Genomic DNA, 56852 nt, shown 5'->3' on the forward strand with positions numbered 1-56852 from the left:
CTGGCTTACAGGCAATGGGGATCGAATACTCTGTGGCGGAAGGCCAACAGCTGCCCATGCTCAATTCCGTATGGGTACCAGAAGGGATCGATGACAGCGGGGTGCGCTCGCAATTGCTGCGTGAGTACGGCATCGAAATTGGCGGAGGTTTAGGCCCGATGAAAGGCAAGACGTGGCGCATCGGACTGATGGGGGAGGCAAGCACGGCGCGCAATGTACTGCTGTTCCTGGCTGCCTTGGAGTGCTGCCTGCTAGATCAGGGCGTGGGCCTGGATAGTGGGGCCGGAGTGGCCGCGGCGAATGCCGTGTATCGAAATGGCGAGTAACCCCGCCGAGACGGCACGGTGCTCTGCATTCTATATCCAATAAATAGGTGTGCGCACGGCAAGCGATTCGATCTCGAAGCTCGCCACAGGTTCATACTGCTTTCTGGCTCACCGGATAGGCGCGCTCATAGCAACGCCGAACTTATTACTTGCCGGCACACTGAGATGTCGTTAGAACGCGACTCACGCGAAGCTCAGGTAATGCTTTTGTTATGAGCACAGGATGGCCGCTGGGGTGTGCTGGCGTTGTTCGCGAGTGCCGGCGACGTCCCTAACATTCTCTTGAGTAAGTCTTTATTCCATTGAATGGCGCAAAAACCAAAAAATATGGCATATATATTGCTGAATTTTAGTTGAGGTCAACAGCCTCACCTCCTCGAGCCTGTTTTACCCTCGCCCCAAACGGCGGCGAGGGTCTTTTCTTGTTAGGTTGCACCGGCCAACTCAATTGCTTGCGCTAAGAGGATAAGAAACCCCTACCGCCGAACAACGGAGGAGACTTCACCATGATTCCGGGCCGGATTTTACTGATCATAAATCGCTACAGCCGCGGCGGCCAAATCGATCTCGACGCCGTCCAGGCACGGCTGAGACATGCCGGTTTCACCGTAGAGATGGTGTTTCCCAGCAACAAACGATCAATTACGGAACTGATTCATAATTACAGACACAATTGCGACCGTATCATAATCGGTGGTGGGGATGGCACCTTGAATGCAGCCGCCGAGGCGCTGCTCGCAAGCGCCCTGCCAATAGGGATTTTGCCGCTCGGTACAGCCAACGATTTGGCGCGCACTCTAGGCATTCCGCTCGATCCCATCGCGGCGTGCGAAGTGATTGCTGAAGGTCGGCTGCACCGAATCGATTTAGGCTGCGTCAATGGCCATTACTTCTTTAACGTAGCGCACATCGGGTTCGGCGTCACACTGGTTCGCCAGCTTTCAGCGGAGATTAAAAAACGCTGGGGGATTCTTGGCTACGCGAGATCCGCATTCACAGCATTGAGGGACAGATCTTCGTTTCGGGCCGAGATCCGAACCAATGGCCGGAAGCATAAGACACGCTGCTCTCAGATCACCGTCGGCAACGGTCGTCATTTCGGCGGCGGCTTGGCCGTGGCCCACGATGCCCGTATCGATGACCACACGCTTCATGTGTGGAGCTTAGAGCCCCTCGATCTCTGGGAGCTCATTGCACTGGCCCCTGCTCTGCTCCGGGGCCGCCACCTTGAACACCGACGCGTGTGGCACCGACGCGTTCAGAGCATAGAAATCCACACTCGAAAACCCATGCCCGTCAGCGCCGACGGGGAGCTGGCCACTCACACCCCGGCAAAGTTCCATCTGCTTCCGAGCGCGCTTGCGGTATACGTTCCAACGAGTTACGAAAACGCCGCTGCGGCACACTCCAAAGGCGCTGGAATCTAAACGTACAGGTAGGGGTTTCTAAAGCAGTCCGGATGGACGAAACGCTCCGTCACGATACGCTGGCAAGTCACCCAATCGGCGGCCCGGACGGCCTGGCTGTTCGAGCCAGGCCCGTGCGAGTCGCCCAAACCTTCAGTTCGCAAGCACCCGCCCCAAAGCAATCAAGAAGGAACATCCCTGTTCCAGAGTTTGCTACTCCATGCCAAAAGGTAACGATTACCCTTTAGCCGAAACGGGCGAGACGAGGCCGTTGCACACCTTAACCTAGCCCGTCGGCGAACAAAAAACTCAGAAAAGATAGCCGATACCGACGGTGTAGACGAACGCACCATCGTCGAAGGCATCATCAACATCACTCAGGTTATTGAAGAAGTATTGATATTCCGCGGCGCCCAGGATGAAGGTCTTGGGCCGAACAAAATATTTTATGCCCGCCTCCAGACCAGCAAAGCCGCTATCATCAATCCGCTCGCCATACACGCCGCCAAGACTCGCGCCTATAAACGGGCGAGCGCGCTCCGTGGCAATGAAATGCCAGTCCACGAAGCCTCGGGTAGAGCCATTCCAAACGTTGTCACCGTCATTCGGCACATCCGCATAGTTCACGCCTTGGCGAACACCGAACTCGAGGTTTCTATTATAGTACCAACCCAAACCGCCCAGGATGCCGAAGGTGAGCGTATCCAGATCGTTCTGACTGCTACCGGTACCAGATAATACGAACTCCTTGTCACCGGCCTCGGGTCCTATGAGAGCCTTGCCCTGAGCCAGGGCCAGCACGGGCATCATGCTAATGAGAAAACCAAGCACAAGCTTGCGGTTCATCATCCTTAACCTCCGGATTTTTGATATGAATTCAGCCTGCTGCTAGCGGAGCAAACACCATGTCTAGCATCATCCGTCCAGAGGTGGCAAAACGTTGCCATCCTTCTTGGAAACTCGATTTGCATCCCTTGTCAGACAAGCCAATCGTTCGATCTCTGTGTCGCAATGAAGCAACACAGCGTGCTCAGCGAGAATTCATGATTAAAATCAGAATCTTAGTAAAACAACGTCGCCTAAAGGCAACAAAGCTGTCTCCCCCCTTTGGTAAGACCTGCCTACTATACCCCGTTTATGTTGTGGATACGAGACATCATACGATCGAACATGAATTTTAATAAATTTATGGTAGTACGTAAACAATCATACATAAGTTACTTTTAATAAACAGTAGTATGGGTTTTATAACAGCCAAAACCACGCGGCTTACGTATCGTGCTCGTTGCCTTTACACAACACCCCGACAGCCGCAGCCGGGAAACGGCGGGATACCGGCGGCGCACCGATGCCGCGCACGATCAGCACACAGCGCAGGCTCGGCTTGACGCGCCGCTACGGCGCTGGAGCTCCAGGTATCGATACCCCGATGGAACCAACATTGGTTTGACCTGGTCTTACTGCTGACAGTAGATGGAAGGGCCCGCGTCCGATACACGAACATGACGATAGGGAGTGTGGCAAGCCGCGCTTGTCGCAAAACCGCACGAGTTTCAGATCAAGCGGCAAGTTGTAAGGTCCACGCCCACCCAACGGGGATTTGCCCGCGATCTACATCGGCGTCGGTGACATCCTCTGGGGCTATGGGATGGTCAAGCTCGACCGGAACTCAAAAGAATAATCGCTCGGGGGTTCACACGGCCAGGAGACCATCGCCATGGGGGTGTTTGATGCACCGGCGCCGATTTTCGCATGGCTCGATGCTCAAACAGCCATGGCAATCCCTCCGCTTGGTCGGCTCATCCTGTGGGGCAGCGTGGCCGCGCTGATTTCCACGGGGCTCTACCGAGCACTCTCGGCCCAAGAAGGAATCGGCCGCACTAAAACCAAACTCACTGAGCTTCGGTGGCGACTCCAAACCCATGAGGGTAACTTCGCCGACGCCGCACCACTTATTGGAAGCTTTTTGCGAACTGCACTGCAGCAGGTGGGCCTGGTAGCATGGCCAACCCTGCTCTCCTCGCTACCGTTGCTCGCTCTGATCTGCTGGTTAAGCACCGACTACGGCTATACTTACCCCGCGCTGGGATCGACACCCACTATCCAGACCATACCGCCGCAACCGCACGCCAAATGGATTGGAGGCGTTCGTGATGAGGCCGTGCCAAAATATCAGCCACCGCCCCACATCCTGATTGCCGACCACCACCAAACAATCGTAGCCGATGTGTCATGGCGAGTTCCGGTACCGATCGTCCACAAATGGCAATGGTGGAACGCCCTAGTCGGCAACCCCATTGGCTATCTACCTAGCAACGCCTCGGTTGATCGGATTGAGGTGGCCCTTCCGGACAAAAAATACCTCGGCTTCGGGCCGCGGTGGCTACGGGGATGGGAGGTGCCCTTCTTCCTCTCACTGGTTGTGGTATCGATCGTGACAAAGATGCGGTGGCGAATTGACTGAGCAGAGGCAACGCAGAACAGCGGCGGCTAGCAACCCGGAGCTGGCCGAGACTTTCCACGTGGCTCGCTGGATAGATGAGTTCGGCGGCTTCATAACCCACCATAAACAGCTTGGGATCAAGCTTGGCAAGCTTGGAGACACGATTACTTGCAAAACCGCTCGCCGCGACCCGGATCGATCAGCCGATCTACGCGGGAGCGCGAGCTGATCGAACAGTGCACTGCTGCAACCGCCACACGCATGGGCCCGCAGCGTACCGAACCGACCTTGGCAAGCGCGTACTCGGCGTAACCGCCATCGAGCGTATAGCCGGTGAACTTCGCCGCCGGACAAAGACTCTCTTGCCTACGGCGGCAATAGCGGCACTGACCACAGGTCCAGCCAAGCCATAGTACGCCTACCCGGTTTCCCAACTCGAAGCGAGTGACACCGTTGCCGAACTGATCCACCACCCCAACAATTTCGTGCCCCGGGATGAGTGGCTGCTTAGCGTTCCACAACTCCCGGTCGATCACGTGGAGGTCGGTGCGGCAAACCGCGCAGGCTCGGAGGAGGAGAGCCCCACTTCATCCCGACCATAATCTCCATAACGCCGCGGAATTGAAGCTGGAAAGGACTGCTTGTATCTTGGCGATCCTGGCTTTCTAGATAGCTGGCAAAAAGGCCGCCTACGGCGGCCTCTCGCAAATCGGCTCGGGCGCCGAACCCTAGGCTGGCTAACGATCGGCCGTTCTCGTAGCAGAAGACTCAGCCCCATTGCTTGCCGCCGCCATTATGGAAGGAACCACATCCTCGGCTAGTAGCTTCTCGACTTCCTTACCAAAATCCCGGCCGAAACCGGCCAGCACTTGGCTATCAGCCAAAAGCTTAGCCGCCAACGTACGGCCCGCTTCGTTTTGGCTGGTGACAAGCCGCCACAAACCGTCCACGTCGTTGGCTTGGAGTGCCTCGCGCAGCGGCCTCAGTCCGATATCGGTATAAGAGTAGGCTGCATTGACCTGGAACTCGGCGAGTTTGCCGGCATTTTCAATTACCAGCGAATTGAACTTGCGCGCCGGTGCAATGAACTGCGCAAACAGAGTATTCATATTCGTATACAAGCCTTCATACATGTCGACAAATCCCCTTGCAGCGAGCCGACAGCGAGAAAAGCGCAGCTTGCCTGAACCTCAAGCTTGGGCAGCCGAACACCCGTGCCGGCAAATGGCATCCCGCAGGCGTCCTATCAGCACCCTTCAACCGGTGCTATCTATTGCACTGCAACATAGCAATTTTCATGCTGCTTCGCAACATCGTCGACTTGTGCGGCCAACCAAAAATCATGGCCCGGCATAGTAACAAAGCACTGCTATCACGGGATCCCTTCTCTATACTAATCACGAGTAATGCGTAACCATCGAAAGCATGCTGAGCTCAGCGGCTTGGAGAGAAAAATTGGAGAAGATCTGGCTCAAAAGCTATCCGAAAGACATGCCGGCAGAGATTGACCTCGAGGAGTTTACGTCGCTGAACGATGTGTTCGAGCGCAGTGTTCAGTTGTACGCCAATCAGCGGGCATTCAGCAACATGGGCGCAGCGCTCACTTACCGCGAACTCGATGAGCGCAGCCGCGCGTTCGGCGCTTGGCTGCAGCATCGTGCCGGACTCGGCAAGGGTGACCGAATCGCCCTCATGTTACCCAACGTTCTGCAGTACCCCGTGGCCCTGTTCGGGGCCTTGCGAGTCGGGCTTACGGTGGTCAATGTCAATCCGCTTTATACGGTGCGCGAGCTAACCCATCAGCTCGACGATTCGGGGGCACGGGCGATCGTAATACTCGAGAACTTCGCCCACACACTCGAACAAGTTCCAAGCGGGCAGCGGCCCGAAACAGTGCTTACGACTCGGGTAGGCGATCTGCTGCCCATACCCAAGGCCCAACTCGTCAATGCCGTGGTGAAATACATTAAAAAAGCCGTGCCTCGGTTTGACCTGCCGGGCGCGGTGTCCTTTCGAAAAGCACTGCGAGAGGGCGCCCGCCTCGAACTCGAAACCACGGCCGTAGAACCAACGGACCTCGCGTTCCTACAGTATACGGGCGGCACCACCGGCACGGCCAAAGGCGCGATGCTCACTCACCGCAACATGGTCGCCAATCTGCAGCAAGCCTCAGTGTGGATCGCCCCCAAGATGCGCCCAGGACAAGAAATCATCATCACCGCTTTGCCGCTCTACCACATTTTTTCGCTGCTCGCCAATTGCCTGATGTTCATGAAAAACGGCGGCGAGAACGTCCTGATCACCAATCCAAGAGACCTACCGGGCTTCGTCAAGGAGTTGCGCCGCCACCCGTTCACCGCCTTCACCGGGGTGAATACCCTTTTCAACGGCCTGCTCAATACTCCGGGCTTCACCGATCTCGATTTCAGCCACTTACGACTGACGCTCGGTGGCGGCATGGCCGTCCAGCGCCGGATCGCAGAGCGCTGGAAGACCACGACCGGCACTACGCTCGTGGAGGCATATGGACTTACCGAAACATCCCCGGCGGTTTGCATAAACCCAGTGAACCTAGCCGCCTATAACGGCAGTATCGGTCTGCCAATCCCCTCCACGGAAGTCAGCATCCGGGATGACCAAGGCAATGAGCTTGCCCTGGGGGAGAACGGTGAATTGTGCATACGTGGCCCTCAGGTCATGGCTGGCTACTGGGGCAAGGGCGCAGCGGAGACGAACAGCGCCTTTCTGGAAGGCGGCTGGCTACGCAGCGGCGACATTGCTCGCATGGATGCACAAGGCTACATCTATCTCGTTGATCGCAAGAAAGATATGATTAACGTCTCCGGATTCAACGTCTACCCCAATGAAGTCGAGGACGTGCTCGTTGCCCACCCGGACGTGCTTGAAGCCGCCGTCATCGGTCTCCCGGATGAGGCGCATGGCGAGCGCTTGAAAGCCTTCCTCGTGTGCGGCAAGCGCACGCCGAGCACTGAAGAAGTACTCGATCACTGCCGCAAACAGCTCACCGGCTATAAAATACCGCGGGAGATCGAATTCCGTAGCGAACTACCCAAATCCAACGTCGGCAAAATCCTCCGGCGTAGCCTACGCGAGGAGGAAATCGAACGCGCGCGCCAAGCCGCATAAATAGGTTGACACGGCTTGATCGCCGATGGCGACTACAGCGACATCGTAATCGGCGAGACCCAATTCCTCGAGAGCACGCTCGTCACGCACATCGGCGATCACCAGATGGGTCAGCTGATCGGCGACCGCTTTTATTCGAACCTCATCGCGGTCCACCCCGAGCACTTCGTTGCCCACCGCTCCAGGTGCACGGCAATGGTCGTACCGAAATTACCCAACCCGAGCACCGCGAATTTGCCGTGGCCTGGCTTATACATCCCTACTTCAGCCCCTCCAGCACGTTGAACTCAAGCATAGCAACCGAGTCGAGCGACGACAGCGCGCCGGTGGCTTGCCGCTCACCGTTCGCCGAAACAACCCCCTTATAGGGCGGCCTGCTCGGTATCGAAGGTACATGGCAAATGGCCATCGATCACCCCTACACGTTGAGTCTAGGGCGCTCTTCACAATCTGAACAATTACCACAGGAGAGTAACGCGCGCGTGAGCTATATTGCCTGAATAACATCCAGCGGCTGAAGGGGGCGCAGATCTAGATACCTGCTTCGAGGCCATGGCAAAAACGGCTGTGGCATAGTAGGGAGAATTCGCCATGCACGTACTCGATCAGCTTCTCTCGAGGCATGAGAGAATCCGGGCCGTTCTCGATATGTTGGAGCAGGAAGTTGAATCCCTTGACCAGGAAGGGAGCGCTGACCTGAGCGCTATGAAGGAGGGCTTTTATTACCTCACGCAATACTTGGGTCCAGGGGACAATAATAGGGAACGCATTGTCTACCGTAACGTAGTGGCGCGTGAACAGCGCGCCGCTCGGTTGGTGGGTGAATTGACCCAACAACACGAGGAGCTCCGGCGGCGCAGCGAGGAGCTACTCGAGAGCGTGGAAGATATGACAGAGGACGTGCTCGTAGCCAAGGCGGAATTCGACGCCCGAGCCCATCGTTATATAGAGTTGCAGCGCCAGCATGTAGCGCGCGAGGAGAATGAGCTATTGCCGCTTGCCGACCAATTGTTGACCGATGATGATTGGAAGCGGATCGAACACACGTTGCGACAACAACAATGGCCATCGCTTAGCGGGATTGCGCCCGTGGAAACCTCGCACACGGTTACCGGGAATACCCGTAAGCCTGCCACCTCGTGATTGGCTCTTCAGCCGGTGAGCGTGACTCCGAACACCCAACCAATGCCATAAGTAAGCGCAGCCGCGCCCATACCGAATAGCAGCTGTCGAATGCCAGAGTGGAGCGCACTTCGCCCGGTTAGCAAGGTGATCGCTGCACCAATACCGAACAGGCCAAACGCGCTGCACAGGAGGCTTGCGCTAGTGGCTGGCAGACCTGTCAGAAAAAAGAATGGTAGCACCGGCAGGCTCGCACCCACGGCGAACAGCATAAAGGAGGCAAACGCAGCGGTTTTAGGCGAGCCGCCGAGCGCGTGTGGGTCAATGCCAAGCTCTTCGCGCGTCAACGCATTCAACGCATTGTCTTTATCGGCGATAAGCCGTGCTGCCAGCGCTTTGGCCTCCTCCTCGGGCAAGCCTTTCGCCTGGTAAATAAGCGCGAGTTCGGCCTCCTCTTCCTCAGGCATCTCGGCCAGCTCTTCCGCCTCAGCCCGAATCTGCTGCTCATAGAGCTCGCGAGAGCTCGTTACCGATATCCACTCACCTAGCGCCATTGAAATCGCGCCGGCCAGCAAACCGGCCAGTCCGGTAATCAGAATAGTCCGACTGCCAACCGATGCGCCCGCCACACCCATGATTAAGCTAAGATTGGAGACAAGCCCATCATTTGCCCCGAGCACAGCCGCACGTAGCGCGTTGCCGCCAACCCTGTCATGGCGGCCTTCCATCCGTGCGATCGTCGCCCCTTCGATCCCCTGCTGACCCACGGTGACGCTGATCGCTCTGAGCAGCCTGCGATGATAGCTCTCGTCGTTCGGCAAGCGGGTGTGGCGCGATTCGGGCTGGCGTTTATAGGAGCCGTGCTCAGCGCTCTCCAATCTAATCGCCGTCGGCAGCACGAACTCAGCGCCGAAACGACGTGCCAATCTGATCAGCATGCGTGAGCGCCAAGTCGGGTCCAACTGCGGCGCCACCGCGGCGCGGCGCCGTAACTGCACGCGCCAGAACCGGGCATGATGCTCCTCGATTCGCGCCATTCGCGCGTAAACTTCCTTGAGTTGGGGGCGATCCTCCACCTCGGAAAGCGCGTTATACAAAGCTGCGCTATCGATTTCCCGCTGCAAGTTCTCATGCAGCCGTTTGAGATCTTTTTTATGCTCCATTCAACGGCCGCTCGTATAGATGAGATCGCATGCTATAGCGAATGCATGACAGCACACGGCCAAGATAAGCTTACGGCGGGAACCGTGATGCCATGCCGTTGCCCACGTCATGCCAGTGCTCCCGGCTGGCTCACGGCGCGGAAAGGCTATCCGGTGGCTCCCTGGAACAGATCAGAGTCTGATTGCCGCCCCTGGCGAAGGCTTTGTCCGCCGCCCACCGTGCTCGCCCGATTACCGCCCACAGCCCCTCTCCAGGCTGATAGTCGCTTACCCCGATGGAGGGTGTGAGTCGCAACGATGGATCGAGCCCCTTGAACCGGCAGTTCTCGACCTGCTCTCGCAGACGCTCAGCCTGTTCGGCGGCGGCCACTTCTTGGGTATCGGGCATGATAATCAGAAATTCCTCGCCACTATAGCGGCCCAGTTCGTCGACAGCTCGCAACACTCGGGTCAAGCCGTGAGCTACCTGACAGAGGACTTGATCACCCGCGCTATAGCCGAATTGTTGGTTGACACGCCCGAATTCATCGAGATCGAGCATGCATACAGAGAACGGCAAACCGAGCCGGTCGGAACGCACCCGCTCTTGCTCGAGAAGACAGAGAATATTGCGCCGATTATTGACTCCGGTGAGCTCGTCATACACTGCCAGGTCATGCGCTTTCTCGCGCGCTTGCTGCAATGCCACTTGATATTCTCGCATTTGCTGGCGCAGCCGGCCGACATAGCCAGCGAAGAAGCCCCCACAGGGAACCAGTACGGCAAACGCTAGCCATTGCAATAGCTCGACGGGCAAATCCGTAGACTCCGGATGCCTGTAATAAACGAACGCGATGACCCCGCCATAACACAACAGCGCGAACAGCCCCAAGGCCATGAATTGCCGGGTCCGCAATCGAAAAACTCCGAACAGCAACAGCACGACGTAGAGCAACAATAAGGCCCCTCGGCCCGTGTTCACCTCGATGAGCGTGAGCGTCATTAAAAGGCAAGCCGCAACCATCTGAAATCCGGTCAAACTCGGATCATGCCAACGTTCATTGCGGCCGCTGCGTAGAATCAGAAATACGATTGAGTTGACAGCAAAGATGGCGGCGATCGTAAGCAACCAATTGCGAAAATCCATGAACCCCTGGAGCACATAAAGCGCCAGCAAACCGATAATCACCGCGTACACTAAACCCGCCATCAGAAAGCGCTTCACACGCAGCGCCTGATTCCGATCATAGCGAGGGATAATTTCAAAAAGCGTCATCGCGTCAGCTCACAGCTTCATGACAAAATGTATTTGTTGCCGGAGTTTTACCTTCCGGCATAATTTCGTCTGGACGGCTGTAGCATGCACTACCGCATCCCGTTTGCGACCGGACGAAAGCAACAAAACGCCGTGAAGCCACTCCAGGGCGGCATGGAAACTCTGGGTCTGGCTCATAAAACTTACCGGTTTCGAAGCGGCCCTATTTGAGCACCCTTTAGGTACCCGGCCGACCCCGTCCGTAGTCTCTCAGTGGTCTGCACCCTGGTTTTCTATCGCCTCCTCCAACTGGCGTCGCAGTTGCATACGCATTTTCGCGTAGCGTTGGATCAACGCCTCGGCGTCAGGGTTCTCCTTTTCCATCGCTTGGCGCACCTGCTTCTGATAATTTTCTCGTGCTTGCTGTACCTCTTCGTTGGCCATAGCCTCACGCTGAGCCGCCATCAAACGAGCCTGAGTTTGCCGATAATCGGTAAGCAAGCGTTTTTTCTGCTCGGGATCGACGCTCTCGGCACGCAGCTTGCTCGTAAGCTCTTTGAGATGCGCCATCTCCTGCTCCGGCTGGTAACCGGCCGCTTCCATCGTATTGAGAACAAGATGGCGCAGCTTATCTTCTTGGCCTTGTAACGACGGATTATTTTTTCGGGCGGCGGCGGTGATCTCCGCGAGCTGCCGGTGCAACCCCTCAAGTTCCTTGCGAGTATCCAAAAGTTTCTGTCGTTCCGGTTCGCTCAATGCGTTGAGCAAAATCTCACTCTTGCTCTGTGCAACCGCGAAATCCAGGGTGCAAAGCATTCCTAGGAACAATAACGCGGTCGCTAGCAGCAAACGGCGGGGCGTAGCAGCATGTCGCATTCGATACGGCCTCTCTCTAAGCGATTTAGAGCGTGTTATGAACCAAATACGAAAGACTATTTTTAAATCAGCAGGTTACTCTGAAGTGCATAACACGTTCTAAGGAATGAATCCAGAAAATAAAGATGATTTTTCGAACTTGGGCTGTCTCTCAGAGACTTCGCTCAGACTCAAAGCCAGCCTCTAATCAACCAGCCAATGGTCTCGACAAGGCGTTGAAACAGGGGACGCGCGGCCCAGCCGCGGTGGTGCACCTCTGCCGAACCCTGTAGATCACGTCGAAAATGTTCCTCTAACTCACGGCAAAGTGCCGGATCAGCAGAAATGAGATTGAGCTCGTAATTGTGCCGTGAGCTGCGATAGTCGAGATTAGACGTCCCGACCATGCACCATTCCCCATCGGCCAGCACAATTTTGGCATGGAGCATCCGCGGTAGGTATTCGAAAATACGCACCCCCTCATCCAGCAGTTTCGCGTAGACGGCGCACGAAGCCCAGCGTGTTAATTGAACGTCCGATTTGTGAGGAACGAGCATGCGCACATCCACACCCCGCTGCGCCGCTCGGATCAGACGTCGTTGCATATGCTGATCCGGCACGAAGTAGGGCGTGCTCACCCAGAGCCGGAGTCGAGCGCTCTCCAGAATATCGTCGACGAAGTAGCGCAAGCGTTGCCGTGTATAGCTGTTGTGATTGGAGGCGAGCACATCGGTGGCCGGAAGCCGCAGCGCATGATGATATCGCCAGCGCTGATACCAAAACAAATCAAACAGCGCTTCGGCCTCGCGCGCCAATGCGCCCTCGAAATGAACATGTGTGTCGCGCCAACGCTCGGACCCGGTGTGGACGCGGGAACTCTGCTCATGAATGTTGAAACCGCCGAGGAAGGCGTAATGCCGATCGATCACCAGCAATTTGCGGTGATTCCGACGGTTATAGCGCAAGGGATGGCGCCATTGCCAACGATGGAAACGACGCACTTGTACGCCGGCGACCCGTAACTCTTTCTCCGTACGGCGCGGAAAACACCCCAGCGAACCGAAGGCGTCGACCAACAATCTGACTTTCACACCGGATTCTGCCCGCTCGGCAAGGGCGCGGCTAAAGCGCCGCCCCACCGCATCATCGGCATAAATGTAGGTCTCCAGGCTGATGCTGCGGCGAGCGGACCGAATGGCCGAGAGCATGGCGTGATAGAGCTCATCCCCCTCGATGTAGACACGCTTTGGAAACACCGCCGTGACACAATCCCGCATGCCCGTTAGCGCACGGCTTGCCGCTCCCCTGCCCATGGTGCGACGTATGGACTTCTCCATGGCCTGTTTTCCGGCGGCTATGATTTCCAGCACTGAACAGAAACCGCCTCCATGAATTAGATGAGGCGGTCTGCGCTCGCTGCCTCCCTCGCTCGCGCGGCTCCAACACGTGGGGTTGTAGTCCACTTTCCCAATACCAAACGCAAGGCGAGCGTTTCCGGTAATTCTCCTGATTATGATTATGGGCGTGGGGAAAGCGATCCTCAAGCGACCGAATCTGCAAAGTATAAAAACTCTATGGACCAGGCCAAAAATAGTGGAACTCCGCCGGGGAGCTCAGCAAGTGTTCAACGCAGGCTGCCCCACAGTCGTCGATCTCGCCGCGCCTCGCCTAGCGCCACACTGGCAGCTGCAACCCGAGTGTCCAACAAGCCAGCCGTGCGATTCACTGCCCTGGCACGAGTTTCCGCCTGCCACCGGGCTAGAACAACGCTTGCTGCGATCCCGCCTGACGTGGCGGGATGAACTGTGAGCAGTCAAGATCAAGGCGGCGCTGATTGAGGGCCAACCGCTTGCAGGCGAGCTCGAAGCGCTTGCCGATGAGTTGGGCAAAAATGCCCTTGCCGCGCATGCGGGTGCCGAACTCGGCTTGGTAGGCTTTCCCCTCCCGCATTTGCCTCACCAGGCTCATGATATGTCGGGCTTTGAGCGGCGCATGTACACTCAGCCACTCTTGGAAGATCCCATTGACCTCGAGCGGAAGGCGCAGGAGCACATAGCCGGCCGCCTGCGCGCCGGCTTCCCGCACTGCCGCGAGCACCGCCTCCAACTCCGAGTCATTAAGTGCCGGGATTACCGGCGCAAATAGCACCGTTACCGGAATACCTGCCTCCGACAAGGTTTTAATGGCTCGCAATCGCCGAGCGGGTGCCGTCGCTCGCGGCTCGAGCCGACGGCTGAGTTCGGCATCCAGCGAGGTGACGGAGAACGCAACCTGGGCGAGCTTGCGTCGTGCCATCGGCATCAGCAAATCAATGTCCCGTTCGACGAGTGACGATTTGGTGACGATAACCACCGGATGGCGGCAGTCATGCAGCACCTGCAGAATCCCGCGGGTGAGTTGCAGCCTTCGCTCCACCGGTTGGTAGGGGTCGGTATTGGCGCCCAGCGCAATGACATCGGCTCTATAGCTCGTCTTTGCCAGCTCCTTTTTTAGAAGCTCTGCGGCAGCAAACTTCGCAAAGATCTTGCTTTCAAAATCGAGGCCGGGCGACAACCCGAGGTAGGCGTGCGTGGGACGGGCGAAGCAGTAGGCGCACGCGTGCTCACAACCCCGGAACGGATTGATCGAGCGATCAAATGGAACATCCGGTGACTCGTTATAGGTAATGATCGAACGGCTTACATCTCTGAAAACTTCAGTACGCAGCTTGTCAGGCTCCGCACCGTCACCTACCCAACCATCATCGACGGATTCCACCGTCATGGCGCTATAACGAGAGGGAGGGCTGCTGATCGCGCCCCGACCTTTGCTAGGCTGCTTCAGGTTCTGTCCGGACATGTCGACCTGCCCCTTAGCCAATACCCTTTACGATGCCTCATCCATCATACTGTCGAGCGCGGGTCCATCCATGGATAAAACCAATCCCGGCGACGACCGGATGCATCCGTTCAGCAATCAACTCCGCCCCGGAGACCGGCTTTGTAATGCATACTTGGCTCCGGAAGGCTTTTCGGCGAGGATAGCGGCTTTCTAGCGCGATCATAATGAGCATGCTGCGGATTGAAAAACTGACGATCTCGCGTGGCGAGCGAATTCTGGCAACCGATCTGAATTTCCAAGTCAAACCTGGAGAAGCGCTCGTTGCCGAAGGCCCAAACGGTTCGGGAAAAACCACTCTGCTCAGAACGCTGGCGACGCTAAGCCCGCCATTGCGCGGCACGATTTACTGGCAGGACCATGCACTTAGCGACATCACCGAAGTCTATCGCAGCAAGATGCTGTTTTTGGGGCATACGCCCGCCGTCAAGCTCGATCTGACCCCGGAGGAGAACCTCAAAGTCTATGCGCGGCTTGCTGGCGCCGTTACCGAACCCAGTGCCGCCCTTGAGTGCCTGGGCATCCGGCGCTACGCAGCCACGCTCTGCCGGCACCTCTCCGCTGGGCAGCTACGCCGGGTCGCCTTGGCTCGACTCATACTTACAGCCGCGCCGCTATGGATACTCGATGAGCCGTTCACTGCCCTCGACAGACAAACGATCGATGGGCTATCCAGTTTGTTGGAGGAGCACCTTGCCGAAGGCGGATCAGCAATCATCACCACGCATCAACAACTGTCCCTCGGACGAGCAAGCGTTGCCAGACTCCCACTCGGCACCGGCTGAACAGACCCTGAGGTCCGCTTTCTTCGCCGTGCTGCTACGCGACCTACTGCTGGCCAATCGTTCCCGGGCGGATTATTTGAATCCTGTGGTTTTCTTTCTGCTAATAGCTACGCTGTTTCCGCTGGCAGTGAGCATCGCCCCCGAGAATTTGCGCGCCATCGGACCCGGCGTGTTCTGGGTTGCGGCTGTGCTGGCCTCGGTACTGTCGATGGAGCAACTGTTCCGCTCGGATTTCGACGACGGCACTCTGGAGCAGTTCGCCATCGCGCCACAAGCCTTGTCGATCGTTGTCCTTGCCAAGTTGCTGGCTCACTGGCTAGTCACAGCGTTGCCCTTGATATTGGTCTCGCCCTTGCTGGTACTGTTCTATCAATTACCGGTATCGAGCGTAGCCGTAGCCATGCTGACTCTTGCCGCCGGAACGCCGGCTATCACCGCCACCGGTGCACTCGGCGTGGCACTAACGGTCAGCGTTCGCCGCGGTGGCGTGCTTCTGTCTCTGCTCGTGCTGCCACTTTATGTCCCTGTGCTGATATTCGGTGCTTCGGCGATTGATCAGGCGGCCCATGGTCTACCGATCCAAGGACCGCTACTGTTTCTCTCGGCACTTTCGGTGCTGAGCATTTCACTAATGCCCTGGGCCATAGCGGCTGCGCTGCGGATAACGCTCGAATAACCTGCTGGCTAGATGCGGGAGTTCATCACCAAGGTGACGGGCTTATCTGCGTCAGTTCGAATCGGCCCGCTGCTACCTTGCACGTTGCCCGCCTTAGGGGTCGCCTCCCCATCGGGCGATACTCGGGCCACGACCCGCACCTGCCGAAAAGCGGAGAGCTTCGCACCACTGGCGAGTGCTTGGGAATCATCGAGAGTCACAGTCTGCGGCAGCCGGCCGACCGTAGTCCGAACGACGGCCAGCGGCATCCGCGGCCCGTTGATGGCTCGGGCGAATACGAATACGGGCGTCTCAGCGGCAAATTCATGAGCGAATTTTGGATCGAGCCGTACCGATACCTTGATGCGGGTATCCCCCGCTGCGACGGGAGGCACCGCCGCTTTCTCAGCCAATTCCCCGGACTGCCCAAGGGCACCACGAATGGCTTCGGCCACCGCGCTGTCGGCGGGCACCGTCGCTAGTGCAGCTCGCCAGCGTTCCGTTGCCAGCGCCTGATCGCCCTTCTGCTGCGCAGCGACTCCGGAGAGCCAAAGCGCCAAAGTATTTCCCGGGTCCAGCTGCAATGCGCTGGAAAGTAGCTGCGCCGGCTCACCATCAAAGCGCCCGTCTGCCGCACGGGCAAGTGCCTGGGCACGCTCCGCAAGCACCGGTGCGGAATCACCCAGCGCGTCTTGTGCCTTTTTGAAGGCTACGGCGGCATCTTGGTGACGACCAAGAAGCATATAGGCCCGCCCCAGTACGAGCCAGCCTTTACCGTCCTCCGGCTGTTGCTGCAAATGCGCTTTCAGTTGCGCAAGTTGCTTCTCTACGAACTCCATTTGAGTTTGTGCACTGGCGTGGAGGACATCAAGCGATGCGCCACTCGGCACATTCGGCAGACCATTCCAGGCATAGAACCCGCCGATGACCGCCGGCACCAAAAACAAGCTCACAACAACAGCAGGCAAACGGCTACGAGGCCGACTACCGACAATCCCGACACCCGCCTCCTCGCCTACATCATCCAGGAGCTGGCGATCGATCTCCGCGCGTGCGACAGCAAAGTTCTGTTGTGAGATCGTGCCGGCATCACGTTCTTCTTCGAGCTCACGGATACGACGCCGATAGATCGCGATATTCGCTTCCGCTGCACCGGCTCCAAAGCGCCTCGTACCCCTTACGATCGGCGCAACGATAAGGAGAATCGCCAGCAGCGTCATCAGCGCCGCGATGATCCAGAAAACTATGCTCATGTCTGCGTTCGATCCGTCTCGGGTTCCCTCGACTCGCCGAGCAACCGAGATAACCGCTCTCGCTCGCCCTGCTGCAGGACGATTGACTGTTTGTCGCGGCGCGCACGCCCGACGTACTTGATCATAACGAGGCTAGCGAGTAAGAGCAGCAGTAACGGGCCAGCCCAGAGGAAATAGGTTCGTGGGACGAACGGTGGTTTGTAGAGAATGAAATCGCCATAGCGCTCGGTCATGAATTGCATGATCTGTTCGTTACTGTGACCCGCTAAAATCATCTCGTGCACTTGGCTGCGCAGATCCTTCGCCAGATCCGCATTGGAGTCCGCGATGCTCTCCCCTTGACATACCAAGCAGCGGAGCTGCTCCGTCAATGTCTGGAAACGCTGCGCTTGGCTGGTATTGTCGAAACGATAGAGCGCCGATGCCGCATCCGCAATACCGCCGATCCCCATAACAAAGGTGAATAACAACATCGTAAAAACGCTTCGTGTCATTGTCATCAGCTTTCACCTTCGCGACGAAGCTCGGCAATGAGCGGCTGCAACTGTTCACGAAGACTGCGGGCAGTAATGGCACCGATATGCTTATGGCGAATGACCCCTTGCCGATCGATTACGTAGGTCTCTGGCACCCCATATACGCCCCAGTCCATTCCGACCCGACCTTGCGCATCGAAGGCGATGGCCCGATAGGCGTTGCCATACTGCTCGAGCCAAGCAAGCGCCTTGGGACGTTCGTCCTTGTAATCGATCCCGTAAATGGGTACGCCCTGCTCGGATAAAGCCATCAAATAAGGATGCTCCTGCCGACAGGTGGTGCACCAGCTCGCCCAGATATTAACCAGGACAACCTGGCCATTGAGGTCGGAGAGCCGCACGCTGCGTTCCGGGATTTGCAGGCTGGGGGCCTGAAAATCCGGCGCCGGTTTGCCGACCAACGGTGAGTTGACCTGTGAGGTATTCAACGTCAAGCCGACAGCCAGCATCACCGCCACCGCCCCGAACAGGATCAAAGGCAGGAGCAGGAGATAACGTTTCATGTCCTGGCCTCTGAAAACCGCTCTTCCACGGTACTTTGCCGAGTCGCCGCCTCACGCGCGAGCAACCGACGATAGCGCGGATCCGTAATGCATATCACGCCACCGATTGCCATCATAACCGCACCAAACCAGATCCACCGCACCAGCGGCTTGAGTCGGATCCGGAAGCTCCAAGCCTCGTTGCCCAATGGTTCGCCAAGCGCAACGAACATGTCGCGAAATATTCCGCCGTCGATGGCTGCCTCGGTCATGGGGCTGCGTTGCACTTGATAAACTCGTTTCTGCGGATGCAACACGGTTATCGATTTGCCGTCGCGCAGCACCTCGACACGTGCTTCGGTGGCTTGATAGTTGGGACCTTGAATCGACTGCGTGCCGTCGAAACGAAACGTATAGTCACCGACCGTATAAGCATCCCCGGGCCGCATCTGCAGGTCGCGACTCGATTCAAACGTGTTGACCGCAGTAACCCCAGCGACGAAGACCGCCAAACCCAGGTGCGCCAGCGCCATGCCGACGATGCTCCGCGGCAGCCGGCGTAACGCCGTAAACGAATTGCGGCGGCCGCTCACGCGCTCGCGCAATGCCTCAAAGCTGCCTGTCGCGACCCAAACCGCCAGCGTGATGCCTAATACAGCGCCCAAACTGACCTGCCAAAGCCACCACGTGAGAACGAGCAAGGCGATTCCGGCAATCAGCAATGGCCCGCGCAGCTTATGCATCAGATCGGGCCAACGCTCCCCTTTCCACTTCAGCAGCGGCCCGATTGCAACCAGCACCAGCAAGGGAATGCCCAGGGGCAGAAACACACTGTTGAAATAAGGTTCGCCCACCGAGACTTGCCCAAGGCCGAACGCGTCCATCGCCAACGGATAAAGCGTGCCCAGCAACACCGTAGCGGCGGCCACGGTGAGCACGGCGTTGTTCAGTAGCAGCATCGTCTCACGGGAGAGCAGCTCGAACCGGCCGATCGAGCGAACTTTCGCTGCACGCCAGGCATACAGTGCGAGCGAGCCACCCACTACGGCCACCAATAACCCGAGCACGAAAACTCCTCGGAGGGGATCGGTCGCGAACGCGTGTACCGAAGTCAACACCCCCGAGCGCACGAGGAAGGTCCCAAGCAGGCTCAGCGAGAAAGTCAGAATCGCCAGCAGGACAGTCCAGCGCTTGAATGCACCGCGCTTCTCCGTCACGGCGAGCGAGTGAATCAAAGCGGTGCCGGCCAGCCAGGGCATGAAGGAGGCGTTCTCCACTGGATCCCAAAACCACCAACCGCCCCAACCAAGCTCATAATAAGCCCAGTAACTGCCCATGGCGATGCCAATGGTCAAAAACACCCAGGCACCGGTAGTCCAGGGTCGTGACCAGCGCGCCCAGGCCGAATCCAGACGGCCACCCAGCAGGGCGGCAACGGCAAAGCTGAATGCCACACAGAAACCAACATAGCCCATATAGAGCATCGGAGGATGCATGACCAACCCTGGATCCTGCAGCAAGGGGTTGAGATCACGCCCCTGCAGTGGCGCGGGATCCAGGCGCGTGAACGGGTCGGATGTCGCCAGCAGGAACAACAAAAACCCGCAGCTCACCACCCCCATCACCCCGAGCACCCGGCTGCGGAACGCCACGGGTAACTCCCGGCTGAACACCGTGACCGTCACGCTCCACACTGCCAAAATCAACACCCAGAGCAGCAACGACCCCTCATGCGCCCCCCATACGGCTGCGAACCGATAATACCAAGGCAAGGCCGTGTTGGAATTCGCTGCAACATAGGCGACCGAGAAGTCGTTAGTCAGGAAAGCGTATGCCAGCGCGGCAAAACCGCAAACGATGAAGACGAACTGGCCGCGTGCGGCCGGTACGGCCACAGCCATCAGTTCGACACGCCCGCGCAGCGCGCCATAGATGGGAAAGATGGCTTGTGCAAAGGCTAGAGAGAGGGCGAGCAGCAACGCGAACTGGCCAAGCTCCGGAATCACGGCTTACCTCCACTGACCTCGCGGCTCGGACCGGCGCTGTTGTCGGAGACTTGCAAGGCCTTCTTGACCTCGGGCGGCATGTATTCCTCGTCGTGTTTGGCAAGCACCTGGTCAGCGCGAAACACGCCATCCGCACCGAGCTGGCCATGCGTAACCACGCCTTGGCCTTCCCTGAACAAATCCGGCAACACCCCGGTATAAGTCACCGGAATGGATCGATTGCCGTCGGTCACCTGGAAGCGGACATCCAAGCTGCCGGGCACGCGCTCGACACTGTGGGTAGCGACCAACCCGCCGAGGCGAAACGGATAATCGGGCGGCGCCTCACCTGCAGCCACTTGGGAGGGTGAAAAAAAGTAAAGGAGATTCTGTTGAAATGCGGTCAATGCAAGCATCGCCGCAGCGGCAACCCCAACCATCAACAGGCCAATCAGTACCAATCGCTTGCGCCGACGCGTCATCTCTGCCCTCCACGCTCGATCTCACGCCGCAGGGCCCGGAATCGAAACACCGGCCATAGCGCATTTGCAATTAGCACCACCGCGGCAACCCCATAAGCCGACCAGACATAGATGCCATATCCACCCATGTGTAAAAATTCATGCCAGCTCATCGCCAACCCCTCGGCCAGGTAGTAAATCGTTCACCCACCGACTGCTGCGCTCTCTAGCAATGAGCTCACAACGCGCTTTTTGTAACAAAGCAGCCAATAAATACAAATGCAGCGCAACGACCATGGTCAGCAGCGGCAGCAGCATGCTGAGCGCGATCGAGGGTGAGCCGAGTTTGGATACGGTGGGCCCTTGATGAAGGGTATTCCACCACTCCACGGAGAAGTGAATAATCGGGACATTGACTACCCCGACGATCGCCAACAACCCGGCCGCCCGTGCCGCCCGGCGGGGATCGTCGAATGCAGAGGCGAGTGCAATGAATCCCAGGTAAAGAAACAACAGGATAAGCTCAGAGGTCAAGCGCGCATCCCACACCCACCAAGTGCCCCACATAGGCTTGCCCCAAAGCGAACCACTGACCAAGGCGATGAATGTAAAGCTTGCCCCGAGCGGGGCAATCGAACGCGCCAGCACCTCGGCCACCTTGACCCGCCAGATCAGTGCCGCCGCGGAAAAGCTCGCCATGAGGACATAACTTAGCAAGGACAACCAAGCACTCGGCACATGGATGAACATGATCCGATAACTATCGCCCTGCTGATAATCCGGTGGCGCCACGACAAGGCCCCAATACAACCCAACCCCCAGGCATACGAGACACGCCGTCCACAGCCAAGGCAACAGTCGTCCTGTAAATCGATAGAAATAGGGTGGCGATCCCAATCGATGCAACCAAATCCACATGTGGACTCCCTCATCCTCTGCCTACTGCTTGGATCGGTTCCTCGGCGGCCCGCCGGCCGATGAACGCGCAAGCAGTTGATCGATAACCCGTGTAAACTGCTCATAGGGCCGTGCGCCTACCATCGCAATGGTGGCACCGGAGCTGTTGTCATACACGAAATTCGCCGGTGTACCCGTAATGCCGGCCTGCTCGCCCCCATCAACATCGGCGCGTACGGCCGCGCGTGTTCGCTCGCTATCGAGACAGCGTTTGAATTGTCCTCGAACCAACCCGAGTTCGGCGGCTAGCGAAGCCAACTCACCGGCCGAAAAAGCCCCCTCAGTAGAGCGCTCACGCTGAAAAATTCGATCGCTAAAGGCCCAAAACGCCGCATTACCGCCCAATTCAGCCGCACACTCAGCCCCGGCGGCCGCCCTTTCCGCACCCGGATTGTGGCTGCTGAGCGGGAAATGGCGATACACCCAGTTCACCTTGCCTTGGTAATGCTCGACGATGCGGTGCGCCGTGGCATGAAACCGCTTGCAATACGGACACGCGTAATCTGAATACTCTATAAGAGTAATTGGTGCGGAACGATCCCCGAGCACGTGGTCATCGGGCTGTATCGGTTTGACCTCTTGCCGTGCCTGCTGCTTGGCGATAAAGGCGAGGATACCTTGATCGATCCGCGCATCAAGCTGATCATCGGTCAGTCCGGCCTCTTGCAACCGTTGCTCGATACGCTGACCGATGTAATGGTCGAGTTTTCGCTCACTCCACTTACCAATCGGTGCTGAGCTCGATTCCCCCAGCGCCATTGCTGAGAGGCCGACGCCCACGGCCATGCCACCGATAACGAGCGATGCGGCTTGCCATAAGCGCTTTGTTCTAGACATGCGAGCACCCCGATCGATGCGGGCCTGCGGCGCCCACCGCTTCGCACCCGCCACTGCGTCGCCCCGTTGGATCGGAGCAGCACCTGCCAAGTGCGGATAGTATCGCCCTACCACCAGCACGCACGGAGAGCGGCTCTACATCAAGAGCCGGCCATGGGTAAAAACATCGCACGTACCCTCGTCGCAGCCATTAATCGGCTAAACGAGGCAGAGATTGGATCTTCAGCGCAGCACGGGTTGCTCGGTCGAGCGCCGAAAACCCAGACACCCAGTTGAGCCGCCCGCCTCACGCGAGGGTCAACCAATGCCTCGCCACGAATTCGGCATTCCATTGCTAAGGCGGTCGTTATCTTAGCATGACTGGCCCGGCAATTGGGCAACGCTCGGCGCTGAATCCGCCGTGGCGCGTACTCGCCTCCCGCCTAAGCGGTTTACAGACGGATTTAGAGCAGCCAAACAGACCCCTGCGGGGAACCACAATCAACGAATCTCCGCACGCGCTCGTCATTGCAATCATCGCCGCCATCCCCTCAAGTGAATGCCGATCCCGTCGACAAGCTCTATATAAGTGCAACCCATCAACTGCGGACTCCGCCCATGACAGGAATGGCTACAATCGTTGATGCATCCACGGCGATGCATCAACGGCCTACCTCGGCTTGCTGAAGGGCATCGCCGCCGCTGTCAACGAGGCGGCAACACCGCAAAACGCCCTCCAGACCGCGCTACAGAGCGTTCGCCGCACCACCCTCTGGCCCCTCGGGACCCCTCGGGCATGGCTTGCTGCGCATCACGACCGGAGAACTCGAGTCCGCCAGGACATGGCATGTATAGTCGATAGGAAGCGACTAGGCGAAGGCTTCAGCGACTTCCGCGCCGCCAACGAGGCCTGCCGTTAGGGCCCAATGACGGATTGCCCAGCCGGGTGCTCTCCAGCGGCTCGCCCGCCTAGGTCACGGATACCGCCAAGGACGACAATTACCCGCGACAATCCCTGGCGCGCAACGCCAATCTCGTTAGCAGCTTCGCTTTCCCGGTTCGCGTCGGAACCGAGGTAGTGGCGGTTATGGAATTCTACGCTTTCATTTCCCAACCGCCCTCCGGTGAACTCCTCGATGTGATGCCGCGCGTCGGCGTGCAGCTCGGCCGTGTGTTTGAGCGACAGACCGCCGGCTAGGCGCTCGCGGCGCGGGAGCAGCGCAGCCGGCAAATTCTCGACAGTGCAGCGGATGCGTTCATCGGAATGGATACCGCAAGCCGAATCACGGCCTGGAACCGAGCCGCCGAGGAGATGTTCGGCTGGTCACGCCACGAGGTGCTCGGGCGATCTCTTACCGAGGCCATCGTGCCGGCGCCAGCGCTAGTGTAACGGCCAACTCACACCCGGCGTAATCACTCAGCGCAGATCCACCACCACCGGATCGTGATCCGAGGAGCGGTAAAATGTTGGTTTGGCCCGGGGATTCGTGTAGCCGAGATAGCGCGGCTCATCCGCATTGATGTGCCAGATCGCCACCTGCCCCACTGCATCGGCAAGTGCTACGGTGGCCAACGCATGGTCGAGATAGCCCGCGTAGCCGTGATAGACATATGTGTAACGATCGGCGGGCGCCACGCGCTCAGCGATCAGATCCCTAAGCCCGGCGCTCAGCAGCGTTTGCACCGCCGCCTCGCCAGGATAGCTATTCAGGTCTCCCATGAGCAGAAACCGCGGTTGATCGACTGCGGCCTGCAAGCGCTTCAACCACTGAGACAATGCCGCGGCCTGGCGCCGGCGCAACCTTCCCCAGCACCCTCTGCCTTGGTCCGAATCGCCGCGTGCGCGGCAGCCGCCCTTAGATTTGAGGTGCGCCGCCACGACCCCGACCGTAGCGGGCTCGCCATCAAGGCGCCGAAAATCCGCCGCTATCGGCGGTCGTGTGAACACCGAATCCTCATTAATCCATACCGAGCGCGGTACCAGGCGCTGTTCACGGTACAACAACACCGTGCGGATGGCACCACTACCGTAGTCCGCGCCCGCCGCTGCAGCCAAATACCGCGCCTCGCTCGGGCTGGCCGTATTGATCGCACGCACGAGCGCGGCAACCGCCCGGTGACGGTTCTCTACCTCGTGCAAGGCGAGCACATCGGCATCCAATGCGACGATTGCCTCGACCAGCTTGCGTTGCTGGCGTCGAAAGGCAGCCGCGCTCTCGGCACCGCGTCCACCCCGATTGATGAAGTAATTCTCCATATTGAAGCTGGCGAGGCGCAGCGCACCGGCACGCCGGGCCGGCCGTGCCGGACGAGGGTTCGTGTCGCGGAATCGGGGCTCGATGCTCGGTTGAATGCGCCAGCGCCCAAAAGCCTTGGTCAAAACACCGGTGAGATTGATAAGCGCACTCCCCAACCGCCGGGTGCCTGTGCCGTTCAAATACGGGATGGGCCGGGGGACGGCATGATAACTGCCATCGTCAAGCAAAATCCCAGCCGACCGGCCGGCAACCGCGCCGGTCCCATTCTCCGGCTGAAACAAACGCCCATCTACGGACAGCCCAAGCGTTCCATAGTGGGCGAGCTGGTAGTTGGATGTAACGGTCAGCCTGGCTGGCACCCGCACCAGCACGTCTTCCAAGCGTTGCAACTGCACCGACTTGGCAGGCAGTGACAATGGCCAGGCCCGCAATGCGCGATCCGGTCCGCAAACCAGAGTGCGGGTAACCCGTTCGAGCTGGATGCGGCCCCGGTAACGCCCCGTCCGCGCGCTGAGTACAACCCGCTCGCCCACCGCTGGGTTGGCGCTGCCACCCCGCTGCGGTTGATAGACAAAGATTCCCTCTGGGGGACGGCCACCCATGCCGCCCTGCTGGAGAAAAAAACCGCCGAGCGCCCGCGGCGCCATGAAAACGGCGGTGACCGTGCCCACCACAGTGACTTGACGACCTGAGGCTAGCGGTGCCATTCCCACTCCCTTGATGGCTTGCAGGGTAATACCGGAACCCGCTTGACAATCGGCCCGGGCGAACCCACCGGCGCCGAGGCTTACCAGCAGGATCGCCAGGCACCCGGCTAAACGCCGCAACACGCATATAAGTAAAGACACCCTCACCTCATGCAGCGCCTCGCACTACAATTGCTATGCAAAGCAGTTCCGCTTACGCCTGGAATACTTCGGTCAGATTAACAACACGGCCGGTGCTCTTTGGTGCGCGTCACTAGGCGCGCGTCGCTCGGCGCACCCCGTGCACATGGCGCATAGCGGCGATGCGATGCATGACCCGGCTCATCTGCTCGACATCTCGGACCTCCAAGGTCAAATTCATGCGCACCTGACGAGCTTGCCGCTCACTTCGCGAGATCACTTCCAACAGCTTGACCTGCTCACTACCGAGTACGGTCGAGATCGCATTGAGCAGGCCTTGCGGATCGTCCGTTTGGATCTCGACATCCACCGGATAGCGTTGCTCGCCCGGCAAACCCCAGACGGCTTCAATCAGCCTTGCGCTCGCGGTTTTGCGCAGACGAGCCATATTGGGACAGTCGCAGCGATGAACGGAGATGCCCTGGTTGCGGGTGATATAACCGATGATGCAATCGCCGGCCACGGGCCGGCAGCATCGCGCCAACCGAGTAAGCAGATTCCCCACGCCGTCGACGACAATCGCATCGGAGCCATCCCGGCTCGACTTTTCCCTGCGGCGCGCTGGAACCGGCCACGGCTTGGGCTCCTCGAGCGGGCCCGGCTCGCTTATAAGCCCCGCGATATGCCCGCCGGTGATCTCGCCACGGCCGATCGCCGCCAAAAACTCATCGGCTTTCGCAAAGTGCGCGCGCTGCGCCAAACGCTCAAGACTCACCGACCGCATCCCGCCGAGGCGGCGCAGCTCCCGCTCCAACAAAACACGTCCATCAGCCACGTTGCGATCGAAGTCACGCAATCGAAACCAGCGCTTCACCCGAGAGCGGGCCTGGGGGCTCTTTAGATAACCCAAGTTGGGATTGAGCCAATCGCGGCTGGGCTCCATATCGCGGGCCGTCAACACCTCCACTTGATCACCACTTTGCAGCGTGTAGCTCAGGGGCACCATCTTGGCGTTGACTTTGGCCCCGCGGCAGCGGTGGCCGATCTGAGTATGTACGCGATAGGCAAAATCCAGCGGGGTCGACCCTCGCGGCAGGTCGAGAATATCGCCCCGTGGTGTGAGGACATAGATGCGATGCTCGAACAGTTCGGCCTTGTAGCGCTCGATGGGAGCGTATTCGCTCGCCTCTTCCCGCCCCCATTGGAGCAGCTGCCGCAGCCAGGCGACTTTATCGTCAAAGGAGGCATCCCGCTGGCCACCTTCTTTGTAGCGCCAATGCGCGGCGACCCCGAGCTCCGCCCGCTGATGCATTTCTCGAGTACGGATCTGCACCTCGAGACTCTTTCCCGTCGGACCGATTACCGCGGCATGCAAAGACTGATAGTTGTTCGCCTTGGGTGTAGCGATGTAGTCATCGTAACCATGGGGGATTGGCTGCCAAAGACTTTGAATGACCCCAAGCGCCGCGTAACAATCCGGGATTGTGCGCACTAACACCCGAATAGCACGGATATCGAGCAGGTCATGAAAACCGAGGCTCTTTTGCTGCATCTTGCGCCAGATGCTATAGATATGCTTCGCGCGGCCGGCTACTTGGGCCTCAATCCCAGCCTGCTGCAGCGCTGCGGAAGCGCGCCGCTGTAAAGCACGGATCTCACGCTCGCGCTCCACGCGCTTCTCGGCAAGCGAGCGTGCAATGCGCCGATAGTCCTCGGGCTCAAGGATGCGCAAGCTTCGATCCTCGAGCTCCCATTTAATCCGTGAGAGGCCAAGGCGGTTGGCGAGCGGCGCGTAGAGCTCCAGCGTCTGCCGGGCCATGTGCTGCTGAACGGCTAGCGACAGGCGCTCAAGCGTGCGGATGTCGACCAGGCGTTGCGCAAGCGCGATTAATACCACGCGGATGTCCCGGGCCATGGCCAGAATCATCTTGCGCAAGGCCTCTACTTGACCGGTGCCTTGCTTGCCGGACGGTTCACGCTGTTCGCTCAGGGTGGCGACTTGCGCGACCCCATCGATCAGGCTTGGTACCAGCTCACCGAACTCGGCGGCCAACCGCGTAGGCTCGAAGACTCCTAACGACGGCAGCGCATGGAACAGCCCGGCGATAATCGCATCGGCATCGAGCCGCAGTCCGGCGAGTATCGTGGCAACCGATAAGGCATGCTGGAAACAACCCTCCCCCGATGTCCGGTGCTGGCCCGAATACACCGACTGAGCCTGTTCCCAAGCCAGGCGGAGCTTATCCATCTGCGTCTGACTGAGCTCGCACGACAATCGTCGCACCCAGTCCTCGAAGGAAATTTCTCGGCCAGAAAAGTTCTCGAACTCGTCGCTGACATCAACCATGATCGTCGAAACGGCAATCGATGCCGCAAAGGTCGGGCTACGGCAGGGTGGCAAACCGCCGTGGCAAGGCTCGCCTCCCCATGAAATGGATTCGACCGCTGAGCCGGCACTGCATCATACGCCCGTCGCACCGCAGGCTAAGATGACAGCTGCACTCCGCGACAGTAAAGTGGAGCACTCGGTCACTGTCACGGCAACGTGGCGGGCTGGGTCATCAAGGAGCGCTGCGCAAGAGGGGCCTGTGAACAAACCACCTGTCCATGCTGTCGCACCCGAGCCGTGGGTCGTGCGTTTTGCCACCCAAATCCCGCCGGGCCAGCGAGTGCTCGATCTGGCTTGCGGTCACGGCCGCCATACCCACTTCTTTCTTGAACGCGGCCATCCAGTCACGGCGGTCGACATCGATCTCAGTCGCCTAGCAAAGCGGCCTGCCCACCCAAGGCTCGAAGCGATCGAGGCCGATCTCGAACACGGACCCTGGCCGCTCGAGCAGCGGCGCTTCGCCGCGGTCGTCGTCACCAACTATCTCTGGCGACCGATTCTGCCCAATATCGTCGCCTCAGTCGAGGACGGGGGCGCGCTGCTCTACGAGACCTTCGCGCGCGGACAGGAACGCTTCGGCAAACCGACCAACCCCGCTTTTCTACTCGAACCGGGCGAGCTCCTGGAAGCGGTACGCGGCCAACTGATCGTCCATGCCTACGAGCATGGCGAATTTCCCGTGCCCAATGGTTGTCGTGCGGTTCGGCAGCGCTTGTATGCACGCCGCGCGTCGACATGAATCGGAGCTGACCATATTAAAGTGAACCCCGTGGTCAAGACCACAGACCGGCAGATTTAAGAGCGTGTTTACAATCTTCTAATGAGCAGAACGAGGAACGCCAGATGGGCGAATTGCAGACTGGTATTGAGCTTATGCTCGCAGTTCTTCCATAAGCGACGGCGTTTTTCCAGCCAGCCGAAGGAGCGTTTCACAACCCATCGCTGGGGCAGCACGGCAAAGGTGTGCGCTTCGTTGCGTTTGACCACCTGTACCGTCGTCTGAAGCTTCTTCTGTACGGCTTGTGCAAAAGGGCGCCCCGTGTAGCCCCCATCCACCAATACGCTCTGAACCGACTGTAGATTCGATGCGCAGCGATCCATGGCCGCCAAGGCCCCTTTGCGGTCGGTCACATCGGCCGTGGTATCGCAACGGCATGCGGCAACCCTTGGGTATCCTCCGCAATATGGCGCTTGATTCCCGAGACCTTCTTGCCCGCGTCATATCCCTTGTGTTCGGCGCTGTCCGCGTTCTTCACACTCTATGCATCAACGATCAAGAAGCTCGTTGTGGCGCTGCGCCCCTGTTTGGTACGGACCGCGCCAACCCGATTTTTTTAATGCCTGCTCCAGCAGGCTGCCATCCTCTCCTCGCGGTTCGCTCCACTTGGCAAAGTAGGAATGAACCGTGCGCCACTTCGGAAACTCGCCTGGCAACATTCGCCACTGACAGCCGCTTTTGAGTAGATACAGAATCGCGCAGAACACCTCATAGAGATCCACCGTCCTCGGTTTGGTGCGCTTGCGCGCACTCTCCAGTAAGGGCCTGATCTGTTCAAACTGCTCGCGCGTGATATCGCTTGAATATTGCTTCCTCATCCCCTCATTATCAGGGAAAAGAGAGATTGTGAACAGGCTCTTAAAGAAAGAGCTGCGTAGCCTAGTGGATGGTGAGGGATTCAATCCAGGTGACATCGTCGTACTTTCGCCCTTTGCGTTTGCGCGTTCCTGGACGTCTTCCCCACCTTCGGAATTGTGCAATTCAATCGCCGTTCTGGACGATTCCTCTCCTCGTAAATTGAATCGTAATACAATCGGCTTTGCGCAGATTGGGGATTTCAAAGGTCTTGAGAGCGAGGTGATTGTTCTTGTTGATATGCCTAGACCCGGACGTAGCGAAACTCTACGCTCCTGCCAGTATGTCGGGATGAGCTGGGCGCGCGCGCTGCTGAGCATGGTCTGTTGCTGATGGTGCTTGCTGGTGCACGCGCCGCAGCATCTTTGGACAGCGCCTGGGCGTCCGAACCCAACGCCGCCGCCACGAGTTCGACCAGCGCGTTACCGGTACCCTCACGATATCAGTGGTTGGACGGATTCTTCGCCTTCAGCGCGCGCGCAAGCGCCTCGAAGCCTCGGTTGTAGGGCTATCGTTCATGCGACCAAAGGTTCGTTTCTCTTTCGTCTACGCCAGCACCACGCTGATTATAATTTCAGCGAACGGGCCCAATTATGCGACAACTCTGCAACAATCAGGCACACCGTCTGCGCAGCAGGGTAGGCAACGGCGTAGGGAAAACGCTCTGCAAAGCCCCCATCCCAAAGGCCACAATTCCTAGCGGGGGAGGCTTTGCCTAGCGTGTAAGTAACCGCTAAGCTGACAGGGACCAGGGAGCAGTGGCTCCCTGTTATTTTTTACTATCAGGAGAAACGATCATGGCCAAAGCACGCGCACGGCACATCCTGGTGCCCGAGGAGCAGCAGTGTCTGGAGCTGAAAGAGCGCATCGACAACGGCGAGGACTTCGCCGCCATAGCGCGAGAACATTCCAAGTGTCCGTCGGGGCAGAAAGGCGGTGATTTGGGCGAATTCACTCAGGGGCAAATGGTGCCCGAATTCGACAAAGTGGTATTCAACGATGAGCTGAACAAGGTCCACGGTCCCGTGCGCACGCAGTTCGGCTATCACCTGCTGGAAGTCCTCGAGCGCACCGATTGAACCCCACTCGCTAATTCAGATGACTGGGCTGGACGCAGACGGATCGGATTGCGCGCCACGACAGGCGGCTGGAACCGTGGCCCATTCGGTAACCGAGCACTGCAGCGCTTCCTTCGGAAAAACGGCCTATCTTACGACACACAAATCGATAAGCTGTTAAGGATCAGCATGATACACCTTCTTGCGAGGCCGGGAGAACGATCATGATCAAAGCACACGTGCGACATATTCTGGTACCTGACGAACAGCGCTGCCGGGAGTTGAAAGAGCGCATCGACAACGGCGAGGATTTCGCCACCCTCGCCAAGCGGTTTTCCCACTGCCCGTCGGGGCATCACGGCGGTGATCTGGGAGAATTCGGTGCGGGGCGAATGGTGCCCCAATTCGACGAGGTGGCCTTTGAAGGCGAGCTGAATAAAGTCCATGGCCCCGTGCGCACCCAGTTCGGTTACCATCTGATCGAGGTGCTCAGCCGCGGCGAGCGCAAAGACTCACCCATTGCCGTCCTGCGGAGAAAATGCCAAGCGAGTTTGCGGGCGTGCCAAGCAGGCTTGCGGTCGATCTTAACCCTAGGACGTAAGAGCGGGCCTTGGGGATAACGGGCGCGGTGGAGAGCCTGAATACCGGCTACGGGCGGTAAGAAAAGCCTCGCCTGGCAGGCCGCTAAGCGCCGGCATCAGGAGTATAGATATAAAACTGGATATGCAGAGATCGCGCGCCAGGGAGGGCGCAGGGGTGGAACCTGACGGTTGTACCCATACCCATCGCTCCATCGCCACACGCTTGGGTGAATGGTCGCCAGCCGCTCATTCCTCGATTTTTTACTGGTAGTCGATTTCGGTCTGACTGCCCCGCTCCGGGCGTTCATCCAGGCGCTGACTCTTACCCCACCAGGAAATGAGCTTGTGACTGAGCTTCGCGGCGGTCATGTCGGAAACGCAGGAAGGCTCTGGCACCAACTCCACGAGGTCACAGCCGCACAGACTCACTCGTGGATTAAACAGGCAAGCCTCGATGATAGCCAGCACTTGATACCAGGATAGCCCACCGGGTTGTGGCGTACCCACCCCCGGAACGACAGCCGGATTGAACGCATCCATATCGATCGTGAGCCAGACCGGACCGCTCAGCGCAGCGATTGCCGCGAGCAGTGCACGCCAGCACTCGGGGCGCTGCAGCTCGCGGTCCATGAAGCAGCGTATGCCCGGGTCGTCATCGATACGGATCGCCTCCTCGTCGAGTAAGGAGCGCACGCCGGCCATCAGAATGGTGTGACCGGCTTCGCGGACGTGATGCATCGGGCAGGCATGACTGAATCGTGTGCCATCGAACTCACGACGCAGGTCGGCGTGAGCATCCAGCAACACGGCGGTGCCCGAAGCGCTCATACGTCCCTGTATCAACGCCGGGGTAATCGAGTGCTCGCCGCCCAGCGCCAGCAACAACGGTCGACCCGGCAGAGCAGCCACACCTTGCTGTAAGCGTCGCTGGAAATCGCCTTCGCTCTCGGCCGAGTGTTTGTTGAAGGGCGGCAACACTGTAATGCCCATGTGCTTGAAGGGTGACCAGCGCTGATCCTCATCGTAGTATTCGAGCTGTTCGGTGGCCGCTAGGATCGCCTCGGGCCCGCGCCCGGTTCCCGGCTTATAGGAAACGGTCTGCTCGTAGGGGACCGGCAGCACGATCACATCGGTGTCATCGAGCGGACGGTTCGGGAGTAACTGATAACGTGCTTGGGCCATTTCACTTCCGTTTACACGAGGTGAGGAGACGCGAACGCAACGTCGCCGGGAAGATGAAGGCCCCGGCCAACGCCACCGGCCCGGTCGCCGGCAAGACCAGCGTCCGCTCCCGAGCGCGCTCCATGAAAAGCTGTAGCGGTGGCGCGCCGGGCTCGGGCAACGGCTCGTCGGAGGCGATCACATAGCTCCACAGATGATAAAAACTCGGCACCACGATGCCGTAGCTGGCCGCATTCCGGAACTCGCTCTCAAGCGTTGCGCGCACCCATTTATGGCCCTCGACACTACTCGCCGTAAGCCCGCCCGCCTGGGTAGCGAGCACGGCGCCGGGAGCGAGGTGTTTACGCAACTCAGCGTAGAAGCTGCGACTGTAGAGCACGGCCGTCGGCGAATCCCAATCCTCGAAGTCGACCAGATCGCCGATCACGACATCGAAGTTGTCCGTGTTTTCACCCAGGAACTCGTTGATATCGCGGCACTGCAAGTCCAGCCGGGGATCCGCAAATGCCTCCCGATTCCAGTCGGCGAGGTGGTGCTGGCAAAGCTCCACAAATTCCCGATCGATATCCACCATAACCACCTGCTCGACACCCTGATGCCGCAGCACCTCCCGCGCGGTCGCGCCCTCGCCACCGCCCATGATCAGAACGCGGCGCGGCGCGGGGTGGAGGAGCAACGCCGGATGGACGAGCGTCTCGTGATAAATACCCTCATCGGATTCGCAGGACTGGAGATCACCATCCAGCACCACACAAACCCCGTGCGCCGAAGAACGGAAAAACAGGTACTCCTGATAGGCGGTGCGCCCGTGAGCGAGCACTTCGACGACCGGCCGCAGCACCCGATCGCCGTTGTCGCTGTTCTGCCCGTAGCTCAACATAGTCAGAACACCCCCACGAGATCGGGCACCCGCTGTTGCTGCCTCACCAAACGGGCATCATCCGGGCGCACCTGATAGCCGTCGCTAAACAAATGCTCGATGACCTGGCGGATCAATTCACCGGCGATGGAGCCCACCCGATCCGAGCGGTGTAACGTGAGCAGCGTCATCGGTTGGGTTGCGGTTAAGCTGCCGTAGTGCGGGACTCGATAATCCAGCGCCAGCTGACGGAAGCCCTGGCCTAGGTAAAACGGCACCAGCTCCGCTTCGGCTTCCACGAACAACCACGCCGGACCGGCCTCAGCGTGGAAAGCGCAGACCGCATCACGCAGCAGTCGTCGGCCCAAGCCACGCCCGCGCAACGCCCGGCGCACTGCCAGAAACGTCAAGACGGCATAGTCCAACACTGCCACCCGGTCCAGCAGATGGAAACCAGCGACAAGCTCATCGGCGGACCGCAGCACGGTCAGCCGATAGCGACCCGAGTCGATGCGCGTTGCGATCCGCGGCAACGGCTCCCGCTCCCAGAACGGAAACGCGTGTTGGTATATAGTGGCAAAGGCCGACCACTCCGGGCTCTTGGAACAATGCACCGGCACCAGTACAGTCTCTGCCCGCGCAGCGCTCATGGTCATTCGATTGTGGTCACTCAATCAGCTTACCGACTCCCGTGCTCCCAGCCATCCGACCCGGCTATTATCGAGTGCCCCAGTTCGGATCGCCATGCACACCACTGACAGTTCCAATTAACGAAATAGTGTACCAAGATCGCGCAGTGCGATTCATACGGTTCCCCCTGCCGCGGTGATTGATTACACTTGGCCCGCCACCGTACGTCCAGCCGCAGCAAGTGGTTCACGCAGGCGGCACAAGCGGTCTTAATCAGATAACCAGCCGACGGACCATGGCCCCGAATTACCTGACCCCCATGACACCGCCGTTACCGGGCAAGCCGGGGCAATGCCTGGACTGGTACGGCCTGCCCGGCGCCGCGCCAGCGCTCGCCATCGCCAACGCAGCGATGGCGGGTACGAATCTGATTCTGGTCGCGGCAGCGAGCTCACAGCTCGCACAACAGTTGGAAACGGAACTGCGCTTCTTCGGCGGTGATTCGCTGGATGTGCAGATGATGCCAGACTGGGAGACATTGCCCTACGATGTCTTCTCACCGCACCAGGATATCGTCTCGCAACGCCTACGCACTCTTTATCGGCTACCCACCGTTCAGCGATCCGTACTCATTGTTCCCATCGCCACGTTGATCCAGCGCATCGCTCCGGTGAACTACCTAGAAGAGCGGGCTTTCCTCGTGCAAACCGGCGAGCGCATGGTGCTCGATGACATGCGTACCCGGCTGGAACGCTCCGGCTACCGGTGCGTCTCGCAAGTCATGGAACACGGCGAGTTCGCCGTGCGGGGCTCGATTCTGGATCTCTTCCCCATGGGCAGCGATGAACCTTATCGCATCGACCTTTTCGACGACGAGATCGACTCCATCCGCACTTTCGACCCCGAGAGCCAGCGCAGCCGCGCACGCATCGAGCGCATCGAGCTGCTGCCCGCCCGTGAATTCCCCACGGACGAGGCAGCCATTACCCGCTTCCGCGGCAACTACCGCAGTCTTTTCGAGGGCGACCCCACCGCCAGTCTCATCTATCGGGAGGTGAGCGAAGGGCGCCTGCCAAACGGCATCGAGTATTATCTGCCGCTGTTCTTCCAAGAAACGGCTACGCTGTTTGACTATCTACCCGGCGACACGCTCACTGTCGTCGTGGGCGAGATGAACGCTGAACTGGACCTGACCTGGCACCATATCCAGCAGCGCTACGAGCAGCGCCGACACGACCGGGAGCGTCCTCTGCTTGCCCCGAAACGCCTTTATCTCGCACCGGATGAGTTGCGGGCGCGGCTCAAGCGTTTCCGCCGGGTGCGCTGTCATGAACACGCACCCGAGGCCGCCGGCCGCCCCCACTTTGCCGCCGCCACGATTCCCGACTTGCGCATCGCGCCGCAACAAACCAACCCTCTGGGCCGTTTGCAACAGTTCCTGCAGGACTATTCGGGGCGTGTGCTGTTCATCGCCGAGTCGGCTGGTCGGCGTGAGGATTTATTGGCTCGTTTGCAGAGCATTGCCGTGCATCCCCAGCCGGTTGCGGGTTGGTCCGAATTCCTGGACCACAGAACCCGGCTCGGCGTCGCCGTAGCCCCGCTCGAACAGGGCGTAGAGCTTGATGAACCGCCGCTCGCGCTACTACCCGAGACCGCTTTATTCGCCGGTCGGGCGCAGCAGCGCCGCCGCCGGCAGGGCGCGGAGCGCGATCCGGAGGCGATCATCCGTGACCTGACCGATCTCCACCTCGGCACACCGGTCGTGCATAAAGACCATGGCGTCGGGCGTTACCGAGGCCTGCAGATCATCGAGGTAGGCGGAATTACCACCGAATTCTTGACCATCGAATACGCCGGCGGCGATAAGCTCTATGCACCGGTCTCGGCATTGCATCTGGTCACGCGCTATACGGGGATGGACCCCGAGCACGCCCCGCTGCATCGACTTGGCGGGGAACAGTGGGAACGCGCCTGTCGGCGCGCTGCCGAACGCGCGCGCGATGTGGCCGCCGAGCTGCTGGAAATCTATGCCCGCCGCGCGGCGGCACAAGGTCATGCCTACTGTTTCCCTCGGTCGGACTACGAGGCATTCTCCAGCCAGTTTCCCTTCGAGGAGACACCCGATCAGCAGCAAGCCATCGATGGGGTGCTCAGCGACCTGGAATCGAGCCGGCCCATGGACCGCGTCGTTTGCGGCGATGTCGGCTTCGGTAAAACCGAGGTCGCAATGCGCGCGGCCTTCATCGGAGTGCAGGACAGTCGGCAGGTCGCGGTACTGGTTCCTACTACCCTCCTCGCTCAACAACACTTCCGCAACTTCCGCGACCGCTTCGCCGATTGGCCCATTCGAATCGAGCAGCTCTCGCGTTTCCGCAGCTCAAAAGAGCAAAACACCGCGCTGCAGGATCTGGCCGCCGGAAAAGTGGACATTGTCATCGGCACCCACAAGCTGCTGCAGGATAGCGTGCGTTTCAAGAATCTGGGATTGGTGATCATCGACGAGGAGCATCGCTTCGGAGTGCGGCAAAAGGAACAGCTCAAGCGCCTCCGTACCAACGTCGACGTACTCATGCTGACCGCGACACCGATACCGAGGACTCTGAATATGGCGCTGGCGGGGCTGCGTGATATGTCCATCATCGCCACACCACCCGCGCGCCGGCTCGCCGTCAAGACATTCGTCAACCAGTGGAACGACGCGCTGATCCAGGAAGCCTGCCTGCGCGAGCTGCATCGCGGCGGCCAGGTCTATTTCCTGCACAATGAGATCCGCAGCATCGAACGTATCGCCCGTCAACTCCATGAACTGATCCCGGACGCCCGGGTGCGCATCGCCCATGGCCAGATGCGTGAGACCGAGCTCGAACGGGTGATGCTGGACTTCTACCATCAACGCTTCAACGTGCTGGTCTGTACCACGATCATCGAGAGCGGCATCGATGTCCCAAGTGCCAATACCATCATCATAAACCGTGCGGACCGCCTGGGGCTGGCGCGACTCTATCAGCTGCGGGGCCGGGTCGGGCGCTCCCATCATCGAGCCTATGCCTACCTGATCGCGCCGCCAAAGAACCTGATGACACCGGATGCAGTCAAACGCCTAGAGGCGATCGCCTCGCTTGAGGATCTCGGCGTCGGCTTTTCACTCGCCAGCCACGATTTGGAGATTCGGGGCGCCGGCGAACTGCTCGGCGACGAGCAAAGCGGCCAGATTCAGGAGGTCGGGTTTACGCTCTACTCCGAGTTGCTCGAGCGTGCCGTGCAGAGTCTACGGGCAGGCCGCGAGCCCGTGTTCGACCCGCAATCCGACAGTGCCACCGAGGTGGACTTGCGCATCCCCGCGCTGCTGCCGGAGGACTATCTGCCGGATATTCATGCCCGGCTGGTAATGTACAAACGCATTGCCAGCTCGCGCACCGAAGAGGCGCTGCGCGAGCTGCAAATCGAAATGATCGATCGGTTTGGTCTTTTCCCCCAGCCGGTCAAAAACCTGTTCCGCCAAGCCGAGATCAGGCTGCGCGCCGAGCGCATCGGCATCATCAAAGTGGAGGCCGGGCCGCGGGGCGGAATCCTAGTGTTCCGGCCAGAACCCGATGTCAACCCGGCAACGATCGTCCGGCTGATCCATGAGAACCCCAGCGTCTATCGACTCGAAGGCCAAGAGCGGCTGCAGTTTCGCCAAGCGCTGGAAGACGCCGAGCAGCGGATCGCTACGGTCGCGAAACTCCTGGATAGGCTCGCTGAACAAGAGGCGGCCTAGGCCGATGGACCAGTCGCGCTGCCCCAGCCATCGCTGCATTGTCGTAGTGCTGGCCTTGCTCTTGGGCGCACTGGCCACACCCGGGCTGGCGCAGAACACGTATGCGGTGGAGGTGGTGATCTTTCGCCACTGGGAAGCCCCGGACAACGACGCGGAATTCTGGCCCCACCAACCGCCACCGATCTCACGTTCCGCGACCCAACGCCTGGTTACCTTGGGACCCGCGGCAAGCGGCGCCGATGCGCCGGGGTTCAACCGCCTGCCGGCCACCAAGCTGCAGCTCGCCGGTATCCACCAACGTCTCGCGCGCTCTAATGACTACCGGGTGCTGCTGCACGTCGGCTGGCGGCAACCGGGTCTCAAGCCCAACAATGCCGCCGCCGTCGTATTGCCGCTGAATTGGTTCCCGCCAGCGCAGCTTACGGCGGGCGCCGGCGCCAGCCAAAACCCGTTCGAGTCCTTGCCGCAAGGCACCCGGCTTTGGGGAACGCTGCGCCTGCTCCAGCGACGCTATCTGCACTTCCAGGTGGACTTGCGCTATCGGCGCGACGGCGCGCGCGCGGGCGATGCGGCGACAGTCTATCCGATGACCCAAAGCCGACGTATGCGGGTGGGTGAGATTCACTATCTCGATCACCCGGTGCTTGGCATTCTGGTGCAGGTGCGCCAACTAAACTAACTCGTCCCAAATCCAACCGCCCCCAGATGACTCACTGCTCGACGAGACCTCATGCTCTGTCCAGCAGGGTGGTGGCGCAGGCGGTTTCAGCGAGGATCGGATGGCGCCGGGCGACCCGCGCCGCCGGCACTCCGCAGTGCTCTACTGCCTTAGAGCCTGTGGATCAGCTCGGTCAACAGCTTCCGCACCTGCGTCATACCCGTACGTAATGTGCTCTCGATCTCGCTCATCGCCACAACGGTTTGCCCATGCAGACCCGCCGCCCAGTTCGCCACTACGGCGCAGGTGGCATAGGGGAGTTCCAACTCCCGTGCCAGAGCCACTTCCGGCATACCCGTCATACCGACCATGGAACAGCCGTCACGAGCCATCCGACTAATCTCCGCCGCTGTCTCCAGCCGCGGCCCCTGCGTTGCACCGTAGGTACCCTGCTCCACCGCATCGATTCCGGCCGCGCGCGCGGATTCGATCAGCAACGCGCGCAGCCCCCGATCATAGGGCTGGGTAAAATCGATATGGACGACCTGCGAGAGGTTTTCACCGAAGAACGTATGATCCCGGTACCAGGTGTAATCGATGATCTGATCGGGGAATACGAGCCGGCCGGGAGACAAATCCTCAGCGATACCGCCGACGGCGGCCACGGCCAAAATCCAGTTGGCATTCAAATGCTTGAGCGCCCATATATTGGCACGATAATTAACTTTATGCGGCGGAATGGTATGACCATAGCCATGGCGCGCAAGAAACATGACCGGCTTGCCGTCCAGCACCCCATGCGTAATGGGGCCCGAGGGCTCGCCATACGGGGTATGTACCATTTCCCGGCGCTCGATCTCCAGCCCATTGAGAGAAGTCAATCCCGTCCCGCCGATGATGGCAAGTGTCATACACGGGCTCCTTGCGCTGTGATGGGGGTTGTGGCTGCCCCCCCAGCCTAACAACCAGGCGACAAATCAATCCTCGAGTTCCCTTTTGACGGCATAGATCCCAGTCAGATTCCGAAAATAGCCCTTGTAGTCCATGCCAGCGCCGAATACATACCGGTCATCGACCTCCAGCCCATAGAAGTTGGCCTCAAGCCCTTCGAATCGACGGTCGTGTTGCTTGTTCACCAGCACAGCGGCAAGCACCTCCTGCGCTCCACCCTCGTAGCACTCATCAATGATCCCCGCCAACGTATGACCTTCATCGAGAATATCGTCGACTATGAGCACCGTGCGTTCGCGCAACGATGTCTGCGGCCGGGCGAGCCAAACCAAGTCCGCACCCCGAGTCGAGCGGTGATAGCGGGTTGCATGGATGTAATCCACTTCCAGCGGAAATTGCAGCCGCGGTAGCAACTTGCCCAGCGGCACGAGCGCGCCGACCATTACACCCAGGACCACCGGCATGCTACCGCCCAACTCGGCCTCGATCTCTCGGGCCATCTGGTCCAGAGCGCGCTCGACGTCTTCCTCGGTATGAAGTCGGTCAGCGCTCCGGAGCACTTCGTCCAAACGCTGCGGAGTCACCTGCTGCTGCGTTGCCATTTAATCGTCTCGCCGCTTAGAACCTGTTATAAATTACCCGCGACGCCGGGCCGGCGGCCATTTTCTCACAAGATAAGGCGTCACGAGCGCCGTGTAACCCACTACATAAGCGAGCGATAACGCAGGGTTGCGGGAAAATGGCCCCGGCCCCTTGGGGTGGCGCCCAAAATACGGCCACCCGGCGTTGCTCATCGTTCATTTGGAACAACCAAACTTCTCTCCTAGCGCCTTGGCTGGCCGCACTTTGGGCAACCACGCGACGCTGCGGGTGATTGTTAACAGGCCCTAGTAGGAAAGCGCCACCGTGTCATTGTCCATCGCCTCGCTGATGATGTAAGCGCTCCCCACCGGCTCGCTGATTTCCGGGATCAGATCACCGCCCCAAATGTCGATCGTGGTAGAGGACACTTTGAATACCACGCCGGCCGCCTGGGCCTCCCGGATCAAATCGTAGACGGTCTTGTTCGCTCCCTCATGGATACGCAGATTTTCAGCCACGCCTCGCAAGGCAAGCCGCCCGGAGATTCCGCTGAAAATCACTTCCACGTCGTACTCCATCGTAGCCGCAACGGTCGCCTGCATGATCGGCGCCCCCAACTCGGGGCAGTTCATCGGGTCGGTATTGACCATGATGATTAGCAGCTTGCTCGCCAACGCGGCACCCCCAACGCTCAGGCCCTGGCTCAAAGAGCGAGAATTATAGGTGCCACATGTATAGGACACCACCCCTGCGACGGTAACTCCGAAGTTGACTCGATCCGCGTGCAAATCGGGTGACCTAGGTGGCGTCCGAACCGTCGGCGTCACCGCCGTTATCGAGGTACCTCTCCACAGAGCTGTGTTGCCAACGTAACTGCCGGCAGCCAACGCGGATCCCGCTGCAGCGGCGATCCGAGTCGTCCTTCGCCGCGTAACGCGGCCAAGCGCGCCGCCCGAACTGGGCGTTCGACACTAGGAAGGCGCTCCACGATACTTGCAGCAGGCTCCCAGTCGTTGCCAAGCAGCAACAAATCACAACCCGCCGCCAGCGCAACGCCGGCCCGCTGGTACAAATCCCCTATGCAAGCCGCGGCCTGCATGCCTAAATCATCGCTGACGACCGCTCCCGTGAAACCGAGCGTTTCTCGCAACACGCCGGCGATCCACACTCCGGAAAAGCTGGCCGGTCGCGCATCCACCTGAGGGTAGAGCACATGGGCCATCATCACCCCCTCCAACCCGACAGCGATCAACCGTCTGAAGGGCAAAAAATCGACACTGGCGATGGTGTCGAGGGGGCGATCGTCCACGGGCAGCTCATGATGCGAGTCCGCCACCACTGCACCATGGCCGGGGAAGTGTTTGCCAACCGCTGCCATTCCGGCCTGGCGCATCCCACGCACCCAGCTCAAGGTGAGATCCGCCACCGCTCCCGCGCGGCGATGAAATGCACGCTCGCCGATCACCCGGCTCACGCCGCGCTCGACATCAAGCACGGGGGCGAAGCTCAGATCCACTCCCGCCGCGCGCAGCTCCGCGGCCATCAGCCAACCGAGGCGCTCGGCGGCAGCAAGCGCCACGGGGGGGCCATGGTCGTATAGCCGGCCAAGGCAGGCCGGCGCCGGCAACGCCGTGAACCCGGTGCGGAAGCGCTGCACACAACCGCCCTCCTGATCCACCGCAATCAGCAGTGACGGTCGGCGAATGGCATGAATGGCTTCGGTAAGTTGGCTCAACTGCTCGATGGATTCGTAATTGCGGCTAAATAGAATCACTCCACCGATGCGAGGATCGCACAGCAATTCACGCTCTTCCGGCAGCAGTACGAGGCCGCGAATGCCGATCATGACAGGCCCCAAGTGCATGACTATCCTTTGGATTGAACGGTTATCACCTCGCAGTATGGCGTACCATACGAACACTGCGAAAGCCTTATCTGGTACGCCCTTCCATCAAACTGATTGCCACTCGTTCAGCCTTCATTCACCCGTCACGGTCGAAAGTAGCTACTCGGTAGCTCCTCGGAAACGGGCGGATATGGGTAAAACGGCCTTACGATACGCCTACGGACAACCTCCATTCGGGAAAAATCATTCCCGAATCGAGAGCTGTCGCAAGCGTGGGCGGGGGTTGAACTTTAACTACAAAAAATCAACTCTCATATTACCTTCAACCGCGGGCGCCGACCGATGAGCTGCAGACCGATGAGAAGCTGCACACCCCGGGCGTCGCGTTGCTGCGGATAGCCGTAATAGTCCAGCCGCTCAAAGAAATCCTTGTGGCCGAGCGGACGGGCGTTGTGCTCGCTGCGCATCCAATCCTTGTAGGCGTCGTAGAACACCTCTGCCGGTGCCCGAGTGGTGGTGGATCGGCGACACTGGGTCTCGATAAACTGGGCGACCTGGTCCAATGCCGCTTGCAGCTGCGTGGCCTCCAGCCGAGTCTGCTCAGAGGCTTCGTCAACCAGAGCAAGATCGACGGCAACCCGGCCTGCGGGGCTCGGATAGCATTTAGCGCCGTGCTTCGCCACGAGCTGGTCGAATATGCTGCGGGTCAAGGGACGCTCGATACCCTCGTTCGCCGACCACTGCTCATAGGCTTGCCAGAGCTCCGGCAGAGGAGTTCGGGCGTGTTGTGATAGATAACATTGGGTCTCAATGAACCGGATGATGGGACTCACGGCTTCCATAATGACCTCGCCCACGGCTGGGAGCCAGGCGATTGGTTTGGCGCCGCTGGTCGGGTGCTCGAAGACGAACGCCGCGCCGGTGGCCGTAGGCACCCAACCCGACTGCCCGGGGCGTCGCACTTGGAGCTGGGCGTCGGCCAAGATTGAATTCACTTGATGGGGCGTCAACCCGTAAGGTTTGCCGAGGTCCGCCGGTGAAACACCACTGGCATTCTCTTGGGTAGGCATATAGCTATTCCCTCCTGAGGTTCCGTCCGCACCCTGGCCGGAACAACTCGACCTCAGTCCAACAGGACAAACTGGCAGGGGCTAACCTTTGCTCGCCGTGCGCCCTCCGCGAGCGTGATCGACACGATGATTCGCCAGGAGGCCCCTCCATACACTCTGTATGACCTTTTGTATTTACAAGATACTTCGCGGCAAACCAAGGTAATATGTCAAGAAATAACTTAGCGCTCGATCAAAACCCGGGTCCGCACCGATACGGCCTCGAACAGCTCGACAACATCCGCGTTACCCATGCGAATACAACCTTTGGAGGCAGGCAAGCCAAGGGGCACGTTAGCCGGTGCACCATGGATGTAGATGAAACGACGCATGCTATCCACCGACCCCAAGCGGTTGAAGCCCTGCTCTAGGCCACTGAGCCAGAGAATGCGAGTCAGTATCCAATCGCGACCCGGATAGCGGTTTGCCAGCGCTGGCGAATAAATCTCACCCGTTGGCCGGCGACCGACGAAAACGGCTCCCAGAGGTTGATTGGCGCCGATACGAGCACGGATCACATGCCAACCGCGGGGCGTACAACCGCTGCCCATCTGCTCCCCCACCCCATTGCGGCCACTTGAAACGAGGTAGCTGCTCAGCAGCCGGTTCGCCTGGTATAGGTGAAGTCGCTGGGTCCCGAGTTCGATGAGGACCCAGCGTGCAGCACCCTCAGAATCCGGCTCGCTCCGCCTCTGTCCAATCACGATATGGATAGTCCACCAAGTTGACGTTGTAATAGCGCAGCCGATCCGATACCTCGTGGCCAGCCCAGACAGGAACCGTGAAGCGCTCCTGTGGATCCGTAAGTTCTATCTCCGCGACGACCAACCCCGCATTCTCGCCCTGGAAGCAGTCCACCTCCCAAACGTGCGCACCTACGCGAACACGGTAGCGGATCTTTTCAATCAACGGCTTGCGACAGAGCTCAGCAAGCATTTCCGTAGCGTCCCGAGCCGGGATCGGGTAATCGTATTCGCGCCGGGAGATCGTCATCGTGCCGCTTTTAATATTGAGCCAGGCCTGCTCGCCGGCTAAGCGCACGCGTACACTGGAGGTGCTGCAACCAATGAGATAGCCCTGACGGTAAGTCGTGCCGGCATCGGCGTCACGCTGCCAGTCATCGGCGATCACCAAAAATTTGCGCTCGATCTCAGTAGCCACCGAAAGGCTCCTTACAACCCGAGTATGAACCGCTACCATTCTAACCGGAACACTCGGCAACGCAGCCCGCGACCTTTGACGCGACCAAATCACTGCGGTGCGCGTCCGGCCAATCAAATGCGCCACTATCGGTGGCAGTCGACTCAGGCTATTGTTGTGAATGCCGCACAAAACCACACTCGAGCTCGATCCAAGACTGCAATAAATCATGGAACCGGCTGACTGGATCGACATCTCCGTACCCATCCATGACGCAATGCTGCGCTGGCCAGGTGATCCGGCCGTGCAAGTGCAGCGAACACACACCATCGAACACGGTGACGAAGTTAACCTGACGCAGCTGTCGATGAGCGCCCACACCGGCACGCACATGGACGCACCGTTGCACTACCTGCCGGGCACCGCCAGCATGGATGCGTTGCCCTTTACGGCAATCATCGGGCCGGCGCGGGTGCTGACCGTGGCAGCGCCGGGTCCGATCTCGCAGCACATGCTCGAATCAGCCGGTATCCAAGTTGGGGAGCGGGTGTTGCTCAAGACCCGCAATTCGGATCACTCCTGGTCCAAACGCGCGTTCAACCCTCGGTTCACGGCCTTGAGCCTGGAGGCGGCACGCTGGCTCGCCAGGCAGCGGATACGCCTGCTCGGCATTGATTATTTGTCGGTGGGGCCCGGCAACGAAGAAGGTGCCGAAGTGCACCGTGCGCTGCTGGGTGCGGGAATATGGATCATCGAAGGCCTCGACTTGTCGGCGGTCAAATCCGGTCCATACGAACTCATTTGCCTGCCGCTGCGCCTTGCCGGCGCAGAAGGCGCTCCGGCCCGGGCACTGTTGCGGCCGCTAGCGACTCAGGAGGGCGCCGAACGCTGACTGTGCGGGCCTTATCCGAATCTAAAGCGGCCTACTGCTAATGTAAAAAGTAACCGGCTGCACCGCTTTGGCCACAGGAGCACAATGAACGCGGCGCGTTTACAGCAATACCCGTGTGCTCTACCACTGGGGAAATTATGCAGCCATGGCCAAGTTATGTGAGACGGTTGCTTACCACAGTTGATATCATGCAGCCGTGCTCGCGTGCCCTGCCCATGCAGGAGAACACTTGACCAGACAATCCCCCGGAGCTCGGGGATCAAATGACCGGAAAATTTCAATAAACGAGGGAGTTGCTTGCCGATGAAGAGGCTCGTCCTGCTCAGGCACGGCCAGAGTAGCTGGAATCTTGAGAACCGATTCACAGGCTGGCAAGATGTCGATTTGAGCGATCAAGGTCGAGAGGAAGCGTACGCGGCTGGACAACTGCTTGCCCAGCACGATTTTCGCTTTGATTGGGTCTACACCTCGGTGCAGAAGCGGGCGATTCGCACGACTTGGATCACGCTTGACGCGCTGGATCAGATGTGGGCTCCGATCACTAACGATTGGCGCCTCAATGAACGTCATTATGGCGCGCTCACCGGCTTGGACAAAGCCGAGACCGCCCAAAAATACGGCAGCGAACAGGTGCATGTTTGGCGGCGCAGCTATGCCACGCCCCCGCCACCCATGTCCGGGGATGACCCGCGCCACCCCCGGTTCGATCCACGCTATGCCGGACTGCGCCCGGAGTGGTTACCTGCTACCGAATCGCTGAAAGACACCCTAGAGAGGGTGATGCCTTACTGGAAATCCAAAATTATACCGCGGCTACACGATAACAATACCCTACTTATCTCCGCCCACGGCAACAGCCTACGCGCCCTGATTAAGCACCTGAATGCGATCAGCGACGAGGCAATCACCAGCCTGGAGATCCCCACCGGCGAGCCGCTCATCTACGAGCTGGAGGATGACCTGACGGTAGTTCAAAGCTATTACTTGCGGGAGGGCGTGTGATGGACGAGCGCAGCGCCTTACAGCATGCAGCCCGCTTGACCCCACCGCAGGGGCCAACTAATTTCAATTTGAATTTGGCCCGGTATAACAACCATGACTGAAAATCGCCGCATTGCCGTCATCACGGGCGCCAACCGCGGGCTTGGCTTCGAGACCGCACGGCAATTAGCGCGTCGCGGCTACAAAGCTGTGCTCACCAGCCGCGATGCCGTACAAGGAAAAGCGGCAGCCGACAAGCTTCAGGGTGAAGCTCTGGACGTTGGCTACCATCCGCTCGATGTCACCCGCGCCGATAGCGTGCAACGTCTTGCCGGGTTCCTGGATAATGCCTTCGGCCGGCTCGACGTGTTGGTCAACAACGCCGGCATTTTCCCCGAGCAGGCGAGCGCCCACGGTGCTCACAGCGCACCGAACGTATTCGAAATGCCCTTGGAGTCGCTGCATGAAAACCTGCAAACCAATGCCTTTGGAGCGTTGCGCCTAATCCAAACGATCGTGCCGCTGATGCGTCGCCACGGCTACGGGCGTATCGTCAACATTTCCTCGGGCTATGGCCAGCTCGCTCATATGGCGCATGGGTTTCCGGCTTACCGAATGTCCAAAGCGATGCTCAACGTAATCACCTGCTTAGTTGCCGCAGAGTTCGAAGAGGAGAACATCAAGATCAACTCAGTGGATCCCGGTTGGGTGCGAACCCGTATGGGCGGCACGCAGGCTACCTACAGCGCGGCCGAGGCGGCTGAATGGGTGATCGAGGCAGCAACGCTACCCGATGCGGGACCGAGCGGTGTATTCCTAAAGCGTGGCCAGCCCATCGAGTGGTAACAAAAGCCCTTGGCAAACGATGCAGCATCTGATCCAGTTGCTATTGGCCCTTCTTTTAGTCGGGGTGATCGCAGCGCTCGCGGTCATTGCTTACAACCACCCACCGCTGACCTCGAGTCCTGGACTGTTGACGCGGCTTAGCACCTATCTCACTCGCCACGTCGCCCAGACCGAGCCCATGTCGGCCTATCCGGAACGGCGGCTACACGTTTACCGCCGCCCGGCCCAAGCCGTGCTCGAAGCCGCCGTTGCGGCGGCGCGCGCCAACGACTGGCAAATCCAGAGCATCGACTCGAAACATCACCACCTGCATGCGGTAGCGGTTACGCCGCTATGGCGTTTTAAAGACGATGTCGAGGTCTGGGTAAAGACGACCGAAGACGGTGGCAGCGCGTTGTATCTGCGCTCGGCGTCCCGGGTCGGGATCGCGGATTTTGGGGCGAACACAGCGCGTCTCGTGCACTTTCGCCAGCAAATCGAGCAACGGCTTTGACTCCCTACCACAGCTTGTGCAGGCCTTGCGAACCGTATTGCGAAAACGCGCTGCGGCCCGCCTTCACAGAAACGTTGCCCTGATCCCAAAGTGGTTCCAAGCAGCGCCATTAAGCCAACGGTAGGTCTGTTATACTGAGTTGTGCCGATCGGCCCCTGAGCCACCCAGTGCAGCGCCACCCAACCTACTGCGCACGATTTTCGTGATTCGAGAGCTAGCCATGAGCGCGGATGCCCCGATTCTCAGACAATCTACGGCGCGCGATCTCCAGCACAGCAATATGGCGCACTACCAACATTGGCTCGAGGCGCGCGGCCATGGGCCCTTCCAAGATTATCAAGCGCTACACCAGTGGTCCGTGCGCCACCTCGAAACCTTCTGGGAAAGTATCTGGGAGCATACCGGCGTCATCGCCAGCCAACGCCACAGCCAGGTGCTTGGCAAGCGCGGCATGCCCGGAGCCGAGTGGTTCCCTGGAGCGCAGCTGAATTTCGCCGAAAATCTGTTGCGCGAGGCGCTGCATGGCGACCCCGACAAACCCGCGATCACGGCGGTATCCGAATCCCGGCCTCGCCGGCAACTAAATTATGGCGAGCTGTATGACGCGGTCGGCGCCTGGCAAGGCTTTCTACTGCAACAAGGCGTGCGGCCAGGGGATCGGGTCGCGGGCATCGTTGCCAACACCCCCGAGGCGTTGATCGCCATGCTGGCCACCACCAGCATCGGCGCAGTCTGGTCGTCGGTCTCACCGGAGTTCGGAGTCAACGGCATTCTGGATCGCTTCGGGCAGATCGAGCCGAAACTCCTAGTGGCCGACAACGGCTATCGTTACGCTGGCAAGTCCTTCACCCGCGTGGATCAGGTGCGGACTCTGCAACGGCGAATGGCCTCGGTCGAAACGGTGGTGTTGATCGACAACCTACCCGATGCGCCTTGCCCGAAAGAATCGAAACACGTGCGCTGGGAGAATGCCTTGGCCGCGGGCCGCGGTCATCGTCTCACCTTTGCGCAGTTGCCCTTCGATCATCCACTCTACATCCTCTATTCCTCGGGCACCACCGGGGTGCCGAAGTGCCTCGTCCATGGCGCCGGCGGGATCTTGCTGCAACACAGCAAGGAGCTGTTGCTGCAGGGTGACATTGGACCGCGTGACCGGTTTTTCTATTACACAACCACAGGCTGGATGATGTGGAACTGGCTTGTCTCCGGGCTGCTAACCGGGGCGGAGCTGCTTCTCTTCGACGGCTCGCCGAGCGATCCCAGCTTGGATGTTCTTTGGACGCTCGCCGAGCGCGAGCGAATCACCCATTTCGGCACCAGCGCCAAGTTCCTGGGCAGTTGCCGCAATGCCGAGCTGAGGCCCGGTCAGACGCACGATCTCGAGCGGCTCCGAGTCATCTTCTCCACCGGTTCGCCGCTGCTGCCCGAGGATTTCGATTACGTCTACCAAGCGATCAAGGCCGATGTGCTGCTCGGCTCGATTTCCGGCGGAACCGATATCGTCTCTTGTTTCGTGGGCGTCAGCCCGACCCTGCCGGTTCGCCGTGGCGAGATCCAATGCAAGATGCTGGGCATGGACGTCAAGGCTTTCGATCCGGCCGGCCACGAGATAGTAGGGGAACCCGGCGAACTCGTATGCACCCAACCGGCGCCCAGCATGCCGGTCAAATTCTGGAATGATCCCAGCATGGTTCGCTATCGCAGCGCCTACTTCGCGATCTACCCAGGGGTCTGGGCCCAGGGTGATTACATCACCTTCTATCCGCACGGCGGCTCGACGATCCATGGCCGCTGCGATGCCACGCTCAACCCAGGCGGCGTGCGTATCGGAACCGCAGAAATTTATCGGCCGGTGGAGACAATCTCGGAAATCGCCGATAGCCTCGCCGTAGGACAACCCTGGCAGGGCGACGTACGCGTGGTCTTGATGGTCGTACTCAATGAAGGCCACGCGCTCAGCGACGAGCTCAGGCACAGGATACGCCAACGCATCCGCGAACAGGCCAGTCCGCGGCATGTACCGGCGAAAATCATTCAACTCGACGAGATCCCCTATACTCGCAGCGGCAAAAAAGTCGAGCTCGCCGTCGCCAAGCTGCTGCGCGGCGAGACAATCGCCAATCGGGCGGCACTCGCCAACCCCGACTCGCTTGATAAGATAGCCGCCCGCGAAGAACTGTTTAAGTAACTAGGGCCTGTTGACGATCACCCGCGGCGTCGCGTGGCTGCCCAAAATGCGGACAGCCAAGGCGCGAGCGGCTACGGCCCGACGACGGATCTAAGGCTTTAACCGAAAACGGAGGAGAAACATGACCGAGCTTACCCATCTAAACACCCGGGGCGAGGCCCATATCGTCGACGTGGGTGCCAAAGAGCGTACCCACCGCATTGCCATCGCCGAAGGACAGATTCATATGGCGGCGGATACGCTGGCGAAGCTGCGCGCCGGAGACCTGCGCAAGGGGGACGCGCTCGGTACCGCCCGCGTTGCCGGAATCATGGCGGCGAAACGCACCTGGGAGCTGGTGCCGCTATGCCATCCCATTGCCCTTACCCACATCGACGTAGAGCTGAGCCTGCAAGAAGACCCACCCGCTGTCCGTTGCCAAGCGCGTACCGAAACCGTCGAGCGCACCGGCGTGGAAATGGAGGCCATGACGGCCGTGCAAATCGCGCTGCTCACGATCTACGATATGTGCAAGGGCCTCGATCGCGGCATGATCATCGGCGAGGTGCAGCTGTTGCATAAAAGCGGTGGGCGCTCCGGTACTTGGGAACGCCCCACCGCACCGGGCTAGCCGAATTCAGTCCGGCTGGTCGATTTTCGCGGCGACAATAAAGTCGTTCTCATGCAGGCCGTTGATCTTATGGGTCCAAAGCTCGATCTGCGCATGGCCCCACCCAAACCGGATCTCGGGATGGTGCGCTTCCTGTTCGGCCAGCCCACCCACTTTATTAACAAATGCAAGCGCTTGCACGAAATTTTTAAACTTATACTCGCGCTGGATGCGGCGCCCATCCTCGGATAGCTGCCAGCCGGGAATTTCACTGAGGTAGCGCTCGGCGTCCGCTCGGGACAGGGGATCGACGCCGCCCTTACAGGGTACACAGGTTTTGGCGGCCAAACTCATAATAGGTATCTCCCTTGCAGAACCGGTGGAATGCGTCGGCCGGCGATTGCTTCACCCACCGCCGTCTTGTCTTGAGGTTAGGATTAAATCATCGGATTTCAATAAGCCCCGGCATGAACCGGAGATGACCGATCAGCGCTCCAGTTCTTCCCGTTTAGCTTGCTGCCAAGCGGACTCTAGCGTCTCAAGATCGGCGCTTGTCGCGTCAATGTCGGCCTCGCACAGAATCGCTTCCAGCCGCCGGAAGCGCCGTTCGAACTTGGCGTTGGTGTGCCGCAAGGCCGCCTCGGCATCCACCTGCAGGTGACGAGCGAGATTGGCGCAGGCGAACAGAACATCACCGAGCTCGTCCTCCAGCCGATCCTGCCCGGCCCCAGCATCAAGCTCGACCTCGAGCTCGGCGAGCTCCTCGTGAATCTTCTCCAGAACCGGTTGCGGTGCATCCCAATCGAACCCGACCCGGGCCGCACGCCGCTGCAGTTTGACCGCACGCGGCAATGCCGGCAGCGCGCGCGCGACGCCATCCAGTGCACCCGGCGGCGCGGCCCCGTGCGTTTGCTTGGCGCGCCGCTCCTCGGCTTTGATCGTCTCCCAGCTCCGGTGCTGCTCCGCCGCATCCGGCCGTGCGGCGGTGCCGAACACGTGGGGATGGCGACGCACGATCTTAGCCGCGATCGCGGCCACGACTTTCTCGAAGTCAAAAGCACCACGCTCTTGCGCGAGTTGGGCATAGAAGACCACTTGAAACAGAAGATCTCCGAGTTCATCACACAGCTCCGTCAGATCGCCAGATTCGATGCTCTGCGCGACCTCGTAGGCTTCCTCCAGCGTATGCGGCACAATGCTCTTGAAATCCTGCTCGAGATCCCAAGGACAGCCCGCAACAGGATCCCGCAGCCGTGCCATCAACGTAAGCAGTTGCTGCATATCGGCCATATCGTTTGCTCGTCCGACCAGCCAGCCGCCCGGTCTCAGTGGCGTTGGTATTGGCGCTCACCGAAGAGCACCTGCTTGGCCTCCTCGTCGAAACTCTTCTGCTCGCAATCGGCGAGCACGCTCAAGCCCCGCTCCACGGCCGGGCGCTGCACGATGGTATCGAACCAACGCTTCAGATTCGGGTGCTCGATCAAATCCTGACCCTGCCGCTCGTAGGGGCGAATCCACGGAAACGCGGCGATATCGGCAATGCTGTACTCCGGCCCCGCTAAGAACGCCTCCTCCCCAAGTCGCTGGTCCAGCACCCGGTAGAGCCGTGTGGTCTCGTTGGTATAGCGGCTGATCGCATAATCGATCCGCTCCGGGGCATACTGGCGAAAATGGTGCGCCTGGCCCAACATGGGTCCCAAATTGCCCATCTGAAACATCAGCCACTCGATGGCCCGATAACGCTCGCGTGACTGGCTCGGCAACAGTCGTCCGGCCTTTTCGGCCAAATAGATCAGGATCGCCCCAGACTCGAACAGAGAAAACGGTTCATCGCCGGGACCCTGCCGATCCACTATAGCCGGAATTTTGTTGTTGGGACTGATGCGCAGGAATTCTGCCTCGAACTGATCACCCTGGCCGATGTTCACCGGATGGATGCGGTAGTCCAAGGCCAATTCCTCGAGCGCGATGTGCACTTTATGGCCGTTCGGCGTGGACCAGCTATATACATCGATCATTAGTAACGCTCCTGCAAACCAGCGCGCCCCGGCGGCGCGCCGTCGTGAACCCAAACGCGGGATGGATTATCATAGTCCGGCGTTTTGCAACGCCCGCCAACCCAACTATGAGCCGGACAGCATTATGACCGAAATCCCTGCCTATAAGCGCCGCCTCAGCGTACCCGCGAACATCGGCGGAGTCATCGTCGGTGGCGATGCCCCCCTGGTCGTCCAATCGATGACCAACACGGACACTGCCGATGAGGTCGCCACCGCGGTCCAGGTTGCTGACCTGGCACGGGCCGGCTCTGAGCTGGTGCGCATCACGGTGAACACCGAAGACGCCGCCGCGGCAGTCCCCGGCATCCGCCGACGGCTCGACGATATGGGCATCCAGGTTCCTCTGATCGGGGACTTCCATTTCAACGGGCACAAGCTACTCACCCGCTATCCGAGCTGTGCCGAGGCGCTGGCGAAGTTTCGGATCAACCCCGGTAACGTAGGCAAGGGTAGCCGGCGCGATCCTCAATTCGCAACCATGATCGAAATTGCGAAAGACTACGGCAAACCCGTGCGTATCGGCGTGAACTGGGGCAGCCTGGATCAGGATTTGCTCTCCCGTATGATGGACGATAACGCCCGTCGCCCCGATCCCCAAGGCCCCGCCGCGGTCATGAAAACCGCTTTGGTCCGCTCCGCTCTGGACAGCGCCGAGAAGGCCGAAGCCTTAGGATTGGCGCACGAGCGCATCGTCCTATCCTGCAAAGTAAGTGGGGTGCAGGATCTGGTCACCGTTTACCGTGATCTGGCGAGCCGCTGCGATTTCGCGCTGCACCTCGGACTCACCGAGGCGGGTATGGGGTCCAAGGGCATCGTGGCCTCCACGGCGGCATTGGCGCTGTTGCTGCAGGAAGGCATCGGCGATACCGTGCGCATCTCCCTCACACCGCAGCCAGGCGAGTCCCGCACCCGCGAGGTCATCGTCGCTCAGGAGATTCTGCAAACCATGGGGCTGCGTGCCTTCACCCCACTGGTAGCCGCCTGCCCTGGTTGCGGGCGTACCACCAGCACCTTCTTCCAGAGCCTGGCGGCCGATATTCAGCACCATGTGCGCGAGCGCATGCCGCAGTGGCGGCGTGAATACCCCGGCGTGGAACAGATGACCCTCGCTGTGATGGGCTGCGTGGTCAACGGGCCCGGTGAAAGCCGCCATGCGAACCTCGGCATCAGCCTTCCCGGGACCGGCGAGAAACCCGTCGCGCCAGTCTACGAGGATGGCGAAAAAACCGTGACCTTACGCGGAGACAACATTGCTGAGGAGTTCAAAACGATTGTCGAGGCGTACGTCCGGCGCCGCTACGGCCGGTCGGACAGCCCCACGGCCAACTGATTCAAGGCTCCTCCAGATAGCGCAGCTTATCCGTCGCCTCACGCCACTCCTCGGCATCGGCGGGCGCTGGCTTGCGTCGGGTGATGACCGGCCAGGCGCGCGCGAGTTGCGCATTGAGCTCGAAGAATCGCTCTTGACCCTCGGGCAGGCGGTCATCGGCATAGATCGCCTCTACCGGACACTCCGGCACGCAAAGGGCACAGTCGATACATTCATCAGGATCGATCACGAGGAAGTTGCGGCCTTCATGGAAGCAGTCCACCGGACAGACCTCCACGCAGTCGGTGTACTTGCAGCGGATACAGCGCTCCGTGACGACGTAGGTCATCGCGCCCTAGCCACTGAGTTGCCATCACAGCCGCTCCGCATGGCAAGTGCGCCGCACACGTCACAGCGCCACCTGCCGCCAGCGTATTGACGGGCAAGTGCCGCACGAATCTGCGGCCGCTGCACGAAATCGGCCAGGGTCACGCCGCGCAGAAAAGCGTCGATCCGCTGAGTCAGTCGGCTCCAAACGATACGGTCGAGCGTCGATGTGTACTGACGCCCACCGCGCCCATCCTCCATGAGCGCGATCACCTCCCCCACCGAGATGTGCTCCGGAGAACGGCCGAGCCGATAGCCGCCGCCCGGCCCCGGAGTGCCTTGGACCAGACCCGCACGCCGCAAGCGGCCGACGATCTGCTCCACATAGGACATGGATATTCCCTGGCAAACCGAAATCTCGGCAAGCGGCACCGGCCCCGCTTGATTATGGATAGCCAGATGCATGAGCGCGCTCACAGCATACCGGCTCTTGGTGGATAGGCGGATCATGATTAAGAATAGTTTAACGCCCCACGGGCATTAGTACACCGTTCGCAAAATATCGTCAGCTACCAACGCCCTATTGTTGTAGGCGCGCGCATTGGTTACGATGCATAAGGGCTGACCTTCTGGGTGATGGGTGTTTGTTTGGCGACTAAGACTTTATCACCCAGGTCAGCCTTTTTCTCACCCTTTCAGGTACTTGCCCTTAAGTAAGTGCCATTCACCACCCACACCAAATTTGTGAATCGATCAAGTTAGATTGCTATACATGCTACAGCGTGCCAGATGCTCGTCCGCCTCTATGGCGGTGGCATGATAGCGGTCTTCCCAATAGGCACCCCGTCGTTGTTTTCTCTGGTTATAAGCTTGCGCGGCACGTCCGGCAATCAATTTGCCTGCTCTTTGCGATTTCTCCGTGGCCCGGCCCTGCGTCAGCCAATGAATGTGGTTGGATGTGACGATAAAATCCAGGACGCAGAGTCCGAACCGTTGGCGGGCTTCGAACAACCAGCGACACCACAATCGGCGGTTCCGTGCGAATTTGAGCAGAAACTGCTGGTGATGGGACCGTGGGTAGCCCCCTCGCGCCGTTATTCTTATTAGTGCCAGACACGGTTCGGCGAACATGCGATTCTTTACCATAGCGTATCCGAAGCAGGAACACCCGTGCCATATGCCATGCAAGAACCGAATTGTGGGTAACGATGTCGGGCTTCAACTGGTAGCGGACGTTCCTGTTCAGCGTAAACGATAAACACTTTTTTGCAACCGCCGGACCAGGGAGCAGGCCGCTCTTGTACGAGTACAGTCCCTATCCTACGCTAAGCCATTTTCAAAACTTTGATTATAAAATTAAAGGAACATTACTCCTGCGGTTCAGGCTCGTCTGCGGGAAAATCCAATTCAACTCTGGCGCCATCCGGGTCATGGCAAAACAACTGCCAGACGCCCAGTTCTTTTATACGGTTCAGCTTGTATGCGATACCATGTTGTTTAAGCGTATCTATCGTCGACTGCAGGCCAGTGGCGGTAAACGCCATATGGTCAATGACACCGGACGCATTTTCCGGCATCGGCCGCTCGGCTATAATGTGGAGTATGGGGTATTTTTGATCTGCCGCATAAAGCCAGGCGCCAGTGGATTCCATAGGTGGGCGGTAACCTTCCAGCAAGCCTAGCACTCCTAGATAAAAAGCTTTAGTTTTCCCAAGATCGCTGCTTATAACAGTAAAATGATTCATGCCTTCGATTGCCATTGCGCTTCCTCTTTCTCGTTGTTTAACGTTTACTTACCCCAGCTGTCAAAATATGCTCAACAATAAACATTGCCTGTTAACCTTCCTCAGCCGCCAGGCGGACGAACGCATGGTCCATACAGACGTAGATTAGACGCATAGGTAGCCTAAAGATAGTTCATAGGCATGACAAAAAAAGAAAAATAAAAATATATTTTTTGCCCTTATAATTCAGCTTTTAAATATCAGGAAATCATTAGTTTATCATTTACCCGAATTCGTGATGATCTCTCGTATGGTGGTAGAATAGGATGTTCCATGACGGTCACGCGCGCTTCATCTGGCCTAAATCGGCCCTATGATACAGGTTAAGAGGTCTACCCTGAGTTTGCCACACTCGGCAAGGCTGCCGTTCCAGGCACGAGGCGGCATCGGCACGAGCGAACCTCGTCCAGCAATTCTAACCGCCCCGGGATTCCCAGAGACTGTTTTATCCCGAGGCTGGGGTCTCCGGGAATCCCCGACTAGCTCATTCCAACAAATTTTATACTAATAGACAAGGGGAATATTGGCTGCTAGATCGAACTTAATAGCAGACCGTATTTTTCTTTCCATTTGCAGGTAACGAGCCACTTTAGCCGCCGGAAGAACTTTAATCATTTTTTCTGCATACTCTCGACGCGTTCTGGCTTCTGCACCTTCAATATTAAGCGACTCATTCATCAATTTTTTTGCAAGCCTATCAGGAATGGCCCCTTTATTGTAGGCATCAGCATACTCATTTATGATTTCTTTCAATTGGGAGTTGAAACGATCTAACTCTTTTTGATAGCCTTCATAAAGCGGCCAAAAATCTTTAGATTCACTATCCGTCAAATCCATATTGCTGGCTATTATGTATTTCTTATCTGCCTTCGCTTTATCGATCAGAATTTGCATATTGGTGTTTTTGCTTTCTGCATTTTCTGCATAGGCAGGCATCATCCCCACGAGAATCGCAACCATAGCAAGTACGAGAAAATGTTTCATGTGACCATACCCGTTATTATGAGTGTAAGTGAAAATAAAATTATTTGCACCTGAGCTCCAGCATAATATCAAAACCCTAGCACCTCCGTAAGCCTTTTAGCGTAAAACCGATTTTCTATAAATTTAACGCAACTGATTACATCATATCAGGATAAGCATGGCTCTCAGTTCCATTGCAGCACCTCTACGAGGCAGTTTCACCACTCCGTCGTGTTATCCTACGAAGGTGAGATGCCGGTAACCACCGGTTGCGTTATGTTCAGGGGAACCATGATTTACTCCGCTTATGCTTCGACTGTTCGTCAATCTCACGGCTCAGCACCAGCAGGCGCAAAGTATGAGACATCTATAGATTATAGCCGACGGCGCTTTTATCGAATGAATCAGGGTTTTCCCAGGAGAGGCTTGGCTAGTAACGACATAAATATCATTT

The 56852-nt window shown here is 59.0% G+C and carries 57 protein-coding genes and 3 pseudogenes; 21 read left to right on the top strand and 39 right to left on the bottom strand.

Annotated features, from left to right (window positions below):
* Nucleotides 1-326, top strand: a pseudogene (locus NB231_RS06805) (alanine--glyoxylate aminotransferase family protein); the annotation flags it as partial.
* A gap of 506 nt (nucleotides 327-832) precedes the next feature.
* On the top strand, nucleotides 833-1753 hold the full coding sequence (locus tag NB231_RS06810; RefSeq protein ID WP_005000899.1) for a lipid kinase: 921 nt from the start codon (nucleotides 833-835) through the stop codon (nucleotides 1751-1753).
* Between the two features lie 288 nt (nucleotides 1754-2041).
* On the opposite strand, the gene NB231_RS06815 is transcribed toward NB231_RS06810, so the two are convergent.
* Nucleotides 2042-2578 carry a hypothetical protein gene (locus NB231_RS06815; RefSeq protein ID WP_040663439.1) on the bottom strand — a complete coding sequence of 179 codons (537 nt, stop codon included), beginning with the start codon at nucleotides 2576-2578 and terminating at the stop codon, nucleotides 2042-2044.
* Between the two features lie 871 nt (nucleotides 2579-3449).
* Between NB231_RS06815 and NB231_RS06820 the strand changes: the two genes are divergently transcribed.
* Nucleotides 3450-4196 carry a hypothetical protein gene (locus tag NB231_RS06820; RefSeq protein WP_005000902.1) on the top strand — a complete coding sequence of 249 codons (747 nt, stop codon included), beginning with the start codon at nucleotides 3450-3452 and terminating at the stop codon, nucleotides 4194-4196.
* Nucleotides 4197-4339: 143 nt separating this feature from the next.
* On the opposite strand, the pseudogene NB231_RS18445 reads toward NB231_RS06820, so the two are convergent.
* Together NB231_RS18445 and NB231_RS06830 are read right to left on the bottom strand one after the other, a co-directional pair.
* Nucleotides 4340-4732: pseudogene (locus NB231_RS18445) on the bottom strand (alcohol dehydrogenase catalytic domain-containing protein); the annotation flags it as partial.
* Between the two features lie 180 nt (nucleotides 4733-4912).
* Nucleotides 4913-5284, bottom strand: coding sequence for a phasin family protein (locus NB231_RS06830; RefSeq protein WP_198007253.1), 372 nt, complete (start codon nucleotides 5282-5284; stop codon nucleotides 4913-4915).
* A gap of 346 nt (nucleotides 5285-5630) precedes the next feature.
* Here NB231_RS06830 and NB231_RS06835 point away from each other — a divergent pair, with 346 nt between their 5' ends.
* Complete coding sequence (locus NB231_RS06835) at nucleotides 5631-7322, top strand: AMP-binding protein (RefSeq protein WP_040662005.1); 1692 nt, start codon at nucleotides 5631-5633, stop codon at nucleotides 7320-7322.
* On the opposite strand, the gene NB231_RS06840 is transcribed toward NB231_RS06835, so the two are convergent.
* On the bottom strand, nucleotides 7281-7499 hold the full coding sequence (locus NB231_RS06840; RefSeq protein WP_005000906.1) for an NAD-binding protein: 219 nt from the start codon (nucleotides 7497-7499) through the stop codon (nucleotides 7281-7283). The two genes, NB231_RS06835 and NB231_RS06840, sit on opposite strands and share 42 nt — an antisense overlap.
* A gap of 414 nt (nucleotides 7500-7913) precedes the next feature.
* Between NB231_RS06840 and NB231_RS06845 the strand changes: the two genes are divergently transcribed.
* Entirely contained in the window at nucleotides 7914-8465 is a 552-nt protein-coding gene (locus tag NB231_RS06845; RefSeq protein ID WP_005000908.1) for a hemerythrin domain-containing protein, read from the top strand.
* A gap of 8 nt (nucleotides 8466-8473) precedes the next feature.
* Here NB231_RS06845 and NB231_RS06850 read toward each other — a convergent pair whose 3' ends face one another.
* The 5 genes from NB231_RS06850 to NB231_RS06870 all read right to left on the bottom strand — a co-directional run bounded on the left by NB231_RS06850 (nucleotide 8474) and on the right by NB231_RS06870 (nucleotide 14534).
* On the bottom strand, nucleotides 8474-9607 hold the full coding sequence (locus tag NB231_RS06850; RefSeq protein ID WP_005000909.1) for a VIT1/CCC1 transporter family protein: 1134 nt from the start codon (nucleotides 9605-9607) through the stop codon (nucleotides 8474-8476).
* Between the two features lie 130 nt (nucleotides 9608-9737).
* On the bottom strand, nucleotides 9738-10862 hold the full coding sequence (locus tag NB231_RS06855; protein WP_005000911.1) for a GGDEF domain-containing protein: 1125 nt from the start codon (nucleotides 10860-10862) through the stop codon (nucleotides 9738-9740).
* A gap of 249 nt (nucleotides 10863-11111) precedes the next feature.
* Complete coding sequence (locus NB231_RS06860; RefSeq protein ID WP_040662007.1) at nucleotides 11112-11717, bottom strand: hypothetical protein; 606 nt, start codon at nucleotides 11715-11717, stop codon at nucleotides 11112-11114.
* Between the two features lie 170 nt (nucleotides 11718-11887).
* Complete coding sequence (locus NB231_RS06865) at nucleotides 11888-13066, bottom strand: phospholipase D-like domain-containing protein (RefSeq protein ID WP_005000914.1); 1179 nt, start codon at nucleotides 13064-13066, stop codon at nucleotides 11888-11890.
* A 388-nt stretch (nucleotides 13067-13454) separates the two neighbouring features.
* A complete protein-coding gene (locus NB231_RS06870) occupies nucleotides 13455-14534 on the bottom strand; it encodes a PA0069 family radical SAM protein (RefSeq protein ID WP_040662009.1) in 1080 nt (359 codons plus the stop codon).
* 206 nt (nucleotides 14535-14740) lie between these two features.
* Between NB231_RS06870 and ccmA the strand changes: the two genes are divergently transcribed.
* Nucleotides 14741-15358: a cytochrome c biogenesis heme-transporting ATPase CcmA gene (ccmA, locus tag NB231_RS19510; protein WP_005000919.1), complete on the top strand. Its 618-nt coding sequence runs from the start codon at nucleotides 14741-14743 to the stop codon at nucleotides 15356-15358.
* 28 nt (nucleotides 15359-15386) lie between these two features.
* Nucleotides 15387-16034: a heme exporter protein CcmB gene (gene ccmB, locus NB231_RS06880; RefSeq protein ID WP_005000921.1), complete on the top strand. Its 648-nt coding sequence runs from the start codon at nucleotides 15387-15389 to the stop codon at nucleotides 16032-16034.
* A gap of 8 nt (nucleotides 16035-16042) precedes the next feature.
* Here the strand turns inward: ccmB and ccmI are convergent, their stop codons facing one another.
* The 9 genes from ccmI to NB231_RS06930 all read right to left on the bottom strand — a co-directional run bounded on the left by ccmI (nucleotide 16043) and on the right by NB231_RS06930 (nucleotide 23734).
* Nucleotides 16043-17266 (bottom strand): c-type cytochrome biogenesis protein CcmI, encoded by a 1224-nt coding sequence (gene ccmI, locus NB231_RS06885; protein ID WP_005000924.1) that lies wholly within the window; start codon nucleotides 17264-17266, stop codon nucleotides 16043-16045.
* Nucleotides 17263-17766 (bottom strand): cytochrome c-type biogenesis protein, encoded by a 504-nt coding sequence (locus tag NB231_RS06890; protein ID WP_232210406.1) that lies wholly within the window; start codon nucleotides 17764-17766, stop codon nucleotides 17263-17265. Before NB231_RS06890 ends, ccmI begins: the two co-directional genes overlap by 4 nt.
* Nucleotides 17766-18305, bottom strand: a complete 540-nt coding sequence (locus NB231_RS06895; protein ID WP_005000929.1) for a DsbE family thiol:disulfide interchange protein — start codon at nucleotides 18303-18305, stop codon at nucleotides 17766-17768. Before NB231_RS06895 ends, NB231_RS06890 begins: the two co-directional genes overlap by 1 nt.
* On the bottom strand, nucleotides 18302-20290 hold the full coding sequence (locus tag NB231_RS06900; RefSeq protein ID WP_005000931.1) for a heme lyase CcmF/NrfE family subunit: 1989 nt from the start codon (nucleotides 20288-20290) through the stop codon (nucleotides 18302-18304). Before NB231_RS06900 ends, NB231_RS06895 begins: the two co-directional genes overlap by 4 nt.
* Nucleotides 20287-20751, bottom strand: a complete 465-nt coding sequence (gene ccmE, locus NB231_RS06905; protein WP_005000934.1) for a cytochrome c maturation protein CcmE — start codon at nucleotides 20749-20751, stop codon at nucleotides 20287-20289. Before ccmE ends, NB231_RS06900 begins: the two co-directional genes overlap by 4 nt.
* Entirely contained in the window at nucleotides 20748-20903 is a 156-nt protein-coding gene (ccmD, locus tag NB231_RS06910) for a heme exporter protein CcmD (RefSeq protein WP_005000935.1), read from the bottom strand. Before ccmD ends, ccmE begins: the two co-directional genes overlap by 4 nt.
* Complete coding sequence (locus NB231_RS06915; protein WP_040662011.1) at nucleotides 20890-21648, bottom strand: heme ABC transporter permease; 759 nt, start codon at nucleotides 21646-21648, stop codon at nucleotides 20890-20892. Before NB231_RS06915 ends, ccmD begins: the two co-directional genes overlap by 14 nt.
* Before the next feature lie 21 nt (nucleotides 21649-21669).
* Entirely contained in the window at nucleotides 21670-22524 is an 855-nt protein-coding gene (locus tag NB231_RS06920; protein WP_156776933.1) for a DsbA family protein, read from the bottom strand.
* A gap of 895 nt (nucleotides 22525-23419) precedes the next feature.
* Nucleotides 23420-23734, bottom strand: coding sequence for a hypothetical protein (locus NB231_RS06930; RefSeq protein ID WP_005000939.1), 315 nt, complete (start codon nucleotides 23732-23734; stop codon nucleotides 23420-23422).
* Between NB231_RS06930 and NB231_RS17565 the strand changes: the two genes are divergently transcribed.
* A complete protein-coding gene (locus tag NB231_RS17565) occupies nucleotides 23735-23893 on the top strand; it encodes a PAS domain-containing protein (protein ID WP_084766261.1) in 159 nt (52 codons plus the stop codon).
* Nucleotides 23894-23920: 27 nt separating this feature from the next.
* Here the strand turns inward: NB231_RS17565 and NB231_RS06935 are convergent, their stop codons facing one another.
* Together NB231_RS06935 and NB231_RS06940 are read right to left on the bottom strand one after the other, a co-directional pair.
* Nucleotides 23921-25609 (bottom strand): ExeM/NucH family extracellular endonuclease, encoded by a 1689-nt coding sequence (locus tag NB231_RS06935; protein ID WP_040662016.1) that lies wholly within the window; start codon nucleotides 25607-25609, stop codon nucleotides 23921-23923.
* A 112-nt stretch (nucleotides 25610-25721) separates the two neighbouring features.
* Nucleotides 25722-27935: a RelA/SpoT family protein gene (locus NB231_RS06940; RefSeq protein ID WP_005000945.1), complete on the bottom strand. Its 2214-nt coding sequence runs from the start codon at nucleotides 27933-27935 to the stop codon at nucleotides 25722-25724.
* Nucleotides 27936-28176: 241 nt separating this feature from the next.
* Here NB231_RS06940 and NB231_RS06945 point away from each other — a divergent pair, with 241 nt between their 5' ends.
* On the top strand, nucleotides 28177-28716 hold the full coding sequence (locus NB231_RS06945) for a class I SAM-dependent methyltransferase (protein ID WP_050756066.1): 540 nt from the start codon (nucleotides 28177-28179) through the stop codon (nucleotides 28714-28716).
* 68 nt (nucleotides 28717-28784) lie between these two features.
* On the opposite strand, the pseudogene NB231_RS17570 reads toward NB231_RS06945, so the two are convergent.
* A pseudogene (locus NB231_RS17570) lies at nucleotides 28785-29573 on the bottom strand (IS5 family transposase).
* A gap of 28 nt (nucleotides 29574-29601) precedes the next feature.
* Between NB231_RS17570 and NB231_RS18455 the strand changes: the two are divergent.
* The 3 genes from NB231_RS18455 to NB231_RS06965 all read left to right on the top strand — a co-directional run bounded on the left by NB231_RS18455 (nucleotide 29602) and on the right by NB231_RS06965 (nucleotide 31288).
* Nucleotides 29602-29943: a hypothetical protein gene (locus NB231_RS18455; protein WP_156776934.1), complete on the top strand. Its 342-nt coding sequence runs from the start codon at nucleotides 29602-29604 to the stop codon at nucleotides 29941-29943.
* Between the two features lie 464 nt (nucleotides 29944-30407).
* The gene (locus NB231_RS06960) at nucleotides 30408-30689 is read left to right on the top strand and encodes a peptidylprolyl isomerase (RefSeq protein WP_005000953.1); all 282 of its coding nucleotides are present in this window, start codon (nucleotides 30408-30410) and stop codon (nucleotides 30687-30689) included.
* Nucleotides 30690-30892: 203 nt separating this feature from the next.
* Complete coding sequence (locus tag NB231_RS06965; protein WP_005000954.1) at nucleotides 30893-31288, top strand: peptidylprolyl isomerase; 396 nt, start codon at nucleotides 30893-30895, stop codon at nucleotides 31286-31288.
* Nucleotides 31289-31510: 222 nt separating this feature from the next.
* Here the strand turns inward: NB231_RS06965 and speB are convergent, their stop codons facing one another.
* The 3 genes from speB to NB231_RS06980 are packed head-to-tail and all read right to left on the bottom strand — an operon-like array spanning nucleotide 31511 to nucleotide 33940.
* Nucleotides 31511-32431 (bottom strand): agmatinase, encoded by a 921-nt coding sequence (gene speB / locus NB231_RS06970; RefSeq protein WP_005000956.1) that lies wholly within the window; start codon nucleotides 32429-32431, stop codon nucleotides 31511-31513.
* A gap of 1 nt (nucleotide 32432) precedes the next feature.
* Nucleotides 32433-33311: a spermine/spermidine synthase domain-containing protein gene (locus NB231_RS06975; protein ID WP_005000962.1), complete on the bottom strand. Its 879-nt coding sequence runs from the start codon at nucleotides 33309-33311 to the stop codon at nucleotides 32433-32435.
* A 2-nt stretch (nucleotides 33312-33313) separates the two neighbouring features.
* The gene (locus tag NB231_RS06980) at nucleotides 33314-33940 is read right to left on the bottom strand and encodes a GNAT family N-acetyltransferase (protein WP_232210407.1); all 627 of its coding nucleotides are present in this window, start codon (nucleotides 33938-33940) and stop codon (nucleotides 33314-33316) included.
* Between the two features lie 275 nt (nucleotides 33941-34215).
* Here NB231_RS06980 and mfd point away from each other — a divergent pair, with 275 nt between their 5' ends.
* Together mfd and NB231_RS06990 are read left to right on the top strand one after the other, a co-directional pair.
* Nucleotides 34216-37680 (top strand): transcription-repair coupling factor, encoded by a 3465-nt coding sequence (gene mfd, locus NB231_RS06985; RefSeq protein WP_198007254.1) that lies wholly within the window; start codon nucleotides 34216-34218, stop codon nucleotides 37678-37680.
* A 4-nt stretch (nucleotides 37681-37684) separates the two neighbouring features.
* Nucleotides 37685-38359 carry a CsiV family protein gene (locus NB231_RS06990; protein WP_005000980.1) on the top strand — a complete coding sequence of 225 codons (675 nt, stop codon included), beginning with the start codon at nucleotides 37685-37687 and terminating at the stop codon, nucleotides 38357-38359.
* A 149-nt stretch (nucleotides 38360-38508) separates the two neighbouring features.
* Here the strand turns inward: NB231_RS06990 and NB231_RS06995 are convergent, their stop codons facing one another.
* The 7 genes from NB231_RS06995 to NB231_RS07025 form a co-directional block, all read right to left on the bottom strand.
* Entirely contained in the window at nucleotides 38509-39249 is a 741-nt protein-coding gene (locus NB231_RS06995) for an S-methyl-5'-thioinosine phosphorylase (RefSeq protein WP_005000983.1), read from the bottom strand.
* A 66-nt stretch (nucleotides 39250-39315) separates the two neighbouring features.
* A complete protein-coding gene (locus NB231_RS07000) occupies nucleotides 39316-39891 on the bottom strand; it encodes a hypoxanthine-guanine phosphoribosyltransferase (RefSeq protein WP_005000984.1) in 576 nt (191 codons plus the stop codon).
* 285 nt (nucleotides 39892-40176) lie between these two features.
* Complete coding sequence (locus tag NB231_RS07005; protein ID WP_040663473.1) at nucleotides 40177-40545, bottom strand: 50S ribosomal protein L33; 369 nt, start codon at nucleotides 40543-40545, stop codon at nucleotides 40177-40179.
* A 158-nt stretch (nucleotides 40546-40703) separates the two neighbouring features.
* Nucleotides 40704-41735, bottom strand: a complete 1032-nt coding sequence (nagZ, locus tag NB231_RS07010; RefSeq protein WP_040662017.1) for a beta-N-acetylhexosaminidase — start codon at nucleotides 41733-41735, stop codon at nucleotides 40704-40706.
* 293 nt (nucleotides 41736-42028) lie between these two features.
* A complete protein-coding gene (locus tag NB231_RS07015) occupies nucleotides 42029-42787 on the bottom strand; it encodes a primase-like DNA-binding domain-containing protein (protein ID WP_005000987.1) in 759 nt (252 codons plus the stop codon).
* Nucleotides 42788-43008: 221 nt separating this feature from the next.
* Complete coding sequence (locus tag NB231_RS07020; RefSeq protein ID WP_005000988.1) at nucleotides 43009-43530, bottom strand: L,D-transpeptidase; 522 nt, start codon at nucleotides 43528-43530, stop codon at nucleotides 43009-43011.
* Complete coding sequence (locus NB231_RS07025; protein WP_040662018.1) at nucleotides 43496-43987, bottom strand: CYTH domain-containing protein; 492 nt, start codon at nucleotides 43985-43987, stop codon at nucleotides 43496-43498. Before NB231_RS07025 ends, NB231_RS07020 begins: the two co-directional genes overlap by 35 nt.
* 208 nt (nucleotides 43988-44195) lie before the next feature.
* Here NB231_RS07025 and NB231_RS07030 point away from each other — a divergent pair, with 208 nt between their 5' ends.
* From NB231_RS07030 to moaC, 6 genes are all read left to right on the top strand, one after another.
* The gene (locus NB231_RS07030; protein ID WP_005000990.1) at nucleotides 44196-44858 is read left to right on the top strand and encodes a cyclase family protein; all 663 of its coding nucleotides are present in this window, start codon (nucleotides 44196-44198) and stop codon (nucleotides 44856-44858) included.
* 303 nt (nucleotides 44859-45161) lie between these two features.
* Nucleotides 45162-45860 (top strand): 2,3-diphosphoglycerate-dependent phosphoglycerate mutase, encoded by a 699-nt coding sequence (gpmA, locus tag NB231_RS07035; protein ID WP_005000991.1) that lies wholly within the window; start codon nucleotides 45162-45164, stop codon nucleotides 45858-45860.
* Nucleotides 45861-45953: 93 nt separating this feature from the next.
* Entirely contained in the window at nucleotides 45954-46685 is a 732-nt protein-coding gene (locus tag NB231_RS07040; RefSeq protein ID WP_005000994.1) for an SDR family NAD(P)-dependent oxidoreductase, read from the top strand.
* 19 nt (nucleotides 46686-46704) lie between these two features.
* Nucleotides 46705-47178: a DUF1499 domain-containing protein gene (locus NB231_RS07045; protein WP_005000997.1), complete on the top strand. Its 474-nt coding sequence runs from the start codon at nucleotides 46705-46707 to the stop codon at nucleotides 47176-47178.
* Nucleotides 47179-47398: 220 nt separating this feature from the next.
* Nucleotides 47399-49366, top strand: a complete 1968-nt coding sequence (locus NB231_RS07050; RefSeq protein ID WP_005001000.1) for an acetoacetate--CoA ligase — start codon at nucleotides 47399-47401, stop codon at nucleotides 49364-49366.
* A gap of 121 nt (nucleotides 49367-49487) precedes the next feature.
* Nucleotides 49488-49976: a cyclic pyranopterin monophosphate synthase MoaC gene (gene moaC / locus NB231_RS07055; RefSeq protein ID WP_005001002.1), complete on the top strand. Its 489-nt coding sequence runs from the start codon at nucleotides 49488-49490 to the stop codon at nucleotides 49974-49976.
* Between the two features lie 6 nt (nucleotides 49977-49982).
* Here moaC and NB231_RS07060 read toward each other — a convergent pair whose 3' ends face one another.
* From NB231_RS07060 to NB231_RS07070, 3 genes are all read right to left on the bottom strand, one after another.
* Nucleotides 49983-50309 carry a 4a-hydroxytetrahydrobiopterin dehydratase gene (locus NB231_RS07060; RefSeq protein ID WP_005001004.1) on the bottom strand — a complete coding sequence of 109 codons (327 nt, stop codon included), beginning with the start codon at nucleotides 50307-50309 and terminating at the stop codon, nucleotides 49983-49985.
* Between the two features lie 132 nt (nucleotides 50310-50441).
* Nucleotides 50442-51245: a nucleoside triphosphate pyrophosphohydrolase gene (gene mazG / locus NB231_RS07065; RefSeq protein ID WP_005001007.1), complete on the bottom strand. Its 804-nt coding sequence runs from the start codon at nucleotides 51243-51245 to the stop codon at nucleotides 50442-50444.
* Nucleotides 51246-51280: 35 nt separating this feature from the next.
* On the bottom strand, nucleotides 51281-51973 hold the full coding sequence (locus tag NB231_RS07070; RefSeq protein ID WP_005001009.1) for a glutathione binding-like protein: 693 nt from the start codon (nucleotides 51971-51973) through the stop codon (nucleotides 51281-51283).
* Nucleotides 51974-52097: 124 nt separating this feature from the next.
* Here NB231_RS07070 and ispG point away from each other — a divergent pair, with 124 nt between their 5' ends.
* Nucleotides 52098-53345, top strand: coding sequence for a flavodoxin-dependent (E)-4-hydroxy-3-methylbut-2-enyl-diphosphate synthase (gene ispG / locus NB231_RS07075; protein WP_040663479.1), 1248 nt, complete (start codon nucleotides 52098-52100; stop codon nucleotides 53343-53345).
* 1 nt (nucleotide 53346) lies between these two features.
* Here ispG and fdxA read toward each other — a convergent pair whose 3' ends face one another.
* The 5 genes from fdxA to NB231_RS07100 all read right to left on the bottom strand — a co-directional run bounded on the left by fdxA (nucleotide 53347) and on the right by NB231_RS07100 (nucleotide 56419).
* Nucleotides 53347-53673, bottom strand: coding sequence for a ferredoxin FdxA (gene fdxA / locus NB231_RS07080; protein ID WP_005001012.1), 327 nt, complete (start codon nucleotides 53671-53673; stop codon nucleotides 53347-53349).
* Nucleotides 53670-54161 carry an Rrf2 family transcriptional regulator gene (locus NB231_RS07085; RefSeq protein WP_005001017.1) on the bottom strand — a complete coding sequence of 164 codons (492 nt, stop codon included), beginning with the start codon at nucleotides 54159-54161 and terminating at the stop codon, nucleotides 53670-53672. Before NB231_RS07085 ends, fdxA begins: the two co-directional genes overlap by 4 nt.
* Nucleotides 54162-54404: 243 nt before the next feature.
* Nucleotides 54405-54662 carry a transposase gene (locus tag NB231_RS07090; protein WP_232210409.1) on the bottom strand — a complete coding sequence of 86 codons (258 nt, stop codon included), beginning with the start codon at nucleotides 54660-54662 and terminating at the stop codon, nucleotides 54405-54407.
* Nucleotides 54663-55018: 356 nt separating this feature from the next.
* Complete coding sequence (locus NB231_RS07095) at nucleotides 55019-55411, bottom strand: VOC family protein (RefSeq protein ID WP_005001022.1); 393 nt, start codon at nucleotides 55409-55411, stop codon at nucleotides 55019-55021.
* Nucleotides 55412-55939: 528 nt separating this feature from the next.
* Nucleotides 55940-56419 (bottom strand): hypothetical protein, encoded by a 480-nt coding sequence (locus NB231_RS07100; protein WP_005001024.1) that lies wholly within the window; start codon nucleotides 56417-56419, stop codon nucleotides 55940-55942.
* Between the last annotated feature and the right edge of the window lie 433 nt (nucleotides 56420-56852).

Source organism: Nitrococcus mobilis Nb-231 (assembly GCF_000153205.1).
Classification (GTDB): domain Bacteria; phylum Pseudomonadota; class Gammaproteobacteria; order Nitrococcales; family Nitrococcaceae; genus Nitrococcus; species Nitrococcus mobilis.

Bases quoted from the DNA above. Each gene is read 5' to 3' on its own strand.
- NB231_RS07085 (WP_005001017.1), bottom strand. From the start codon at position 54,161: ATGATCCGCCTATCCACCAAGAGCCGGTATGCTGTGAGCGCGCTCATG.
- nagZ (WP_040662017.1), bottom strand. From the start codon at position 41,735: ATGCACTTGGGGCCTGTCATGATCGGCATTCGCGGCCTCGTACTGCTG.
- ccmD (WP_005000935.1), bottom strand. From the start codon at position 20,903: ATGAGCTGGCATGAATTTTTACACATGGGTGGATATGGCATCTATGTC.
- NB231_RS06870 (WP_040662009.1), bottom strand. From the start codon at position 14,534: ATGTCCGGACAGAACCTGAAGCAGCCTAGCAAAGGTCGGGGCGCGATC.
- NB231_RS07015 (WP_005000987.1), bottom strand. From the start codon at position 42,787: ATGCCTACCCAAGAGAATGCCAGTGGTGTTTCACCGGCGGACCTCGGC.
- NB231_RS06890 (WP_232210406.1), bottom strand. From the start codon at position 17,766: ATGACAATGACACGAAGCGTTTTTACGATGTTGTTATTCACCTTTGTT.
- NB231_RS06895 (WP_005000929.1), bottom strand. From the start codon at position 18,305: ATGAAACGTTATCTCCTGCTCCTGCCTTTGATCCTGTTCGGGGCGGTG.
- NB231_RS06995 (WP_005000983.1), bottom strand. From the start codon at position 39,249: ATGACACTTGCCATCATCGGCGGGACGGGATTGACTTCTCTCAATGGG.
- mazG (WP_005001007.1), bottom strand. From the start codon at position 51,245: ATGGCCGATATGCAGCAACTGCTTACGTTGATGGCACGGCTGCGGGAT.
- ispG (WP_040663479.1), top strand. From the start codon at position 52,098: ATGACCGAAATCCCTGCCTATAAGCGCCGCCTCAGCGTACCCGCGAAC.
- NB231_RS06920 (WP_156776933.1), bottom strand. From the start codon at position 22,524: ATGTCTAGAACAAAGCGCTTATGGCAAGCCGCATCGCTCGTTATCGGT.
- NB231_RS06915 (WP_040662011.1), bottom strand. From the start codon at position 21,648: ATGTGGATTTGGTTGCATCGATTGGGATCGCCACCCTATTTCTATCGA.
- NB231_RS07050 (WP_005001000.1), top strand. From the start codon at position 47,399: ATGAGCGCGGATGCCCCGATTCTCAGACAATCTACGGCGCGCGATCTC.
- NB231_RS07095 (WP_005001022.1), bottom strand. From the start codon at position 55,411: ATGGCAATCGAAGGCATGAATCATTTTACTGTTATAAGCAGCGATCTT.
- NB231_RS07000 (WP_005000984.1), bottom strand. From the start codon at position 39,891: ATGGCAACGCAGCAGCAGGTGACTCCGCAGCGTTTGGACGAAGTGCTC.
- NB231_RS06820 (WP_005000902.1), top strand. From the start codon at position 3,450: ATGGGGGTGTTTGATGCACCGGCGCCGATTTTCGCATGGCTCGATGCT.
- NB231_RS07040 (WP_005000994.1), top strand. From the start codon at position 45,954: ATGACTGAAAATCGCCGCATTGCCGTCATCACGGGCGCCAACCGCGGG.
- NB231_RS06940 (WP_005000945.1), bottom strand. From the start codon at position 27,935: ATGGTTGATGTCAGCGACGAGTTCGAGAACTTTTCTGGCCGAGAAATT.
- ccmI (WP_005000924.1), bottom strand. From the start codon at position 17,266: ATGAGCATAGTTTTCTGGATCATCGCGGCGCTGATGACGCTGCTGGCG.
- ccmE (WP_005000934.1), bottom strand. From the start codon at position 20,751: ATGACGCGTCGGCGCAAGCGATTGGTACTGATTGGCCTGTTGATGGTT.
- NB231_RS06810 (WP_005000899.1), top strand. From the start codon at position 833: ATGATTCCGGGCCGGATTTTACTGATCATAAATCGCTACAGCCGCGGC.
- NB231_RS07100 (WP_005001024.1), bottom strand. From the start codon at position 56,419: ATGAAACATTTTCTCGTACTTGCTATGGTTGCGATTCTCGTGGGGATG.
- NB231_RS06855 (WP_005000911.1), bottom strand. From the start codon at position 10,862: ATGACGCTTTTTGAAATTATCCCTCGCTATGATCGGAATCAGGCGCTG.
- gpmA (WP_005000991.1), top strand. From the start codon at position 45,162: ATGAAGAGGCTCGTCCTGCTCAGGCACGGCCAGAGTAGCTGGAATCTT.
- NB231_RS06980 (WP_232210407.1), bottom strand. From the start codon at position 33,940: ATGAGCGCTGCGCGGGCAGAGACTGTACTGGTGCCGGTGCATTGTTCC.
- NB231_RS06960 (WP_005000953.1), top strand. From the start codon at position 30,408: ATGGCCAAAGCACGCGCACGGCACATCCTGGTGCCCGAGGAGCAGCAG.
- ccmA (WP_005000919.1), top strand. From the start codon at position 14,741: ATGAGCATGCTGCGGATTGAAAAACTGACGATCTCGCGTGGCGAGCGA.
- fdxA (WP_005001012.1), bottom strand. From the start codon at position 53,673: ATGACCTACGTCGTCACGGAGCGCTGTATCCGCTGCAAGTACACCGAC.
- NB231_RS06845 (WP_005000908.1), top strand. From the start codon at position 7,914: ATGCACGTACTCGATCAGCTTCTCTCGAGGCATGAGAGAATCCGGGCC.
- moaC (WP_005001002.1), top strand. From the start codon at position 49,488: ATGACCGAGCTTACCCATCTAAACACCCGGGGCGAGGCCCATATCGTC.
- NB231_RS06850 (WP_005000909.1), bottom strand. From the start codon at position 9,607: ATGGAGCATAAAAAAGATCTCAAACGGCTGCATGAGAACTTGCAGCGG.
- NB231_RS07030 (WP_005000990.1), top strand. From the start codon at position 44,196: ATGGAACCGGCTGACTGGATCGACATCTCCGTACCCATCCATGACGCA.
- NB231_RS06975 (WP_005000962.1), bottom strand. From the start codon at position 33,311: ATGTTGAGCTACGGGCAGAACAGCGACAACGGCGATCGGGTGCTGCGG.
- NB231_RS06830 (WP_198007253.1), bottom strand. From the start codon at position 5,284: ATGAATACTCTGTTTGCGCAGTTCATTGCACCGGCGCGCAAGTTCAAT.
- NB231_RS06990 (WP_005000980.1), top strand. From the start codon at position 37,685: ATGGACCAGTCGCGCTGCCCCAGCCATCGCTGCATTGTCGTAGTGCTG.
- mfd (WP_198007254.1), top strand. From the start codon at position 34,216: ATGGCCCCGAATTACCTGACCCCCATGACACCGCCGTTACCGGGCAAG.
- NB231_RS07060 (WP_005001004.1), bottom strand. From the start codon at position 50,309: ATGAGTTTGGCCGCCAAAACCTGTGTACCCTGTAAGGGCGGCGTCGAT.
- NB231_RS06860 (WP_040662007.1), bottom strand. From the start codon at position 11,717: ATGCGACATGCTGCTACGCCCCGCCGTTTGCTGCTAGCGACCGCGTTA.
- NB231_RS06815 (WP_040663439.1), bottom strand. From the start codon at position 2,578: ATGAACCGCAAGCTTGTGCTTGGTTTTCTCATTAGCATGATGCCCGTG.
- NB231_RS06965 (WP_005000954.1), top strand. From the start codon at position 30,893: ATGATCAAAGCACACGTGCGACATATTCTGGTACCTGACGAACAGCGC.
- NB231_RS07070 (WP_005001009.1), bottom strand. From the start codon at position 51,973: ATGATCGATGTATATAGCTGGTCCACGCCGAACGGCCATAAAGTGCAC.
- NB231_RS07045 (WP_005000997.1), top strand. From the start codon at position 46,705: ATGCAGCATCTGATCCAGTTGCTATTGGCCCTTCTTTTAGTCGGGGTG.
- speB (WP_005000956.1), bottom strand. From the start codon at position 32,431: ATGGCCCAAGCACGTTATCAGTTACTCCCGAACCGTCCGCTCGATGAC.